43 protein-coding genes (2 of these 43 cut by a window edge) are annotated in these 57,671 nt (G+C 61.2%); 19 read left to right on the forward strand and 24 right to left on the reverse strand.

Annotated features, from left to right (window positions below; translation table 11 throughout):
* The 4 genes from ACSQ83_RS00215 to ACSQ83_RS00230 form a co-directional block, all read right to left on the reverse strand.
* Window positions 1-2,051 carry the 5' portion of a DUF4118 domain-containing protein gene (locus ACSQ83_RS00215; RefSeq protein WP_436226876.1) on the reverse strand. 814 nt of this gene lie to the left of the window's left edge, so the window shows 2,051 of its 2,865 coding nt (coding positions 1-2,051); the start codon lies at window positions 2,049-2,051; its stop codon lies off the left edge, out of view.
* A gap of 374 nt (window positions 2,052-2,425) precedes the next feature.
* On the reverse strand, window positions 2,426-3,400 hold the full coding sequence (locus tag ACSQ83_RS00220) for a quinone oxidoreductase family protein (RefSeq protein ID WP_436226877.1): 975 nt from the start codon (window positions 3,398-3,400) through the stop codon (window positions 2,426-2,428).
* A gap of 46 nt (window positions 3,401-3,446) precedes the next feature.
* A complete protein-coding gene (locus ACSQ83_RS00225; protein ID WP_299712802.1) occupies window positions 3,447-3,833 on the reverse strand; it encodes a methylglyoxal synthase in 387 nt (128 codons plus the stop codon).
* A gap of 40 nt (window positions 3,834-3,873) precedes the next feature.
* Window positions 3,874-4,653 (reverse strand): SDR family oxidoreductase, encoded by a 780-nt coding sequence (locus tag ACSQ83_RS00230; RefSeq protein ID WP_414966896.1) that lies wholly within the window; start codon window positions 4,651-4,653, stop codon window positions 3,874-3,876.
* A gap of 334 nt (window positions 4,654-4,987) precedes the next feature.
* Between ACSQ83_RS00230 and upp the strand changes: the two genes are divergently transcribed.
* From upp to rng, 9 genes are all read left to right on the forward strand, one after another.
* Window positions 4,988-5,641 (forward strand): uracil phosphoribosyltransferase, encoded by a 654-nt coding sequence (upp, locus tag ACSQ83_RS00235; protein ID WP_158936602.1) that lies wholly within the window; start codon window positions 4,988-4,990, stop codon window positions 5,639-5,641.
* Between the two features lie 434 nt (window positions 5,642-6,075).
* The gene (locus ACSQ83_RS00240; protein ID WP_414948109.1) at window positions 6,076-6,804 is read left to right on the forward strand and encodes a YebC/PmpR family DNA-binding transcriptional regulator; all 729 of its coding nucleotides are present in this window, start codon (window positions 6,076-6,078) and stop codon (window positions 6,802-6,804) included.
* 574 nt (window positions 6,805-7,378) lie between these two features.
* Entirely contained in the window at window positions 7,379-8,668 is a 1,290-nt protein-coding gene (gene purD / locus ACSQ83_RS00245) for a phosphoribosylamine--glycine ligase (RefSeq protein ID WP_436226878.1), read from the forward strand.
* Window positions 8,669-8,886: 218 nt separating this feature from the next.
* Entirely contained in the window at window positions 8,887-9,810 is a 924-nt protein-coding gene (gene hemF, locus ACSQ83_RS00250; RefSeq protein WP_436226879.1) for an oxygen-dependent coproporphyrinogen oxidase, read from the forward strand.
* A gap of 70 nt (window positions 9,811-9,880) precedes the next feature.
* Window positions 9,881-10,606: a nicotinate-nucleotide adenylyltransferase gene (locus ACSQ83_RS00255; protein ID WP_414948106.1), complete on the forward strand. Its 726-nt coding sequence runs from the start codon at window positions 9,881-9,883 to the stop codon at window positions 10,604-10,606.
* Window positions 10,607-10,623: 17 nt separating this feature from the next.
* Window positions 10,624-11,064: a ribosome silencing factor gene (rsfS, locus tag ACSQ83_RS00260; RefSeq protein WP_414948105.1), complete on the forward strand. Its 441-nt coding sequence runs from the start codon at window positions 10,624-10,626 to the stop codon at window positions 11,062-11,064.
* Window positions 11,065-11,153: 89 nt separating this feature from the next.
* Window positions 11,154-11,624 (forward strand): 23S rRNA (pseudouridine(1915)-N(3))-methyltransferase RlmH, encoded by a 471-nt coding sequence (gene rlmH / locus ACSQ83_RS00265; protein ID WP_414948104.1) that lies wholly within the window; start codon window positions 11,154-11,156, stop codon window positions 11,622-11,624.
* Window positions 11,625-11,694: 70 nt separating this feature from the next.
* A complete protein-coding gene (locus ACSQ83_RS00270) occupies window positions 11,695-12,315 on the forward strand; it encodes a Maf family protein (protein ID WP_436226880.1) in 621 nt (206 codons plus the stop codon).
* 7 nt (window positions 12,316-12,322) lie between these two features.
* Entirely contained in the window at window positions 12,323-13,792 is a 1,470-nt protein-coding gene (gene rng, locus ACSQ83_RS00275) for a ribonuclease G (protein ID WP_436226881.1), read from the forward strand.
* Window positions 13,793-13,813: 21 nt separating this feature from the next.
* Here the strand turns inward: rng and ACSQ83_RS00280 are convergent, their stop codons facing one another.
* Genes ACSQ83_RS00280 through ACSQ83_RS00290 form a run of 3 tightly spaced genes read right to left on the reverse strand, consistent with a single transcriptional unit; the run spans window position 13,814 to window position 18,716 of the window.
* Window positions 13,814-14,185 carry a helix-turn-helix domain-containing protein gene (locus tag ACSQ83_RS00280; RefSeq protein WP_414948101.1) on the reverse strand — a complete coding sequence of 124 codons (372 nt, stop codon included), beginning with the start codon at window positions 14,183-14,185 and terminating at the stop codon, window positions 13,814-13,816.
* The gene (locus tag ACSQ83_RS00285) at window positions 14,182-14,451 is read right to left on the reverse strand and encodes a type II toxin-antitoxin system RelE family toxin (protein ID WP_436226882.1); all 270 of its coding nucleotides are present in this window, start codon (window positions 14,449-14,451) and stop codon (window positions 14,182-14,184) included. The genes ACSQ83_RS00280 and ACSQ83_RS00285 overlap by 4 nt, the downstream gene beginning before the upstream one ends.
* 47 nt (window positions 14,452-14,498) lie before the next feature.
* The gene (locus ACSQ83_RS00290) at window positions 14,499-18,716 is read right to left on the reverse strand and encodes a CheR family methyltransferase (RefSeq protein WP_436226883.1); all 4,218 of its coding nucleotides are present in this window, start codon (window positions 18,714-18,716) and stop codon (window positions 14,499-14,501) included.
* Between the two features lie 1,502 nt (window positions 18,717-20,218).
* Between ACSQ83_RS00290 and ACSQ83_RS00295 the strand changes: the two genes are divergently transcribed.
* From ACSQ83_RS00295 to ACSQ83_RS00305, 3 genes are all read left to right on the forward strand, one after another.
* Complete coding sequence (locus ACSQ83_RS00295) at window positions 20,219-23,431, forward strand: multidrug efflux RND transporter permease subunit (protein WP_436226884.1); 3,213 nt, start codon at window positions 20,219-20,221, stop codon at window positions 23,429-23,431.
* Window positions 23,432-23,518: 87 nt separating this feature from the next.
* Window positions 23,519-23,821 (forward strand): hypothetical protein, encoded by a 303-nt coding sequence (locus tag ACSQ83_RS00300; RefSeq protein WP_414948096.1) that lies wholly within the window; start codon window positions 23,519-23,521, stop codon window positions 23,819-23,821.
* 58 nt (window positions 23,822-23,879) lie between these two features.
* Window positions 23,880-24,521, forward strand: coding sequence for a VC0807 family protein (locus ACSQ83_RS00305; RefSeq protein ID WP_436226885.1), 642 nt, complete (start codon window positions 23,880-23,882; stop codon window positions 24,519-24,521).
* A 150-nt stretch (window positions 24,522-24,671) separates the two neighbouring features.
* Here ACSQ83_RS00305 and msbA read toward each other — a convergent pair whose 3' ends face one another.
* From msbA to ACSQ83_RS00335, 6 genes are all read right to left on the reverse strand, one after another.
* Complete coding sequence (msbA, locus tag ACSQ83_RS00310) at window positions 24,672-26,390, reverse strand: lipid A export permease/ATP-binding protein MsbA (RefSeq protein WP_436227073.1); 1,719 nt, start codon at window positions 26,388-26,390, stop codon at window positions 24,672-24,674.
* Window positions 26,391-26,659: 269 nt separating this feature from the next.
* Window positions 26,660-27,952, reverse strand: coding sequence for an O-antigen ligase family protein (locus tag ACSQ83_RS00315; protein WP_414948094.1), 1,293 nt, complete (start codon window positions 27,950-27,952; stop codon window positions 26,660-26,662).
* Entirely contained in the window at window positions 27,949-29,085 is a 1,137-nt protein-coding gene (locus ACSQ83_RS00320; RefSeq protein WP_436226886.1) for a glycosyltransferase family 9 protein, read from the reverse strand. The genes ACSQ83_RS00315 and ACSQ83_RS00320 overlap by 4 nt, the downstream gene beginning before the upstream one ends.
* Window positions 29,086-29,154: 69 nt before the next feature.
* Complete coding sequence (locus ACSQ83_RS00325; RefSeq protein ID WP_414948092.1) at window positions 29,155-30,435, reverse strand: nucleotide sugar dehydrogenase; 1,281 nt, start codon at window positions 30,433-30,435, stop codon at window positions 29,155-29,157.
* A 150-nt stretch (window positions 30,436-30,585) separates the two neighbouring features.
* A complete protein-coding gene (locus ACSQ83_RS00330; protein WP_436226887.1) occupies window positions 30,586-31,422 on the reverse strand; it encodes a polysaccharide deacetylase family protein in 837 nt (278 codons plus the stop codon).
* Complete coding sequence (locus tag ACSQ83_RS00335) at window positions 31,419-32,516, reverse strand: glycosyltransferase (protein WP_436226888.1); 1,098 nt, start codon at window positions 32,514-32,516, stop codon at window positions 31,419-31,421. Before ACSQ83_RS00335 ends, ACSQ83_RS00330 begins: the two co-directional genes overlap by 4 nt.
* Before the next feature lie 408 nt (window positions 32,517-32,924).
* Between ACSQ83_RS00335 and ACSQ83_RS00340 the strand changes: the two genes are divergently transcribed.
* Window positions 32,925-33,692: a glycosyltransferase family 2 protein gene (locus ACSQ83_RS00340; RefSeq protein ID WP_436226889.1), complete on the forward strand. Its 768-nt coding sequence runs from the start codon at window positions 32,925-32,927 to the stop codon at window positions 33,690-33,692.
* Here ACSQ83_RS00340 and ACSQ83_RS00345 read toward each other — a convergent pair.
* Both ACSQ83_RS00345 and dnaE read right to left on the reverse strand, forming a co-directional pair.
* Window positions 33,661-34,758, reverse strand: a complete 1,098-nt coding sequence (locus ACSQ83_RS00345) for a glycosyltransferase family 4 protein (protein WP_436227074.1) — start codon at window positions 34,756-34,758, stop codon at window positions 33,661-33,663. The genes ACSQ83_RS00340 and ACSQ83_RS00345 overlap by 32 nt on opposite strands.
* 11 nt (window positions 34,759-34,769) lie before the next feature.
* Entirely contained in the window at window positions 34,770-38,333 is a 3,564-nt protein-coding gene (dnaE, locus tag ACSQ83_RS00350; RefSeq protein WP_436227075.1) for a DNA polymerase III subunit alpha, read from the reverse strand.
* Between the two features lie 262 nt (window positions 38,334-38,595).
* Between dnaE and ACSQ83_RS00355 the strand changes: the two genes are divergently transcribed.
* Together ACSQ83_RS00355 and gluQRS are read left to right on the forward strand one after the other, a co-directional pair.
* Window positions 38,596-39,546, forward strand: coding sequence for a sulfurtransferase (locus tag ACSQ83_RS00355; RefSeq protein WP_436226890.1), 951 nt, complete (start codon window positions 38,596-38,598; stop codon window positions 39,544-39,546).
* 45 nt (window positions 39,547-39,591) lie between these two features.
* Window positions 39,592-40,476: a tRNA glutamyl-Q(34) synthetase GluQRS gene (gluQRS, locus tag ACSQ83_RS00360; protein ID WP_436226891.1), complete on the forward strand. Its 885-nt coding sequence runs from the start codon at window positions 39,592-39,594 to the stop codon at window positions 40,474-40,476.
* Between the two features lie 121 nt (window positions 40,477-40,597).
* Here the strand turns inward: gluQRS and ACSQ83_RS00365 are convergent, their stop codons facing one another.
* From ACSQ83_RS00365 to purT, 6 genes are all read right to left on the reverse strand, one after another.
* Window positions 40,598-42,226, reverse strand: a complete 1,629-nt coding sequence (locus ACSQ83_RS00365) for a DEAD/DEAH box helicase (RefSeq protein ID WP_414969276.1) — start codon at window positions 42,224-42,226, stop codon at window positions 40,598-40,600.
* 604 nt (window positions 42,227-42,830) lie between these two features.
* On the reverse strand, window positions 42,831-44,288 hold the full coding sequence (locus ACSQ83_RS00370) for an aldehyde dehydrogenase family protein (RefSeq protein ID WP_436226892.1): 1,458 nt from the start codon (window positions 44,286-44,288) through the stop codon (window positions 42,831-42,833).
* Between the two features lie 18 nt (window positions 44,289-44,306).
* A complete protein-coding gene (locus ACSQ83_RS00375; protein WP_436226893.1) occupies window positions 44,307-45,959 on the reverse strand; it encodes an acetolactate synthase large subunit in 1,653 nt (550 codons plus the stop codon).
* A 278-nt stretch (window positions 45,960-46,237) separates the two neighbouring features.
* A complete protein-coding gene (locus tag ACSQ83_RS00380; RefSeq protein WP_436226894.1) occupies window positions 46,238-46,648 on the reverse strand; it encodes an MliC family protein in 411 nt (136 codons plus the stop codon).
* Between the two features lie 64 nt (window positions 46,649-46,712).
* Window positions 46,713-46,868 (reverse strand): DUF6726 family protein, encoded by a 156-nt coding sequence (locus ACSQ83_RS00385; protein ID WP_346730470.1) that lies wholly within the window; start codon window positions 46,866-46,868, stop codon window positions 46,713-46,715.
* Between the two features lie 67 nt (window positions 46,869-46,935).
* Entirely contained in the window at window positions 46,936-48,198 is a 1,263-nt protein-coding gene (gene purT / locus ACSQ83_RS00390) for a formate-dependent phosphoribosylglycinamide formyltransferase (RefSeq protein WP_436226895.1), read from the reverse strand.
* A gap of 372 nt (window positions 48,199-48,570) precedes the next feature.
* Here purT and ACSQ83_RS00395 point away from each other — a divergent pair, with 372 nt between their 5' ends.
* Together ACSQ83_RS00395 and ACSQ83_RS00400 are read left to right on the forward strand one after the other, a co-directional pair.
* Complete coding sequence (locus ACSQ83_RS00395; protein ID WP_436227076.1) at window positions 48,571-49,095, forward strand: META domain-containing protein; 525 nt, start codon at window positions 48,571-48,573, stop codon at window positions 49,093-49,095.
* 326 nt (window positions 49,096-49,421) lie between these two features.
* Window positions 49,422-53,303 (forward strand): DNA translocase FtsK, encoded by a 3,882-nt coding sequence (locus ACSQ83_RS00400; protein WP_436226896.1) that lies wholly within the window; start codon window positions 49,422-49,424, stop codon window positions 53,301-53,303.
* Between the two features lie 71 nt (window positions 53,304-53,374).
* Here the strand turns inward: ACSQ83_RS00400 and ACSQ83_RS00405 are convergent, their stop codons facing one another.
* On the reverse strand, window positions 53,375-54,430 hold the full coding sequence (locus ACSQ83_RS00405; RefSeq protein WP_414948079.1) for a transporter: 1,056 nt from the start codon (window positions 54,428-54,430) through the stop codon (window positions 53,375-53,377).
* Between the two features lie 148 nt (window positions 54,431-54,578).
* Window positions 54,579-55,808: a lactonase family protein gene (locus tag ACSQ83_RS00410; protein ID WP_436226897.1), complete on the reverse strand. Its 1,230-nt coding sequence runs from the start codon at window positions 55,806-55,808 to the stop codon at window positions 54,579-54,581.
* A gap of 401 nt (window positions 55,809-56,209) precedes the next feature.
* Here ACSQ83_RS00410 and ACSQ83_RS00415 point away from each other — a divergent pair, with 401 nt between their 5' ends.
* Complete coding sequence (locus ACSQ83_RS00415; protein WP_158936575.1) at window positions 56,210-56,362, forward strand: DUF3096 domain-containing protein; 153 nt, start codon at window positions 56,210-56,212, stop codon at window positions 56,360-56,362.
* A 206-nt stretch (window positions 56,363-56,568) separates the two neighbouring features.
* On the opposite strand, the gene ACSQ83_RS00420 is transcribed toward ACSQ83_RS00415, so the two are convergent.
* Window positions 56,569-56,817 (reverse strand): hypothetical protein, encoded by a 249-nt coding sequence (locus ACSQ83_RS00420; protein ID WP_414948301.1) that lies wholly within the window; start codon window positions 56,815-56,817, stop codon window positions 56,569-56,571.
* A 386-nt stretch (window positions 56,818-57,203) separates the two neighbouring features.
* Between ACSQ83_RS00420 and ACSQ83_RS00425 the strand changes: the two genes are divergently transcribed.
* On the forward strand, window positions 57,204-57,671 hold the 5' portion of the coding sequence (locus ACSQ83_RS00425; RefSeq protein WP_436226898.1) for a glycoside hydrolase family 15 protein. Its footprint extends 1,398 nt past the window's final position; only the first 468 of its 1,866 coding nucleotides appear in the window; it begins with the start codon at window positions 57,204-57,206; its stop codon lies beyond the right edge, outside the window.

Below are 57,671 nucleotides of genomic sequence, written 5' to 3' on the forward strand. Positions count from 1 at the left end.
ACGAGCGCGTCGCGCGCAATTTCCACGTAGTGCACCCGTTCGAGCGCCAGCGCGATCTGCGCGGCGAAGGCATCGAGCATGCGCTTTTGCTCGGGGACCTCGAGCTCTCCGGCGATGCGTGTAACGACCGCGAGCACGCCGCGCGTGCGCATCGGCGCTTTGAGCGGCAGATAAAGCGCGGCCGTGGCGGGTAGCGTGTCCGTGCCATGGCCGGCTGGCTGCTGATGGTCGTAGACCCATTGGCCGACATCGATATCCAGCGCGCTTGCATCGAGCAGCAATGCAGCAGCGGACGTATCCGATGGATCGAGTTTCTGGCGGACTTTGTCGCTGGAATCGGGCAGGAGCATCGCGACTTTCGCCCGGAACACTTCGCTCACGTGCCGCATGCCGATACCCACGATCTGCTCGACGCCAAGCGCCGCGCCGAGTTCGCCGGCCATTGCATACATCGCGCCCGTCCGCCGCTCGCGCTTGGACGCCACGCGCGCCTCGCGCCGCAAGCTCGATGTGAGGTGGCTGATCACCAGCGACGTCAGCAGCATGCCGGCGAAGGTCAGCAGGTATTGGGTATCGGAGACAGTCAGCGACATGCGCGGCGGCACGAAGAAGAAGTCGAAGGCCGCGACGCTCAGGAACGACAGCAGTACGCCCGGGCCACGGCCAATCCGTGCCGCTGCGTAAATCACGCCGATCAGATAAAACATCACGAGGTTCGTGAGGTCGAAATGATTGCTGATCTGGCTCGCGAGCAACGTGATGACCGCGCAGATCGCGATGGCGTACGCGTAGCCGCGCGGCGCCGAGCGTTGCTCGCGCGCGGCGCTCAACGCGTCGTGCCAGTCGGGCGCGATCCCCGCCTCTTCCGGCGACGATCCGCTTTGAACACCCCCGCGGCTTGCTTCGCTCAGGTCGCTTTCCCGCGCTCGAATCAGCGTGAGATCGAGATCGCCCGCGTGTTCCGCCAGCCGCTCGCCAAACGACCGTTTTATCCATCGTGCGAGACCGCGATGTTTCGATGCACCCGCCACCAGCTTCGATGCATTGCGCGCTTGCGCATAGCCGATCAACGTCGCGACGGCATCGTCACCGGCCAGCGTTACCGTCTCGGCGCCCAGTTCGGCGGCGAGCTTGAGCGCGGCGAGCGTGCGCTCACGGCGGGCATCGGGGAGTTTTTGCAGTCGCGGCGTTTCGACGTACACCGCGATCCAGTCCGAGCGCAGGCTTGCCGCGAGCCTTGCCGCCGCGCGCGCGAGCGTGGGGGCTTCCGGTCCCGGCCCGATACACACCACCAGCCGGTCGCGCGCCTCCCAGATTCTCTCGATAGAACGATCCGCGCGAAATTCGCGCATCTGGGCATCGACGCGATCCGCCGTGCGCCGCAACGCCAGTTCGCGCAGCGCGATCAGGTTGCCCTTGCGAAAGAAATTGCGGACCGCGTGTTCCGCCTGCTGCGGCATGTAGACCTTGCCGTGCCGCAGCCGTTCAAGCAGCTCCTCGGGTGGAAGATCGACGAGCGTGACTTCATCGGCCTGATCCAGCACGCGATCCGGAACCGTCTCGAACACGCGGATCTGCGTGATCTGGCCCACGATATCGTTCAGGTTTTCCAGATGCTGGACATTCACCGTGGTGTAGACGTCAATGCCCGCCTCCAGCAGTTCATGCACGTCCTGCCAGCGTTTCAGATGACGCGCGCCGGGGACGTTGGAATGAGCGAGTTCATCGACGAGGAGAAGCTGCGGGTGACGCTGAAGCGCGGAATCGAGATCGAACTCCTGGAGCGCATGGCCGCGATACAGCATGTTCGCCAGCGGCAGTTGTTCAATGCCTTCCAGCAACGCGGCTGTTTCACTTCTGCCATGCGTTTCCACTATGCCGATGACTACATCGTCGCCCTGTTGCTTCCTGCTGCGCGCCGCCAGCAGCATGGCGTAGGTCTTGCCCACTCCCGCGGACGCACCAAAGAATATCTTCAGCCGTCCGCGATGACGCTTCTCTTCCTCTCTCTGCAATTTGCCGAGCAGCTCGTCTGGGTTGGGGCGGTTCATTTTTTAGCTTTGCGGAGCAATCGCGTCCGAGGCGAGGTTCGGTTTCTGTGTTTCAACATCGACATACTGACACGCGGCTTTCCCGGTAGGACGAGCTAGGCATATTCCCTAAGTATTGAACGATGGCCCGAACATTAAGCGCGCCGACATAAAAGGCGGATCAAAGATCAGGATACGGACGTAAAGAATGTGTAAATGAAGTTGTGGGAGACCTTCGCAGCGGCGCTTGGTGCTGCCGCCTTATAGCGGGCGTTTGAGGGGATTTGAGGAACGCGGATCGCGGCGGTCTCTCCGCAGAGCTCAACGCATTTCGCCTTCCGCTTTGGACGGCGCGGCGTGGAAGAACGCCGCGTCCGCCCCGCTTCACGCTCGTGTCAAGGCAGGAAGATTGTCGATCCCGTGGTCCGGCGCGCCTCCAGATCCTCGTGCGCCTTTGCCGCGTCGGCCAGCGGATAACGCTGCCGTACGCTGGTCTTGACCTGGCCTGTACTCAACACATTGAACAGTTCACCCGTCATCTCCTCCAGATCGCTGCGTTTAGCGATATAGCTGAACAACGTGGGACGCGTGAAATACAGCGAACCGCGTCCCGCGAACTCGGACGAATCGATGGGTGGCAACGGCCCGGATGTATTGCCGAAACTCACGAACATCCCCAACGGCGCAAGGCAGTCGAGCGATGCCGTGTAGGTGTCCTTGCCGATTGAATCGTAGACCACCGGCACGCCCGCGCCGTTCGTGATCTCGCGCACCCGCTTCGTGAAATCCTCGCGGGTATAGACGATCGGATGATCGCAGCCGTGCGCCTTCGCGAGTTCAGCCTTCTCGTCCGACCCAACCGTGCCGATCACCGTCGCGCCGAGCGCCTTCGCCCACTGGCACGCCAGCATGCCTACGCCACCCGCCGCCGCGTGAATCAGGATCGTGTCGCCGGCTTTCACGCGATACGTCCGTCGCAACAGATACTGCGCAGTCAGGCCCTGCAACATCACCGACGCCGCATCTTCGTACGCTATGGCGTCGGGAAGACGCACGACATACTGCGCCGACATGACCCGTTCCTGCGCATAAGCACCCGGCGGCCGCGACGCGTAAGCCACGCGGTCACCCACATCGAACCCTGTCACGCCTTCACCGACCGCAGTTACCTCACCCGCTGCTTCCATGCCGAGTCCAGCGGGCAGCGGAATGGGATATAGCCCGGTACGAAAGTACACGTCGATGAAGTTCAAGCCGACCGCATGATGTTTCACGCGAATCTCGCCCTTGCCGGGTTCGCCCACTTCGACGTCGACCCATTTCATCACTTCCGGGCCACCGCTTTTATCGAATCGAATTGCCTTTGTCACCCTTGTCTCCTTTTGCCGGCGAGTGCCGGCCGCTATGTAGCGATGCCTAAACCCGGTCCAGGCGTAGCTTCAGATCATCGAGAATCATGCGTGCTGTCGCCAGATTCGTCGCGCACGCCACGTTGTGGACGTCGCATGCGCGCACCAGCGCATTGATATCCGGCTCATGCGGTTGCGGCGTCATGGGGTCGCGCAGGAAAACCACGACATCAACCCGCCCCTCGGCCAGTTCAGCACCAATTTGCAGATCGCCGCCGAACGGTCCGGAGAGCTTGCGCTCGACTTCCAGACCATGGGCCGCCGCAATCCTCGCACCGGTCGTACCGGTTGCCACCAACCGGCACTGCGCCAGCGTGGCCGCAAATTCGCCGGCCAGCGCCACGATGTCATCTTTCTTCATGTCGTGCGCGATCAGCGCGACGCGTGGGGTCATCGAATGCCTCCTGGTTGTAATGTTTTGTAGCGATCGACGATCAATATGTGCCTGGATAAGCGCCGCCGTCGATCAGCAGGTTTTGCCCCGTGATGTAGCCGGCGTGGACGCTGCACAAATACGCACACGCCTTCCCGAACTCCTCCGACGTACCGAAGCGGCCCGCCGGCAGCCGGCTCATGCGGCGTTTCTTGGCTTCTTCAAACGAAATATTGTTCGCCCGCGCGTCCGCCTCGAACGTGCTGACGAGCCGGTCGGTATCGAAAGAACCCGGCAGCAGGTTGTTGATGGTGACACCCGTCGCCGCGACCTTGCGCGACAACCCTGCAACAAAACCCGTCAAGCCTGAGCGCGCGCCGTTCGACAGACCCAGCACGTCGATAGGCGCTTTCACCGACGAGCTCGTGATATTCACGACACGTCCAAAGCCACGCTCGATCATGCCGTCGAGCGTCTTCTTGATAAGTTCGATTGGCGTGAGCATGTTCGAATCAAGCGCCTTGATCCAGTCGTCGCGCGAGAATTGGCGGAAATCCCCGGGCGGCGGGCCGCCGGCGTTGTTCACGAGGATGTCCGGCGCAGGACACGCGGCCAGCGCCGCGGCGTGGCCTTCCGCCGTGGTGATGTCGCACGCTATGGCCGTCACAGTCACGCCAAAGTTTGTACGAATGTGCTCGGCCGTGGCCTCAAGCGGACCAGGCGTACGCGCCAGGATCACTAAGTTGACACCCTCGGCTGCCAGCGCCTCGGCGCAACCGCGCCCCAGGCCCTTGCTGGCCGCGCAAACGAGCGCGGTGCGCCCCTTGATTCCCATGTCCATTTGCTGTCCCTTTCTGGTTGCCCGAGTTAAAACCGCTGGAAACGGTCGCCGCCCGGGGTAATGAAATCTGGTGCCGAATCCTGGTTCGCCGCCCTCTGTGCGGACCGCGTGATGCAATTCTAGAAGAATGAGGGATCGGACGTCGGCCGCGCAATAGACCGGACGACCTATCGCCCGCAATCTCCGCCAATCTCCACTTTAGGCGCGCCTAATTTGGGTAAACTGGCGTCATTGCTTGAGCACAGCCACGCAAGACCTACGCGGTGTCAGAGCTGAACGAAACACCCGATTCACCCGAATCCACACTTAATGCCGCGGCAACCGCGCGAATTCCATGAAACAGGACAGCCGCTTTCCCAATCTCTTCATCCTCAGTCACCCGCTGATTCAGCACAAGCTGACGCACATGCGGGACAAGGACACGTCCACGCGGACGTTTCGCGAGTTGCTGCGCGAGATCACGCTGCTGATGGGTTATGAAATCACGCGCAATCTGCCGCTGACTACGAAGCGTGTCGAAACACCGCTGGTCACCATCGACTCACCCGTGATTGCCGGCAAGAAGCTGGCAATCGTGCCGGTTCTGCGGGCCGGTATCGGCATGTCGGATGGGTTGCTCGACCTGATTCCATCGGCGCGGGTCGGCCATATCGGCGTGTACCGCGCGGAGGATCACCGGCCGGTCGAATATCTCGTGCGCCTGCCACCCGATCTGGAAGAGCGCGTGTTCATCCTGTGCGATCCCATGCTGGCGACCGGCTATTCGGCGGTTCATGCCGTGGACGTCATGAAACGGCGCAAGGTGCTGGGTGAAAACATCATTTTTGTGGCGCTGGTTGCAGCGCCTGAAGGCGTGAAGGTTTTCTCGGACGCCCACCCGGACGTGAAGCTGTACGTGGCCTCGCTCGACTCGCATCTGAACGAGCACGCGTATATCGTGCCGGGCCTGGGGGACGCCGGCGACCGGCTATTCGGCACGAAAAACTAGCGCATTTAATCGAGCAGTAACAAGCGCAGAATCGAGCGCCAACGCGGGAACCAGCAAGGGCGTGCACACCGTCGGAGCAAGGCCAACGCCTGCCGAAGCGGCGCGCCATGATAAAATTCGGGTCCGCCAAATAAGTGGCCGCGCTTGGCTGGCTGAAGAATCAAATGACGGGACTTCCTGGCGTCATTCGGTTGGCTGCAGGTTGTCGGCGAGAGTGACAATTAGCGGGAATCGTGAATTTGCGTGAATTTGCAGATTTTCAGCAACCTGCCCGGCCCCGCAGAACCCTGGACCGGGTGTGCGTGTGGCACTCAAGCCCTGCATCATGCGGCGCGAACATAAAATGCCGGCCGGCGAAAAGCGCCTTTTCGGGATAGGGCGGCATCATTGACACACAAGCGTGCGAGAGCAACTCGCGCGCGATGGAGAAAGGTATGGCGGGTCATTCAAAATGGGCCAACATCAAGCATAAGAAAGCGGCGACCGATGCCAAGCGTGGCAAGGTCTGGACGCGTCTTATCAAGGAAATTCAGGTCGCGGCACGCATGGGCGGCGGAGAAATGGACACGAACCCGCGACTGCGGCTCTCCGTCGAAAAGGCCTACGACGCCAACATGCCCAAGGACAACATCAACCGCGCGATCCAGCGCGGCGTGGGTGGTGTCGACGGCGCGACGTACGAAGAAATCCGCTACGAAGGCTACGGTATCGGCGGCGCGGCGATCATCGTGGACACCATGACGGACAACCGTACCCGGACCGTTGCGGAAGTGCGCCACGCGTTCTCGAAGTTCGGCGGCAACATGGGCACGGACGGCTCGGTGGCGTTCATGTTCGATCACGTCGGCCAGTTCCTGTTCGCTCCCGGCACGTCCGAGGACAAGCTGATGGAAGCGGCGCTCGAAGCGGGCGCGGACGACGTGGTAACGAATGACGACGGCAGCATGGAAGTGGTTTGCCCGGCTAACGACTTCCAGAAGGTGAAAGACGCACTGGAAGCCGCGGGTTTCAAGGCCGAAGTGGCGGAAGTCGTCATGAAGCCGCAGACTGAAGTCGAGTTCACCGGCGAGGAAGCGGCGAAAATGCAGAAATTGCTCGACGCGCTGGAAAATCTGGACGACGTGCAAGAGGTGTATACCAACGCGGCCATCGACCTGGAATGATTGCTGGGTAAGTAAGTCGGTGAGTCGGGCGGCCATCAAGCCGCGCCGTCCACTTACGTGAACGACCGTGCAGCAAGGTTTTGACCGGCAGGACATGGAACGCGCCCTTGCCCGTTTCTGGCTCGATTGCTGCGTGGGTAGCCGATGCGTTTCAGTCGTTTATTTGTTTAATCAGCGGTGCCGGGCGTGTGTAGACGAATAGCGCCGTCGTGGGTGAATAAACGGATCGGCTGGCGCGTTATGTGAAAGGCAAGCCGGCGAACTGCGCCGAGCATGCTCCCGAAATACAGGCCAGTTAGTAGTTATTGAAGTGAGCCGAACCTGGCCGGAAGTTGTGTTTGACAGCCGGGAAGTCGAGTGACGCAGCCGCGTGATGGCGCGAACCACTTCTCCGGGTCAAAACACCCGACGGCAATTCGGCAGACGACCGGCCGAGATCCGGCGCATCGCAAAAGCAGATATCCGCGGATCAGGCGCGGTGGACCCGTTTAAATGAGCTTGAATCGGTACCAATCGATTCAAACCGGTCCGCCCTCCTGCCGCCATGAATTTCTTAAGATCTTCGAGGATTTAAATGAAGTTACTCGTCGTCGGTTCCGGCGGTCGCGAACATGCGCTCGCTTGGAAACTCGCGCAGTCGCCGCGCGTGCAGATGGTTTATGTCGCGCCGGGTAACGGCGGCACGGCTCAGGACGAACGTCTGCTCAATGTCGACATCACCGATCCTGCCGCACTCGCCGATTTCGCCGAGAAAGAGCAGATTGCGCTGACCGTGGTCGGCCCCGAAGGCCCGCTCGCGGCGGGTATTGTCAACCTGTTCCGCTCGCGCGGCCTGAAGATCTTCGGCCCGACCAAGGAAGCCGCGCAACTCGAAAGCTCGAAGGACTTCGCCAAGGCGTTCATGAAGCGCCACGCTATCCCGACGGCGGAATACGAAACGTTCACGGACATCGCCGCTGCCCACGCGTATCTGGACACGAAAGGCGCGCCCATCGTCATCAAGGCCGACGGACTGGCAGCCGGTAAGGGCGTAGTCGTGGCAACGACGCTTGAAGAAGCGCATGCGGCCGTGGATTCCATGCTCGCCGACAACAAACTGGGCGACGCCGGTGCGCGCGTGGTGATCGAGGAATTCCTGGACGGCGAGGAAGCGAGCTTTATCGTGATGGTGGATGGTAAGCACGTGCTTGCACTGGCGTCGAGTCAGGACCACAAACGTCTGCTCGACGGCGACAAGGGCCCGAACACCGGCGGAATGGGTGCCTATTCGCCCGCGCCTATCGTCACGCCGCAACTGCACGCCCGCGTCATGCGCGAAATTATCCTGCCGACGGTGCGCGGCATGGAACAGGAAGGCATCCGCTACACCGGTTTCCTGTATGCGGGCCTGATGATCGACGCACATGGCAATCCGAAAACGCTCGAATTCAATTGCCGGATGGGTGACCCGGAAACGCAACCCATCATGGCTCGCCTGAAGGGCGATTTCTCAAAAGTAGTGGAACTCGCGATCGCCGGCACGCTGGCGACCGCGGAGATCGAATGGGACCGGCGTACGGCGCTGGGCGTCGTGCTGGCTGCGCACAACTATCCGGACACGCCGCGCAAGGGTGACCGGATCAATGGCATTCCTCCGGAGACGCCGGAAGCCGTGACGTTCCATGCCGGCACTACGCTGGAAAACGGCAAGCTCAGCACATCGGGCGGACGCGTGTTGTGCGTCGTGGGTTTGTCGGACTCGGTACGCGGCGCGCAGTCCGTGGTCTACGATACGATCAATCAGATCGCGTTCGACGGCATGCAGTATCGGCGGGACATTGGTTATCGCGCTCTGAATCGTAAAGCGACAGACCGGCACGGCTGAAGCGCGGAGATGCTGGCTACGTGGCCGGCTAATGTCGCGATGCCATCGCGGGAAATCTCCAAAACCGCAAGATCGCAGCACATTGAGCAACGCACTGCCGGACCTTCGCGTCCGGCAGCGTGTTTTAGAAGGAACGCGCACGAGGCCAGGCAACTCTGGACCGAACCAGGGTTTCCGCACTCCGTGCTATTTGCCCGCAAGCCGTACAACCGTTCACGATGACCGCTCCAACCTACGACGTACAAGCTGTCCGCACTTATTTGACCGGTTTGCAAGAGCAGATCGCGCAGACGCTTGGCGCGTTCGATGGCAACGAATTCCTTATCGATTCCTGGCAGCGCGGCCCGGAAGAACGATTGCGTGGAGGCGGCAGCACACGCATCCTTGAAGGCGGTCAGTTTTTTGAACGCGGTGGCATTGGTTTCTCCGATGTAGCCGGCGACGCTTTGCCAGCCTCGGCGAGCGCCGCGCGTCCGCAACTGGCCGGGCGTGGTTTTGAGGCCATGGGCGTGTCGCTCGTCATGCATCCGCGCAATCCGCACTGCCCTACCGTGCACATGAACGTGCGCCTGCTGATCGCGACGAAAGCGGGTGAGCCACCGCTGTTCTGGTTTGGCGGCGGCATGGACCTCACGCCGTACTATGGCTACGAGGAAGACGCGCAGCATTTTCACGGCGTCTGCCGGAATGCGCTGACGCCTTTCGGCACGGATCTGTACCCGCGTTTCAAGAAATGGTGCGACGAGTATTTTTATCTCAAGCATCGGAATGAATCGCGTGGGATCGGCGGAATTTTCTTCGACGACGTCTCGGAACCCGGTTTCGACGAATCGTTCGCCATGATGCGCAGCGTCGGCGACAGTTTCCTGGCCGCGTATCTACCGATCATCGAACGCCGGCGCAACACGCCTTACAGCGAAGCGCAGCGTGAATTCCAGACGTACCGGCGTGGCCGGTACGTGGAATTCAATCTTGTCTTCGACCGTGGCACGCTATTTGGGCTGCAAAGCGGCGGCCGTACGGAATCCATCCTGATGTCGATGCCGCCGGCTGTCACGTGGCGCTACAACTGGAAACCGGAGCCGGGTACGCCCGAAGCCCGGCTTTACTCCGATTTCCTGGTGGCGCGAGAGTGGCTATAAAGAACGACGAACCAAGAATCACGAAAGAAGCCGCAGACTAGCTGCAGACTATGAGACCTGAGCGTTGCACTTGTTGCAATCTGTCCCCGAAGAGGATCGTCCACTGAAACCGAACCTCCCTTGTGCTCGACGTGTCGGTTTGCTGGGCGGCACGTTCGACCCGATTCACGACGCTCATCTGGCCCTCGCGCGCCGTTTCGCCGAGTTGCTCGACCTGACCGAACTTGTGCTGTTGCCGGCGGGCCAGCCGTGGCAAAAAAAGGATGTCACCGAGGCGCATCATCGGCTTGCCATGACCCGCGCAGCAGCGGATTCGCTGCATGTGGAAGGTTTGCAGGTTATTGTCGCCACCGATGAAATCGACCATGACGGCCCAACCTATACCGTGGAGACGCTGGCTCGCTGGCGCGCGCGAGAAGGTGCGGACGCGTCGCTGTCGCTTTTGATCGGCGCCGACCAGCTTGTCCACCTGGATTCATGGCGCGACTGGAAACGCCTGTTCGAATTTGCGCACGTGTGCGTGGAAACCCGCGCTGGATTTGACGTCTCAACGGTTTCTCCTGCTGTCGCTGAGGAAATTGCCGCGCGCAGCGCGCCGGCTGAGGTGCTGCAATCCACGCCGCACGGCCATCTGCTGATTGATTCCGCGCTGGAGCTGGAAGTGTCGGCGACCGAAATCCGCGAGCAGCTGGGAGAACGCCTGCGGGCGCACGCGGCGGGCGAGATAGACGCCGAGAGTCATGTACCGTCCGCCGTATGGGACTATATTGTTCAACACCACTTGTATCATCGGTAAAAACCATCGGTAAAAATATGGAAATTCAAAAGCTTCAACGCGCGATCATCGACGGTCTCGAAGACGTCAAGGCGCAGGACATCAAGGTGTTCAACACCACTCACCTGACCGCCCTCTTCGACCGTGTCATCGTCGCGAGCGGCACATCGAATCGTCAGACCAAGGCGCTAGCCAACAGCGTGCGCGACAAGGTCAAGGAGCTGGGCGGCGACGTCCTCAGCACCGAAGGCGAGGAGATTGGCGAATGGGTGCTGGTGGATTGCGGCGACGCTGTCGTCCACATCCTGCAACCGGCGCTGCGCCAGTACTACAACCTCGAAGAGGTCTGGGGCGACAAACCCGTGCGCGTCAAGCTGCAAAGCTCGGGTGGCTTCAGCGGCGCCCAGGTCAGCGTGTCGGACGAAGACGAGGACGACGAGCCCGCCGCCAAGCCGGCTCGCAAGACTACGCGGCGCTAACACTGAACACTGGCCGAACGCGAACGTCGCGCTGTCCGTCGCCATAGAAGCGCGGAGATAGCGCGGGCGTAGCGCTTCGCAATGCCGCCATGAAACTTCACATCCTTGCGGTCGGCCACAAGATGCCCGACTGGATCGCGACCGGCTTCGACGAGTATGCGAAACGCATGCCGCCCGAGCTGCGCGTCGAGTTGCGCGAGATCAAACCCGAACAGCGTTCATCGGGACGTAACGCCGAGAGCGTGATGGCCGCCGAACGCGTGCGGATCGAGGCGGCGCTGCCCAAGAATGCGCGGCTTGTCGCACTCGACGAACGCGGCCGCGACTGGACCACCATGCAACTTGCCGGCGCATTGCCGGACTGGCAGCAGGAAGGACGCGATGTAGCGTTCGTGATCGGCGGCGCCGACGGTCTGGACCCGCAAATCAAGGCGCGTGCCGAAGTCTTGCTGCGAGTTTCAAGTCTCACGCTGCCGCACGGCATGGTCCGCGTGCTGCTGGCCGAACAGCTTTATCGCGCGTGGAGCATCACGCAGAATCATCCCTATCATCGCGCTTGAGGCGTGGCATCGGAGCGTTGAACGACTACGCCTGAGGCTACGGCGCCTGACCTTCAATTTATCCGCGAACATGCCATTAACCAGCTTCCCTTTCGTCTATCTCGCGTCACAAAGTCCCCGGCGGAAAGAACTACTTCAGCAACTCGGCGTGCGCTTCGAGTTGCTGCTGCCGCGTCCCGATGAAGACGCCGAAGCGCTCGAAGCCGAGTTGCCCGGCGAGGCTGCTGACGCCTATGTGCTGCGCGTTTGCGCGGCAAAGGCGCAAGCCGCCTATGCCCGCCGCCTTCACGGCGATCATCGCGTGGCGCCCATCCTGGTTGCCGATACAACCGTCACGCTCGATGGCTCGATCATGGGCAAGCCAGACAGCGCCGACCATGCCGTCGACATGCTCGAACGGCTATCCGGGCGCGATCACGAGGTGCTGACAGCGCTTGCCGTGGTCGGTGCCGACGGCGTTCTGCTCACGCCTGTTCTATCGCGTTCGCTCGTGCGCTTCGCCGCTGTCGAACGTGCTGCACTGCAGCGTTACGCGGCCACGGGCGAACCGCTCGGAAAGGCCGGTGCGTATGGCGTTCAGGGACGCGCGGCAGCGTTTATCGAACGGATCGAAGGGTCCTATTCGGGTATCATGGGCCTGCCTCTTTTCGAAACAGCAGCACTCCTGCGCGTGGCGCGCGTCGACTTCTAAACAGTCCATGAACGAAGAAATCCTGATCAACGTCACACCGCAGGAAACCCGCGTTGCCCTCGTTCAGCAAGGCGCGGTGCAAGAACTTCACGTTGAGCGCACGTTGTCGCGCGGGCGCGTTGGCAATGTGTATCTCGGCAAGGTCGTGCGTGTGCTGCCGGGCATGCAGTCGGCTTTTATCGATATCGGGCTCGAGCGCGCTGCATTCCTGCACGTAGCGGATATCTGGCATCCCCGTATTGCTGGCGAAACGCATTCGAACACGCCGCATACGCCGATCGAGAAGATCGTATTCGAAGGCCAGGCGCTGATGGTGCAGGTGGTGAAGGATCCTATCGGCACCAAGGGCGCGCGGCTTTCCACGCAGGTGAGTATCGCGGGGCGGACGCTGGTTTATCTGCCGCAGGAACCGCATATTGGGATCTCGCAAAAGATTGCGAGCGAGGCCGAGCGCGAGGCCATTCGGGCACGGCTCACGGCCGTTCTTCCTGTCGATGAAAAAGGCGGGTATATCGTCCGGACGATCGCGGAAGATGCGTCGAGTGAAGAACTCGCGGCTGATGTCGCTTATTTGCGCAAGACGTGGCAAACAATTGTCGCGCAGGCGCAGCGGGTGGCGCCAACCTCGCTGTTGCATCAGGATCTTAATCTCGCACAGCGCGTGTTACGCGATTTCGTCAACGACGAGACTTCGCGTATTCAAGTGGATTCGCGCGAGACGTATCAAATGCTGGCCGACTTCGCGATCGAGTTCACACCCGCTGTGGCTTCGCGCGTGCATCACTATGCCGGCGAGCGCCCGCTCTATGACCTGTACAACATTGAAGCGGAGATTCAGAAAGCGTTGTCGCGTCGGGTAGATCTGAAGTCCGGTGGTTATCTGATGATCGACCAGACTGAGGCAATGACTACTATCGACGTAAATACGGGTGGTTATGTAGGTGCCCGTAATTTCGACGATACGATCTTTAAAACCAATCTTGAAGCAGCGCACACCATTGCACGGCAATTGCGGTTGAGGAATCTTGGCGGCATCATCATTATCGATTTCATCGATATGGAGAACGTCGAGCATCGCGATCAAGTGCTTGGCGAGTTGAAGAAAGCGTTATCGCGAGATAGAACGCGCGTGACGGTGAACGGGTTTTCGCAGTTGGGGCTGGTTGAGATGACACGCAAGCGTACGCGTGAATCGCTCGCGCATGTGTTGTGCGAACCGTGTCCGACCTGCGATGGCAAAGGCCAGGTCAAGACGCCGCGCACCGTGTGTTACGACGTGCTGCGCGAGATCATGCGTGAATCGCGTCAGTTCAATCCGCGTGAGTTTCGCGTGGTGGCGTCGCAGCAAGTGATTGATCTGTTTCTTGAGGAAGAGTCGCAGCATCTGGCCATGCTGATGGACTTTATCGGCAAGCCGGTTTCGCTGCAGGTTGAGTCGAACCTGAGTCAGGAACAGTACGATATTGTTTTGATGTGAGAACTCGGCGAGAGCAAAACGCTATTGCTGCCCGAGGATATCCACGGGTACAGAAAGCGCCCCGGCTATCGCGGCAAGTTTCTTGAAGGTGCCGTTTCGCTTCCCACTTTCAATCTGGCTCAAGTACGGTTTACTGATGCCAGATGCTTCGCTCAAAGCTTCTTGAGTGAGCTTGCGATATTCACGCCAGGCGCGTATTGGGTGTACGCCGGCTAATTCAGCATCCAGCACAACTGCGGGCACATGGAAACCGTCATCAGCTGCTTTCGCTTGATCAAAAAGCGCTTCGTCATCGAGATCCTCGATCAACGGCGCGACGCGGTTCCAAATTTCGATAGGCACGATTGCGAATTCAGCGCGACCGTCGCGTTCGATAAATTGGATGGTGGTCATTCGTAAGCCCCTCCTCGAGGTTTGACGGCAAGCACCAAGACCACTAGTTTGCCATCGTTGATTTCAAACAAAACACGCCAGTCACCAACACGTAACCGACAGCCATCACGTCCGGTCAGTTTCTTCACGTTAGCAGCCGAATACGGATCGTTCGCAAGCAGTTTTATCTTCGCCTGGATCGTAGCAGCGACGTTACGCGGCATTGTCTTAAGTACCTTGGCGGCATCTTTGGTGTATTCGATTATGTACACAACAAATGTTAGCATAATGCTAACCTATTGCAAACCCGCCATCTCGGAACACCCCCTCCCCCTCACCGCCGCAGACTCCGGTCAATCGCCGCGACCAATCCTTTAAGCGAAACCGGTTTGCTCAAATGCCCGTTAAACCCGGCATCGAGCGCCCGCATGACATCTTGCTCACGGCCAAACCCGGTAAGCGCCAGCGCAGGCAGCCGCGCGGTCCGCGGCGTCTTTCGCATCCGCTCGATCATCTCGTAGCCGTTCATGGTCGGCATGCCGATATCCGACAACACGACATCGAATTCCTCCTGCGCCACCGCTTCAAGCGCCCGCTCGGCGCTCGGCTCCGCGCGCACCTGCGCACCCTCCATTTCGAGCAGCGTACGAAACGCCTCCAACGCTTCGATGGAGTCATCGACGAGCAACACCCGCAAGCCCCGCAAGATGCCCGGATCAACAATTTCACGCGGCGTTTCCACCGGCACCGACGATGCGTTTTCCGGTAGCCACAGCCGAAAGCGCGCACCTTGCCCCTTCCCCGCCGACTCCGCTTCAATATGCCCGCCATGCAACTCAGCAAGTTGCTTCACGAGCGACAATCCAATCCCCAGGCCGCCTCGGTCCCGCCGTCCGCCGCCATCGGCCTGACTGAACATCTCGAAGATACGCGGCAGGAAGCCGGGATCAATACCCTGCCCCGTATCCGCCACCTCGATACAAACCAGCCCCTCATGCCGCGATAAAGCGATCCGCACCCGTCCGCCACGCGGCGTGAATTTAAGCGCATTGCGCACGAGATTCCAGACCATCTGCTCGACGCGCTCGGCATCGGCATGAATCATCACGGCGGCATCGGTTCCCACCGCCGACAACTCAATGCCACCCGCCTGCGCATCCGCCACGCTCGCGGCCACGACCGCGTGCAGCACGGACGCGATCTCCACCGGCGCGAAGCGGAGCGCGAGCTTGCCGGTACGCACACGCGACAGGTCGAGCAAGTCGTCGATGATCCTGGCCTGCCCGGCGACCGCACGCTGAATGGCATCGGCGGCGTCCTGCACGCTCGAAATATCCCGCACATCGGGTATGCGCGTGAGCAATTCCGCCTTCACGTGAATCAGGTTGAGCGGGTTCTTGAGCTCATGCGACAACACCGAAAAGAACTCGTCCTTCAACCGGTTCGCCGCTTCGGACTGCGCACGAATCGCGCGTTCGAGCGTAAGCGCCAGTTGCTTCTGGCTCTCGATACCGGTCTTGTCGGTGACATCGCGGGCAATCTTCGCGTAACCGCGGAATTGATCGGATTCGATAGGCGTAGTGACACCGCTGCAATAGATTTCGGTGCCGTCGGCGCGTACGTGCCAGCGTTCGTCTTCCACACGGCCAGCCTGAGTGGCGCGCTGCCGCTCGCGTAAAGGCGCGCGCGCTGCACGATCGTCGGGGAGAAAAATAAGGTCCAGCGGCTGGCCTCGCACTTCGCTTTCCACATAGCCAAAGATGCGTTGCGCACCGCCGTTCCACGTGACAACCAAACCGTTCATGTCCAGCACGATGATCGCGTAATCGTTTGTGGTCACGGCGGCCAGCCGCAAGCGTTCCTCGCTGCTGCGCGCCGCCGCTTCGGCCGCGCGGCGCGCCGTGATGTCGATCAACGTGATGACCGCCCCGTCGATCTGATCGTCCGCCGTGCGATACGGCAGCACCCGCGCAAGGAACCATTCGCCGCGGTCCGTGCGGACCTCGCGCTCGGTGAACGTGAGCGTGTCGAAGGCCGCGCGTGCATCGGTGGCCATCTCCGGATAGTCGAGCCGATGCGTAAGATCCAGCAGCGGCCGCCCGATGTCCGACGCAATCAGCTTGAAGAGCCCGACCGCCGGCGCCGTATATCGCTTGATACGCATTTCCCGATCGACGAATACCGTCGCAATGCCGGTGGACGAGATCAGGTTGCGCAGGTCATCGTTAGCCTTGGAGGTCTCGGTGACGGTGTCGGAGAGTTCCAGGTTCACCGTCACCAGTTCTTCATTGACCGACTGCAGCTCTTCCTTGCCCGCTTCGAGTTCCTCGCTGGTCGAGCGCAGCTCTTCGTTGATCGCCTGCAATTCTTCATTCGACGCCATCAACTCCTCGGACGACACGCTGGCGTCCTCGCTCAACGTGTCCATCTGCGTCTGCGCACGATATGGGTCCTGTTCCAGATCGCCGAGTTTGGTGACATCGGCGGAGACGTCGTGTGCGGGCGAATTCGGTTGAACTGCTGCATGGGCCTCGTTCCCGGCCTCGTTCTCATTCTCTGTCTCGTCGAAGAACACGACAACCACGTCTTCGCCACTCTCATTGTCCTTGAACAGCCGTGCCGATAGCTTGACGAACGATGACGTCTCGCCACGCGAAAAGCACACGCGCTGCGACACGACGCTGTCCCCGTCGCGCAATACGCGATGCAGCGTGTTCCGCAATTCCGCGCGCAGCTCCGGATTGACGAGCGTGAGCAGATTGCGCGAGGGCTCGCCGCCAACATACTGAAGGAAACGCCCGGCGTGATCGGACATATGCAGGATGGCGCCATCGCGATCCACGGTGACGTTCGGCGGCGCGTAACGCTCGAATACGCGCCGACGCAGCGCCGTGAGTGACGCGGATGTCTCGCGCCCGAGACCCATCTGTCTGGGGACGTCGAAGATCGCGGCGGGACGAATGAGCGGCAGCGGCGGCATGGCACGCGCGCCAATGCGCTTCGATTGATAAATACGGTTGCGCTTGTCCACTTGCTCGAACAAGTCGCTTGCAATGTCGGTGGATTCCGCCGCGCCGAGAAACAAGAACCCGCCCGGCCGCAGCGCAAAGTGAAACGTCTCCAGCACTTGGCGCTGCACCGTCCTGTCGAGGTAAATGAGCAAGTTGCGGCACGAGATCAGGTCCATGCCCGAAAACGGCGGATCGCTCAGGATGTTATGGACAGCGAACACAACCTTCTGGCGCAGTTCCTTGCTCACCTGGAAACTGCCGCCCGGCTTCACGAAAAACCGCCGCAACCGCTCAGGCGATACGTCTGCCACGATCGATCCCGCGTACATGCCCGCGCGCGCTGTATCGATCGCGCTTGCGTCGACATCGGTCGCGAAAACCTGGATCAACGGAAACTTGCCCTCGACCGGCCCGTGTTCGATCAGCAGCATCGCGAGCGAGTACGGCTCCTCTCCCGTAGAGCACCCCGCCGACCACGCGCGCACCGGATCGTCGGGCGAGCGCCGTGTGAACAGGTTCGCCACGACGCGCTGCTCGAAGGCATCAAACGATTTACGGTCGCGGAAGAAATTCGTCACGCCGATCAGCATGTCCTTCAGGAGCGCGGTCGTTTCCTCAGGATGCGTTTCGATAAACCGCTTGTACCCGGCCAGATCGGCGACACCGTTCACCTGCAGCCGCCGTTCAATGCGCCGCATGACCGTGCCGCGTTTATAGTGCCGGAAGTCATGACCGGTGCGGATGCGCAGGATGGTCAGCAATGCCTGGAGCACGTCAGAATCGTCGTCGATGGTCGAAACAGCCGGCTCGATCCGCTGTTCAATACCGTGTTCAACATCGGGATCATTTGAGGGCAACTCGTCGACGGCATACAGCATCTTCATCGCGCGGGCGTTGTCGCGCAGTTCGATAAGGCGGGCGGGCATCCGCTCGACCGACAGCACGATATCGACGAACCCGGTTGCCAGCGCATTGCGCGGCATCTCGTCAAATTCCGCGTCCGTCGGGTCCTGCACGATGTTGATACCGTTCTGCTCCTTGATCCGTGCTATCCCCATCGAACCGTCGCTGCCCATCCCCGACAGGATGATGCTGATCGAACGGGCCCGGTGCGCGTCCGCCAGGCTCCGGAAGAACAGGTCGATTGCGACCGGTTTTCGTCGCACCGGATCGCTCGGGACGACATGCAGACAGCCGTCCGCCAGCGATAAATCGTTCGACGGCGAAATCAGGTAGACCGTGTTCTTTTCGATTGGCGTGGTGCCGAAGACCTGCACGACCGGCATGGAGATTGAGCGTTGCAGCACTTCGTCGACATGGCTCGCGTGGTTCGGCGATATATGCAGCACCGCGACGAACGCCATGCCGCCGTCCGCCGGCATGCCCTGAAGCAAACGCATCAGTGCCTGGATGCCGCCCGCGGACGCACCGATACCAACAATCGGGAAATCGACTGAACGAGGATTGGACGACACTGCGGATGAAGATGAGGATTCGGCGGACGAACTGATCCGGGCACCGGGCGGCTTTCTAATGGTCATTGGAGGCTCCTTCCGAGCACTTGCAAACCGGCCGGGCAAAAGCGATTTGCAAGTCTGCTTCCTGGGCCATCCGCGCCGGGTGTCCTTCCGCCTCGCGAGATAGAAACAGGTAATAACGACGTTATCGTCGTCTGCTTATTTCAATGATATTAATCCTTATTCGGCATTGCGGAGAAAAGATTATTGATTAATTCAATTGCTTAACTTTCGTAGCGGTATTTGTTGAACATTGCGAAAAATCGTGACGAAGTTTCGGTACAAATGATTATTTTTAACAATGAAAATTCCGAAATTATCGGTAGGTTTTATCGAAACCATATCGCGGTAATTTAAATCCGCAACGATTACACGTCTCGAATCAACATCTTAATTAGCACGTTCGGTCGGTTTATCGTTTGCTTCAACTCGTCGCTCCGTTCACGCCGGCAACGAACGTTACGTCCCACGGCGTAAATGTAGCAAGCGTGCGGAACAAGCGGCGTTTTGCACGGTTGCCTCGATTGCGTTCGGCTAGGTCCTATCGGCGTCGAGCGTTGTCAGTGAAGGAAACGAGGGTCTTTTTTCAGAGCATGGCGGAACGTGGCACGGCTCATGCTGAAAAAGGTTCAAGCCTCGCATTGACCAACGCGACGGTGATGCGGCTCTTCAGGCGGTTCATCCTGACGGGCCGGATTTTCGATAAAGCACCACATCATTCGGGCCGTTGTTACAGCGCACATAAACAGCGTTGCCCCGGATGGCAATAACCAGCGACCGCAAAAATGTCGGCGCTACCGGGGAAACATGATGAATCACCGACTAATAGAAACTGATCTTGTGCATCTTGAAAAGATAATCAACCGGGTTGCATCGAGTCACGGGCTGTCTTTGTCCTATTGGCGCAATCGCGTTGATTCCTTTTTGTCGATGCGCCTCATGCCGGCGCAACGCAAGCGTATAGCCCATATAGAAACGATCATCGCGACGCTTGAGCAAGCCGCGTCGAGCAAGACATCTTGCCAATAAGCACGCAACGATCGACAGGCCGTCCGAACGGCCTGTCGATGATCACCTATCTACGTCTACTCGCACGCTGACCCGTTTTTAATCCCATCTGCCCGCAACGGGTTTTCTCGAATATCACATCTATTAATAGCCCATGCTTTAAAAGCATAATCTCGTCACCTTTCATTATCGAAATAATGCCCTGAATAGCTATCCGCTTAATAATGCTGGACACAATTATTTTAAGTTTTTAATATCACTCCGCTGACGCTTGGACGAAAGCCAACAAGAAATCCCACCGTCGCCAGATTTCAAGCTCGCTAGTCTTGAACAACAATCTTGACGCACCGTTCCGCCACTCAAGATCGGCGCAATGCCGGCCAAGTTGTCACCGACGGTCGTCGCGGAAATCGCGAGAAATCGGAAATATCGCGCGGATTGCGGACGCAACGACTTCCGATGAAGATCGGCAAATCCCGGTAGCCTTCAATCAACCTCATTGAATCGTCAGGACCCGCGTGCCGTCTTTTTTCATCGATCGTCCGGTTTTTGCGTGGATTGTTGCCCTGGCCATTTTCGTGGCGGGCGCGCTGGTCACGCCCTTCCTGCCTGTCGCGCAATATCCGCGGCTGACGCCGCCGCGCATTGTGATTGACGCGATGTATCCGGGCGCGGCGCCGGAAAGCGTCGACAACACCGTGGCGAGCGTGATCGAAGAAAGCCTCGACGGCGCCGAGGGCTTGCAATACTACGAAACGACCAGCGACAGCCTCGGCGAACTCGAAATCGCGGCCACGTTTTCGGCGGGTACCAACCCGGACATCTCCATGGTCGATGTCCAGAACCGGATGAAGCAGATCGAGTCGCGCCTGCCGCAGCAAGTCGTGCAGCAAGGCATCAGCGTCTTCAAGTCGACCGGCACGTTCCTGATGCTGGTCGCGCTCACTTCCACCGACGGCCAGCGCGATTCCGTGGAACTCAGCGACTACGTCAATCGCTATATGCTGCGCGACCTGAAGCGCGCGCCGGGTGTCGGCTCAGCCGAATTGTGGGACGCCGGAGAGGCGTTGCGGGTCTGGATCGATCCGATGAAACTGCGCGAATACAACCTGGCCGCGGCCGACGTCACCCAGGCCATCGCGGCGCAAAACGCGACGGTCACCGCCGGCACGCTTGGCGACGTGCCCTTCGTCGCCGGTCAGCAATTGACGGCGTCGGTCACGGTCAGGGGACAATTGATCTCGCCAGGCGAATTCGGCGAGATCGTGCTGAAAGCGCGCACCGACGGATCGGCCGTCCGGCTGAAGGACGTGGCGCGGGTCGAGGTGGGACGCGACAGCTACGCGTCGTTTTCTCGACTGAACGGCAAGTCGGCGGCAACGATCGGTATCCGGCTTTCGCCTCAAGGCAACGCGATGGAAACCTCCGCCGCGATCCGCGCGAAGCTGGCTGAATTGTCGCGTAGCCTGCCACCGGGCACGGCGGTCGAAATTCCGTCCGACAACGCCAAGTTCGTCCACGTCGCGCTGCACGAAGTGGCGTTGACGCTCTTCGAAGCCGTGCTGCTGGTGTTCCTGGTCATGTGGCTTTTCCTGCGCGACCTGCGTTATGCGCTGGTGCCCACGGTGGTGATTCCGGTTGCGCTGACCGGCGCGCTGCTTGCGCTGTATGTGCTCGGCATGTCGATCAACGTGTTCACCATGTTCGCGATGGTGCTGGCGATCGGGATCCTGGTCGACGATGCCATCGTCGTGGTCGAGAACGTCGATCGCGTGATGCGCGAAGAGGGACTGGCGCCTCGCGCGGCCACGCGCCGGGCGATGCAGCAGATGGGCAGCGCGATTGTCGGCATTACCGCCGTGCTGACCGCCGTGTTCGTGCCGATGGCCTTTTTCCCCGGCAGCGTCGGCGGGATTTATCGGCAATTCACGGTCGCGATGATCGCGTCGATTCTCGTGTCCGCGTTCACGGCACTTTCACTGACGCCGGCGTTGTGCGCGAACCTGCTGAAAGCACCGCCGCGCAGTGCTGTGCGGCATGGTGCTCACGGCTTGCATGGATCGCACGGGGCCAGTGGCCGTTCGTTCGGCTTTACGGCCGCCTTCGACTGGACCTCGCGCAAATATCGCGGGCTCGTCGCGCGCGTGCTGCGCCGCGCGGGTTCCATGCTCGTGGTGTATCTCGTGCTGGCCGGCGCATGCGCGTTGCTTTATCTGCATATGCCGGGCGGCTTCCTGCCTCAGGAAGACCAGGCGCAGCTTCAGGTGATGGTGCAGTTGCCGGCGGGCGCTACGCAGGCGCGCACGCTCGCGGTCGTCGAGCAGGCGGAAGCCATCCTGAAACGCCAGCAGGCAGTGGCCAACGTGACGACCGTGGTCGGCTGGAGTTTCCAGGGCAGCGGCCAGAACGTGGCCATGTGTTTTGTCGATTTGAAGGACTGGTCGGCGCGCACGACCGACGCAGCCACGCTGCGCGACACGCTGAATCGCGGGTTCTCGAAGATCATGGACGGCGAGGTCACTGCCCAGATGCCGCCGTCGGTTCCGGGCATGGGTCATTCCGAAGGGTTCGTGATGCGGCTGGAAGATCGCGGCGGCATTGGCATTGCCGCGCTGACTGCCGCACGCGAACAGCTCTTCGACCAGGCCCGCCACAATCCCGCTTTCGCCGATGTCCACTCGGAAGCGTTGCCTGACGCGCCGCGCATCGTGCTGGAAGTCGATCGCGCGAAGGCTTATGCGCTGGGCGTTTCGTTCGACAAGATCGGCGACGCACTGGGGAACACCTTCGGCTCGTCGTATATCGACGACTTCCCGTCAGGCGGCCGTATGCGTCGCGTGATGGTCGCCGCCGACGCGCCGTCGCGGATGACCGAAGAGAGTCTGATGAACCTGTCGGTGCGTAACGCCGCGGGACAGATGGTGCCGATGTCCTCCGTGGCATCGTTGCACTGGACGACCGGGCCGTCGGTGCTGACGCGCTACAACGGTTCGCCTTCACTCGATGTCAGCGGCCGTCCCGCCAACGGCGTCAGTTCCGGCGCGGCAATGGCCGAAATGGAGCGGCTCGCGCAAGCGCTGCCGGTGGGCGTGGGTTATGACTGGACCGACACCGCGCTTGAAGAAACGCGTGCCGCCCGCCTGACGCCTATCCTGATTGGCTTGTCGCTGCTGGCCGTGTTCATGGCGCTGGCGGCGCTTTACGAGAGCTGGACCATTCCGCTCGCGGTGCTGACGATCGTGCCGCTGGGCGTGATTGGCGCCGTGATCGCGATGCTTCTGCGCGGCATGCCCAACGATGTCTATTTCAAGGTCGGGATGATCACGGTGATCGGGTTATCGGCGAAAAACGCGATCCTGATCGTGCAGTTCGCGCGCACGCTTTACGCCGATGGCGCGCCATTGAAGGACGCAATCGTCGCCGCGGCGAGTGCGCGCTTCCGGCCGATCGTGATGACATCGGCGGCGTTCTTGCTGGGCGTCGTGCCGTTGCTCGTGTCCACGGGCGCCGGGGCGGAAAGCCGGCGATCGATCGGGACCGGCGTATTCGGCGGCGCCATTACGGCGACCGTGCTCGGGCTGGTGTTCACGCCGCTGGCGTTTTATATCGTTGTATCGGGGCAGCGGTTTATTCAAAGCCGCGTGCAGTCGATGAGCCGGGAGAAGGTGACGCCAAACGCCGTCGAGTCCGAGGCGCCGCGCCGCGACGTGCAAGGTTCGCAAGAGGGATAGTTCGACGTGGCGCAGCCGGCCCATTTCGCCGATGCGTTTCCCCTATGATGGCAATCTCGCGTACTTTCGCGCATCGGGAGGCATGTCATGCAGTTTCCAGCAGGATCCGTTCAGGCGCTCAGTTCGGCCGCATCGACGGTGTTTTCCATCGGCATCGTGTTCCTCGGTTACTGGGGCATTCACGAGGGCTCGCATTGGCGCTCCGGCGATATCTCCGTCGCGCTGCTGGCGCTCGCCGGTTTCGCGTGCCTGGGTTTGGTGCCCTGGCTGGCCACGTCTCCAACCAAACGTCCCGACGATGAATCGCGCGTGCGTATTGCGCGTCATGCGTTTTTGGGTGGCGTAGGCGCGTTGTGGCTGGCTATTGTCGTGTCCGTGTTCACGCAATGAGCGTCGCGCGCGCTGCGTGTTTTTCATTGCCGCTTCCCTTCCCCGGCACTCATCCCTCATGAAGATTCGAGCAGGCGCTGTCGTTGAACTCGTGGTCAATCTCCTGCTGCCGTGGCTTGCGTATCGGCTCGCGTTGCCGCATTGGGGCGAACTCGGCGCGCTGTACGCGTCGGCGGTGCCGCCGGTTGTCTGGAGCCTCGTGGAGTTCGCGAGAACCCGTCGCGTCGATGCCCTCAGCATCCTGGTCCTGCTCGGGATCGTGTTGTCCATCGTGCTGATGGCGCTTGGCGGCAGTCCGCGCTTGTTGCTGATGCGCGAGTCGATGGCGTCGGGCGCTATTGGCGTTGTGTTCCTGGTTTCGCTCGTGCTGCGGCGTCCGCTCACCTTTTATCTCGCCCGGGCAACCGTCGCGCGCAAGGAAGAAGGCGGCGCGGAAAGATTCGAGGCGCTCTGGAAAGAACGGCCCGCGCTGCGTCGGTCAGTGCGTCTGATGACTGCTGTTTGGGGGTTCGGCCTGGCCGGCGAGAATGCGCTTCGAGCCTGGCTGGCGTGGCACTGGCCGGTCGAGCGCTTCCTTGTTGTCTCGCCGTTCATCGGATATGCGATCTATGGCGCGTTGACGGTATGGACGCTGATATATCGCAGGAAGCTTCAGCGGCGTGGTACGGCCGCGCCTACGGAGGCTGTTGGTCCTTCGTAGTGCAGTGAGCAATCTCGGTCTGCAAGGCTACCGAATGCGCCGATGGGTTCACAGGCCCCCGAGGCTCGCGTTTCATCCACGCTCCCAACGCAAAACGCGCCCCTGATCGTTTCTGGCCAGGGGCGCGCATCGATTAAAATCTCAAAAGCTTCAAGCCGCCTGCTGCTGATACTGGATCCGATGAAGGTTCGCGTATAGCCCGTTGTGGCGCAGCAACTCGGCGTGGCTGCCCTGCTCGGCGATTTTCCCTGCGTCCATTACCAGGATCCGGTCGGCACGCTCAATAGTCGACAACCTGTGCGCGATCACCAGCGTCGTGCGCCCCTTCATCAGCGTTTCCAGGGCTTCCTGCACGTGCCGTTCGGACTCGGAATCGAGCGCGGACGTCGCTTCATCGAGGATAAGAATGGGCGCGTCCTTGTAGATCGCCCGCGCAATAGCCAGCCGCTGCCGCTGCCCGCCCGACAAGCGCATGCCATTGCCGCCGACACGCGTGTCCACGCCTTCGGGCATGGCCGCGACGACATCGGCCAGATTCGCCGCAGCCAGCGCCGCCATCACCCGATCGCGATCCGGCGTCTGGCCATACGCGACGTTGGCGGCGATCGTGTCGTTGAAGAGCACCACGTCCTGGCTCACCATCGCCATTTGTCCGCGCAGGTCGTGCAGGCTGTACTCCTGAAGCGGCACGCCGTCGACCAGCACTGCGCCGCTGGCGGGATCGAAGAAACGCGGCAACAGGTTGACCAGCGTGGTCTTGCCGCTGCCCGACGCACCAGCCAGCGCCACCATTTCTCCCGGGGCGATCTTGAACGAAATCGCGTCGAGCGTGGGTGTTCCAGTCGATCCATAACTGAACGACACTTCGCGGAATTCCACCTCGCCGCTGGCGCGCACGAGCGGCCTGCCGCCGCCTTCGGGCTCGGCGGGTTCATCGATAAGACCGAAGATCAGTTCCGCTGCCGTCATGCCGCGCTGCAGCGGCTGGTTGATATCGATCAGGTGCTTGAGCGGCGAGATTACCAGCAGCATGGACGTGACAAACGCCACGAACCCGCCGACGGTCGTCTGGTCATTCGCCGACTGCACCACGGCAATGGTGATGACAATAGCGAGTGCAATCGACGCCAAAAACTGCGTGAGCGGCTGTGCGAGACCGCCGGACACTGTCATGCGCATTTGGTAGCCGCGCAGGCGATTGCTCATGTCGGTGAAGCGGTCGTTTTCGTAGCGCTGGCCGTTATGAACCTTGACGACCTTATAACCGCCAACGGTCTCTTCCACGATGTACGACAGCTCGTTCGTCAGCAACTGCGACTCACGATTAAGCCGCCGCAACCGTCGATTGATCTTGCTCACCAGCCAGCCGATAGCCGGCAGGATCACCGCGATGACCAAGGTCAGCCGCCAGTTGAGGATGAACAGGTATCCCAGCAGAAAAACCACGGTGAGCGAATCGCGCACGAGCGTGACGACCACGCTCTGGAGCACGTTGAGGATCTGATTCACCTCGAACACGATGGCGTTGATGATCGTGCTCGCCGTTTCCCGCTGGAAGAAACCGGCGCTGGTGTGGATCATCCGGTCGAACATCTTCAGGCGCAGTTCGAGCAGGATCTTGTTGGTGACGTAGGCGAGCAGGTAGCCCGACGCGTATTGCGCGCCGCCTCGCACCACGGCGAGGCCGACGACCGCGCCCGGCACGATCCACTTGGCGCTGGCACTGCCCTTCGCACCGAAGCCGTGATCGAGCAGCGGCTTGAGCAGCATGGGAATACCGGCCTCGCTTGCAGCGACGAAACCCATGGCGATCAGGCCGAGCGCGACAATCCAGATCAGGGGGCGGATGTACGGCCAGAGCCGGCGCATCACGGCAGCCGGCGATGTAGTCTGCCCGCTGCCGATCGTTTTGCTCAGGGTTGGCTTTTGACTCAAAAGAGGTCCTTAATCGTGAATCCGTGCGTCGGACAGCGGGCGGAGCGGGAGTGAACCCGCGCCCGCTGTCCGACGCTTAGGCGCGCCAAACCGCGCCGACACGGCAAACCGGTATTGTAATGCGCCGTGAGTCTTTGTCTCATTAAGAGGCTTGTCCGGGAGAATGCCGCAACAAGGCCGAGTTGCGGCCTCCGCTGCCCGCTCTACTGCTGCTGCGACAAAGCCCCTCGCGCAGGCGCAACCCGCCCCGCGAGACGCTCGCCGCGACCGAGCAGGAACCCGGAAAAACACCAGAAAGCGAGCGCGGTGGTCTGCCACATGAAGTCGTCGGTGAAATTCTTTGCAATCATTCCGATGACCAGCGCCATGCCCGCCGAACTCAGCCAGGGCACCACATGCCGCAGCCGCCAGAAACGCCAGATCAACGCAAGCAGCAGCGCCGCCTCCAGCACCACGCCCACGATTCCCGTCTCCAGCCACGTATTCAGAAATAGATTGTGCGCATGCGTCAGCGCCTGTGGTTCCGTCTCCAGCAACGCAGGCGGAATTTCGCTTTGAAATACCCGGCCCGGCAACGGCTTGCCGAAACCCACGCCGGTCCACGTATGCGACTCACCTTCCCGGCCGTAGAACGCCCAGAGTTTAGGACGCGTATCCGAAGACATGACATCTCCAATGCCCGCCAGTGCCTCGGGGACATACACCTGGTCCTTGCCCACTCTCAGCTCCCGCGCAGCGGCTTTCGGCATCGCGTGGCCGTAACGCATCCGCGCGCTCATCTCGAGCGTGCCCACCGCAGCCACGCCGATCACCGCCACGCACACGGCCGCGATCACGAGGTGCTTGCGGTACAGCGGGTAGCACGCGATAACAAGCGTCACGGCCGCGGCAGGCCAGAAGAACCGGTTGAGGGTCGCCAGCCCGATGACAAGAGCCAGCACCAGCCCGCTCAGGGCGATTGGCCACCAGCGGCGATTCAGCAGCAGGCCGGTGAAGAGTGTCATCGAAAAGATGACGAGTGTGCTCGTGTGGCCGACGCGGTTGTAATAGTGGAGAAGGATGTCGGCGGGATTCGTGGGCGGCTGCAAACGGCCCCAGTAATACAGGCTGCCGGCGGCCAGCAGCAGGCAGGCCACCCAGTTGATCAGCACCATCCATTCGGGCTTCGTCGTGCGCGTGCCGATCAGCCAGAACGCGAAGAACGACACCAGCGGATACAACACTTCGTCGAGCCACGCGTGCATGCTGTCACGCGGATACGGCGACCATGCAATCGACGCCAGCGCCCACGCACTCCAGATAACAATAGGCCACAGCAGCGGCCAGTGCAGCGGCGACGGCCGCTCCGAAGAAAAAGCCGCGGCGAGTGTGCCGATACCAACCAGTCCCAGCGCCATGTTCTCCAGCGCGGTCATATGGGCGAACATCGCGACAAACATAATTACTGGACACGCCACCCACAGAACGCGTTCCAACTGCCTGCACATCTTCGTCATTGCACTCCCGGAAGGACCGCCTGCAAGCTGTTGCAGACGACCTCAAGCGAAATAAATCCCATGCAGTCCGCATGGTCACCACGCCATGCGACGCATGTCTTCGTGTTGCGGTCACAGCGGCGAGCCCAGGCCACGTGCCGTCTGAAGATATCTTGTTCATTGCGGCACGGCATGTCCGCGATAGTAACCGGCATGAACGGTGCGTCGCGCCAGTAATTTCCCGCGCCATGTATCAACGCGTTACCAGGGCCGAACAATGTAACCGTCGGCACGCCGGTCAGGCGCCCGAGGTGCGCCACGCCCGTATCGGGACAGACAATCGCGCGCGCGCCGGCGAACAGATGCCACACCTGTCCCAGATCGATCCGGCCCGCGAAATTCGGGTAACGGCCATTGGGATCAATCACATCGACCAGCGCCGTCTCGCTCGGTCCGCCACTCCACACAGGCGTGAATCCGCGTGCTTGCACGAACTGCGCCAGCGCTCGCCAGCGATCGTCGGGCCAGCGCTTGACCTCGGTGCTCGCGCCTGGATGTAAGACCACGTAAGGACTTCGCAACACGCGCGCGTCAGGTTCTGAAAACCCGGCAGGCGCGGGCGCCGGCCAGTCACTTACTCGATACGGCCGCGGCGGCGGCCCGGCCACCAGTTCAGCCGCAAGATCCGCCCATGCTGCCGGTATATCCGGATACAGCACGGCTTCGTCAAGCGGCATGTTTTTCCACGCCGGCTTGTCCGCAGCGTGTCCGACAATCCATCGGCACCCGGCCGCCAATGCAAGCCATGCATGTCGATTATCTCCGGCCACGATGCCCAGATCGTACGGTCCCGAACGCAACACCGCATTCACCGAGCGGAAGTCGCGCGGATCGAAGGCAATGACGTCGATGCCAAACGGCCGGCCCGCATAGAGCGGCACGATCGGTTTGGGACAGGTCAGCACGATCTGCGCGTCAGGATATTGCGCGCGAAGTTTCGCGACGAGCGGCGTCAGCAATAGCGTGTCGCCGAGCAACAAATGATGCGCGATCAGGATGCGCCTCAAGACTTGAGGCTTACGGCGCAGCGGCTTCAACGCCAACCGGGGCAACGCGCGGGCGATGATGCGCACGCGTCCGGAAAGTCGGCTCATCGGGTGGCGTTCCTACGTGAAATCGAGATTATGCCGGTTGATGGTGGTGAGCTAAGCTTTTCCGGGTTTTTACAATCGCCATGCGACGAGACCTGCTGCGCTGATCACATCGAGCGGCAGGCTCGACTTCACATCGGCGAAGACGCCGCCGGGTTTCGCCAGCGCCAGCAAAGCCTCGGTCTTCTGCAGAAAATCGCGATGCGGAACCGCCAGCACAATCAGGTCGGCCGGTTCAAGCGCGTCGAAAGCGGTCAGCGTCACGCCGTATTCATCGAAGGCTTCCACGGCATCCGCGAGCGGATCGTGAAGCTGAACCTCGAGCCCGTAATCCTGCAGGTGATGGACGATATCGATGACTTTCGAATTGCGCAAATCCGGGCAATTTTCCTTGAATGTCAGCCCAAGGACCACCGCCTTGGCACGCAGCGGCGCGCGCCCGGTCCCGATCAGCGTCTTCACGGCGCGATCGGCCACGAAACGGCCCATGCCGTCGTTCACGCGCCGGCCGGCGAGGATCAGCTGGGGCGTATAACCCGAGATCTGCGCCTTGTGCGTCAGGTAATACGGGTCCACGCCAATGCAATGTCCGCCCACCAGTCCCGGCGTGAAATCCAGGAAGTTCCACTTGGTGCCGGCGGCGTCCAGGACTTCGCGTGTGTCGATATCGAGGTAATCGAAGATGATGGCCGCCTCGTTCATCAGCGCAATATTCAGGTCACGCTGCGTGTTCTCGATAACCTTCGCGGCCTCGGCCACCTTGATCGAACCGGCACGGTACACGCCGGCCGTCACCACGGAGCCATAGACCTGCGCCACCAGGTCAAGCGTGGCGGCATCCGACCCGGACACGATCTTCACGATATTGCAAAACGTATGCTGCTTGTCACCGGGATTGATGCGCTCCGGACTGTAGCCGACCGTGAAATCCGTCCCCAGCGTGAGGCCCGATTCACGCTCGAGGATCGGGATGCAAATCTCCTCGGTGACGCCGGGATAGACCGTCGATTCATACACGACCACGTCGCCACGCTTGAGCGCCCGACCAACCGTTTCGGACGCCCGCTTCACCGGCATCAGGTCCGGCTGCGCGCCCGAGCTGATCGGCGTAGGCACCGCGACAATATGGAAATTGGCTTGCCGGAGGACGTCGATGCTATCGGTCAGATCGAGGTGCGCCGCCGCCAGTTCGTCCTGGCGAACTTCGCCGTTGCGATCGAGGCCCGCGCGCAGTTCGGCAAGCCGGGCCGGGCTTGTATCGAACCCGATTGTGCGGCGTTGCAGGCCGAATGCAATGGCGACGGGCAAGCCCACATAGCCCAGGCCGATGACGGAGACGTGGCGATCATGCATAACAATAGGTACTCGTAATGGTCAGGACGGGTATGCCCGAAGGCCGCTCCGCGCAGGTCGGCACGGGGCGGGGCAAATGCTGGGGCAAATGCTGGGGCAAATGCTGGGGCAAATGCTGGCCAGGATGCTGGCCCAAGCGCTGGCAGCCCGTCATTTGATTTTCAGGTAAAGGCGGCTGAGAAGCGGCCGGCTATGCACCCACAAACGGCTTTTCAGCCACGCGGCCGGCTTGTCGCGCACATCGAGTCGCAAGATGCGCGCTGGATCGCCGTGACGCGAGTTCGTGCCGGGTTCAACGGTATATAGATGGCGAAAGCCCGCCGCGTGCGCTTCTTCTACGTAGTCGGTATCGAAATAGCCTTGCGGCCAGCAAAGATGATCCGATACATCCCCAAGGTGATGCGCGAGTGCCGCCCGTGCCTGTTGCAAATCGTCGCGCAAGCTCGCGCGTTTGGTGGATGCATCCGCGCTCACGCGATCCCAGCGCGTATGGGTGTGCGTGTGGCTGTGAAACTCGAAGGTCCCGGCTTGGCGCATTGCATCGATTTCCGACCAGCGCATGATGGCCCGGTCGCTCTCGCCGGCTTCGATTGCCGCTTTCGCGGCGGAGTGACCCAGCAGGCCCGGAAGGTTCGCGGCGGACGTCGAGGGCGTTGCGTTCGGACGCACAGGCCCGCTGTTCACCCAGCCCGACACCAGGAATCCGAGCGCCGTAAAACCGTATTCGGCGAGTACTGGATGCGCGTGAACCCAGTTGTCGAGATAACCGTCGTCGAAGGTGAGCACGACCGACTTCGCCGGCACCGGTTCGCCCGCCAGATACGCGCTGAACGCCTGCGCACCGAGCGTGGTGTAACCCTCGCGCGCGAGCATGGCCATCTGGTCCGCGAAATGCACGGGCGACACTGTCACCGCGCCCGCCGCCGGACTCACGTGGTGATACATCAGCACGGGCACGGCGCGCGCGGTGCTCAGCGTCGTACTCATGCAATGCCTCGCTCGCTCAAGCTGCTTCGATAAAACGCCGCCGTCTCGTTTGCCATGGTATCGACGGAAAAGCGCGTCTGCGTGATCCGCAAACCGGCTTCGCCCATGCGGCGGCGTTCGTCCGGTGCATCGACCAGGCGCAGCAGCGCGGCGGCCAATGCAGGGTCGTCGTGCGCGGGCACGAGTAGCCCGTTCACGCCGTCATCGATCACTTCCGGCACGCCATCGACCGCCGTCCCGATCACCGGAAGGCCTGCCGCCATTGCCTCGATGAACGACGTGCCCAGCGCCTCTTGATGAGTCGGCAGCACGAACAGGTCGAAGCCCGCCAATACGCTGGGAATATCGCGGCGCAGGCCGAGCAAATGGATGTGATCGGCAAGCCCTTGCGCTTGAACGTTCCCGCGGATTTCGTCGAAGAGCGGACCGTCGCCGGCAAAGACAAAATGCAGGTTCGGCCGCTGTTCGATCAACGGCTTCGCGACGCGGATCAGGTCGGGATGCCCCTTCTTGTCGCGCATGATGGCCACCGTGCCCGCGATCACGGCGTCATCACGAAGGCCCAGTTCCGAGCGCAACGTGGAGCTGGCGCGGCTCACCGGCTGCGACTTGACGATGCCCGTATAGATCGTGACGATATTCTTCTGCGGCACGCCCTCGGAGACCAGGTAACGCATCACCGACTGGCTCACCGCCACGACCTTGTGCGGGAGCCACGTGTAGGTCGCCCGCGACGTGATGGCAAGCGCCAGATGCCGGGTCCGCACGATCAGCGGCGTGCCCGAGAGCCGCGCGGCGGCGCCGCCGAGCAGGCTGTCGCGGCCGCTATGGGTGTTTAGCACGTCGAAACGGCCTTGCTTGAGAATGCGCCGCATGTGCGCGACCGCGTTGATGTCGGCGCCTGAACGCATGGGCGTGGTGTGGACCGTGAAGCCTTCAGCCGCAAGACGCTCGCCGAGCCGTGCACCCGGTACGCACACGAGTTCGAGCGTATGACCGCGCTCGCGCAGCGCGAGCATTTCCTTGAACGTCCGATGTTCCTGACCGCCCCATCCGTTGGACGATTCGCTGTGCAGAATTCTCAGCGGTTTCATTACTATGGCGAACTCCGAGTGACTCTGGGTAGTTTCAACGTGAATGGTGCCGAAACCGGATGCCGGATTGCGGACCCGCGCGTCGTGTGTTCCCGGCGCTGCTGCGTCTTTTTCGGCGATGCAATCCGTCTCGCGATCGTCCGCGGTATCCGTCTCGCGATCGTCCGCGGTTTTTGGACGCGTGGCCGGCCGCACACGGCACGCAGTCACCGGTCTGGTATAACGATGACCGGGCGGTCAGGATTGATGCGGAACGCGTATGGCGTGATTTCACCCGGCCTCGCCAAGACTGCCACGCCCTGTTATGGACCCGGCCAGCAACGAGACAGCGACTATAAACGCAGCATTCACCGCTAAAACTTTTCGCATCAAATTATAGCAATTCGCATACCCCACGCTTACGTTCCCATGACTCGTCCAACGCTTGGTATTGCCCTGATTACCTTCAATGCAGCCGCACGCCTCGCGCAGTGTCTGGAGGCGGTTTCCTTCGCCGATGAAATCGTTGTAATCGATGGCGGCAGTACCGACGCAACCGTCGGCATAGCGGAGGCGCATCGCGCGCGCGTAATCGAGGCGCGCGACTGGCCAGGGTTCGGGCCGCAGAAAAATCGCGCGCTCGATGCGCTCACGACCGACTGGGTGTTATCTATCGACGCCGACGAAGTGGTCTCGCCGGAATTGGGCGCGGCGATCCGTGCGGCGCTCTCGAAGCCGCAAGCGGAGGTCTACTCGGTCGACCGGCTGTCGAATTTTTGCGGGCAATGGGTGCGGCATAGCGGCTGGTATCCGGACTGGATTCCGCGCTTGTTCAAACGAGGCACAGCTCGTTTCTCCAATGACCTCGTGCACGAGCGGCTGGTGCTGACGAACCCCGATTCAACCAAGGTCACGCGTCTGCAGGGCAAGCTGATGCACTATTCCTACGAGGACTTCGAGACTGTCTTGCGCAAGCTGGATAGCTATTCCACGGCCGGCGCGCGTCAACGGCACGCAGCGGGCAAGCGCGGCAGCCTTGCAACCGCAGTTCTGCGCGGGATGTGGGCCTTTATTCGCACCTACCTTCTGCGACGCGGTTTTCTCGACGGTCGCGCGGGTTTCATGATTGCCGTGTTCAATGCACAGACCGTGTATTACCGGTTTCTCAAGCTTTCTGAACTGAACCGGATGCGCTGACAGGCATGTGGGCGACTATGCCTTCGGCGAGCGCCAGCAACGCTGAAATGTGCGCGGCAACGCTGGAGTCGTAGAGAATGGACGCCGCCGTCACGTTGGTATTTTTCGCATCCAGTGCGCGCCGGATGGCGTGCCGCAGGCCTGCTGCGTCGCCCGGCTGGAAGGTAAATTTCGCGTCGTCCGCAATCGCGCTGCAACAGCCTACGCTGGTTGGGAAAATCACGGGCGTGCCGCACATCACGGATTCGATACCGACCAGCCCGAACGGCTCGTACTTCGAGGCAAGCACCGTGAAATCCGCAGCCCGATAAGCGTCCTCGATATTCTTCGCATACCCGATATAGCGCAGTTGCCCGGAAGTCTGCGCGGGTGGCCGCCCCGCGACCGCGACCACCACCGGAAGTCCGCTGTCACGCAGCGCGGCCTCGATCAGCGGCAAGCCCTTGCGTTCGTGGCTACTCGATGGAAACAGCAACACGATCTCGTTATCGGCGAAACCAAACTGCTTGCGCAACGCGCTGCGTTTCCGGCCCGGCACGGGAGAAAAACGCGTGCCGTCGACTGGCGGATAAAGCACGCGGATCTTCGAGTCGGCCACGCCGTAGAGCGAGCGCAATTCGTCGCGCATCATGTCCGAGTGAGCGACGATCACACTGGCTTGCTCGTACTGCAAACGCTCAAGCACGATCTGGCGGCTGTCCGAGCGCCGCTCGCGCCGGCCGGTCGCAGCAAGAAAGCCGATGTGCGTACCACCGCAAACCGCGATCTCGGATGACTCCACACGATTGCAGCCAATCAGCAGATCGACCCGTGCGTTCTTGCGCGCCCGTTCGAGCGCCCAGTTGTAGTACGTGTCGCGCAGCCGGGAAGGCAGGAACGACACGTTGATCCGGCGCGCGTCGACCATCTGGCTTTCCGGCTGCGACGGATCAATCTTGCGTGCGAAAAACACCGGCTTGCGCTCGCCGGTAAACCCCGCCGCGTTGAGCCCTCGAACCAGGTCCAGCGCGTAACGTTCAAGTCCGCCGCTGAGTTTCAGCGCATTCGCGGAGATCGCGACTTTTATCCCGGCGCGCATCAATACACGATTTCGATTGAGCTTCCCGCGAATTCGCCGCGCAGGGCCGTGATGAGATCGTCCGTCGGCTTGACACGCCATGCATCGCCAAGCCGTACTTCACCTTCCGCATGCTCGCTTCGATACACGATGCTCACGTTCAGGCCATTCGGGATATGCACCGGTTGCCGTTGCCCGCGGCCGCCGTCACGATCACCGCCTCCGCGTGAACCTCCACGCGACGGCGCCTGCACCGCTGCCGGTGCTGCCGCCTGTTCAGGCGGCGCGCTATACGCTTCCAGCACTTTCTTGAGCCGCAGTGCGTCGGCGTTGCCGTTCATTTCCACCTTCACCGCCTGCGCATAGCGGCTGCGTGAACGTTCGAGATCCATGGACGCTTCCACCGTAAAACGGATGCCGCCGGTGAACGCGTCGTTGCGTGCCTGCCCCTGCACGACCAGCAACTCGTCTTCCTTGTAGAGCGCCTTGTTCGCTTCGAACTGCTCGTTGTACACGGTCACTTCGCACTGGCCGGTGCCGTCGTCCAGATTCACGATCAGCATCTTGCCGCGCTGGGTCATCTGGGTGCGCATGGTGGTGATCACTCCGGCAACAAGCTTGTCGCGCCCTTCCTTCAATTCGCCGATCTTCTGGCGCACAAAACGCCGCACTTCGGTTTTGTATGCATCGAAGAGATGGCCCGACAGGTAAAAGCCCAGCGCGCTCTTTTCTTCCTGCAAACGCTTCTTGTCCGACCACATGGGTTCGTCGAGAAGGTCGTGGCCTTGTTGCGGCTCGTCGCCCATGTCGAAGAGACCGGATTGCATGGCGTTGGCCGCGGCTTGATCGGCCGCCTCCATTGCCAGCGCCACCGATGCAATCAATTGCGCGCGGTTGTCGTGCAGCGAATCGAACGCGCCCGCGCGGATCAGCGCTTCTACCGTGCGGCGGTTCACCATGCGCCGATCGACCCGCATACAGAAGTCGAAGAGATCGGTGAACGGCGCTTCTTCCCGCGCGCGCAAGATTTCTTCGATAGCGCTCTGCCCGCTGCCCTTCACCGCGCCGAGGCCGTATCGGATCGTCTTCGAACGCTTGCCGTCGGCTTCGGCTACCGGCTCGAACCGGTATGCCGACTGGTTGATGTCCGGAGGCAACACGGCCATCTTGTTGACGATGCAATCCTCGAACAGGATCTTGACCTTGTCCGTGTCGTCCATGGCGAGCGACATATTCGCCGCCATGAATTCGGCTGGATGATGCGCCTTGAGCCACGCCGTGAAATACGCGAGCAATGCATACGCGGCCGCGTGTGACTTGTTGAAACCGTAGCCGGCGAACTTCTCCATCAAGTCGAAGATTTCGTCGGCTTTTGCTGCGGTCAGTCCATTCTTCGCTGCGCCCTGCCGGAACAGTTCGCGATGCTCGGCCATTTCCTCGGCCTTCTTCTTACCCATTGCACGGCGCAGCAAGTCGGCGCCACCGAGCGAGTATCCGCCGATAATCTGCGCCATCTGCATCACCTGCTCCTGATAGACCATGATGCCGTAGGTCTCTTTCAGGACAGACTCCACACGCGGATCGGGATACTCGACGATCTCGCGGCCGTGCTTACGCGCGCAGAAGCTCGGGATCAGGTCCATTGGACCCGGTCGGTATAGCGCCACCAGCGCGATGATGTCTTCGAAGCGGTCAGGCTGTGCGTCCTTCAGCATGCCCTGCATGCCGCGGCTTTCCAGCTGGAACACAGCCACCGTATTGGCTTTCTTGAGGATCTGAAACGAGGCGGGGTCGTCGAGCGGAACCTGCGACAAGTTCCAGCTTTCCTTCGATGGATCCAACCTGCGGATATACCGTTCAGCCCAATCGAGAATGGTAAGCGTCGTCAAACCCAAGAAGTCGAACTTGACCAGCCCGACCGCTTCCACGTCGTCCTTGTCGTACTGGCTGACCACACCGCCGTCTTCGCCCTGCGTATAAAGCGGGCAGAAATCCGTCAGCTTGCCCGGCGCGATCAACACGCCGCCCGCGTGCATGCCGACGTTACGCGTCAGCCCTTCCACGCGCTGCGCAAGTTCGATCAACTGATGCACTTCGTCTTCGTTGTCGAAGCGTTCCTGCAGCGTAGGCTCTTCCTTTAGCGCGTCCGCGATGGTCACGTGCTTGCCCGGCTTGAACGGGATCAGCTTCGCGATGCCATCGGTGAACATGTAGCCAAGATCGAGCACCCGGCCAATGTCCCGCACGGCCGCCTTCGCCGCCATCGTGCCGAAGGTCGCGATCTGCGATACAGCGTCCGCGCCGTACTTCTGCTTCACGTACTGAATGACGCGGTCCCGCCCTTCCTGACAGAAATCGATGTCGAAGTCAGGCATGGACACACGGTCCGGGTTCAGGAAACGTTCGAACAGCAGGTTGTACTTGAGCGGGTCGAGGTCGGTAATGAACAGCGCGTACGCGACCAGCGAACCGGCACCCGAGCCGCGGCCCGGACCGACCGGCACGCCATTGTTCTTCGCCCACATGATGAAGTCGGCGACGATCAGGAAGTAACCCGGGAAGCCCATGCCAATAATGGTCTTGCACTCGAATTCCAGGCGCGCGTAATACGTCTCGCGCTGCGCTTCGCGCGCGGCTTCGTCAGGATAAAGCTGGATCAGCCGTTTCTCGAGACCTTCCTTCGACAAATGCACGAGGTAGTCGTCGAGCGACATGCCATCAGGTGTCGGGAACAGCGGCAGTTTCGGCTTGCCGAGTTCGAGCTTCAGGTTACAGCGTTTCGCAATCTCGACCGTGTTGGCGAGCGCCGACGGAATGTCCGCGAACAACGCGCACATTTCCTCTTGCGTGCGGAAATATTGCTCGGTCGTGAAGCGCTTTTGACGACGCGGATTCGCGAGGATATCGCCCTCGGAAATACACACGCGCGCTTCGTGCGCCGTGAAATCGTCCGGGGTCATGAACTGCATGGGATGCGTAGCGACTACCGGCAGCTGGAGCTTCGCGGCGAGCGCGACGGCTTGCTGAATATAGGTCTCGCCGCCGGGCAACGCAGCACGCTGCAATTCGATGTAAAACGCGCCCGGAAAGAGCTTGGCCCAGCGTTCCGCGTGACGAACGGCTGCCTGATCATTGCCGGCGGCGAACGCCATGCCAATGTCACCATATTGCGCGCCCGACAGGGCGAGCAAGCCTTCAGACAATCCGCCCTCCAGCCACTCGTATTCGACTTCGGCGCGACCGCGATATTGATTGGTCAGCCAGGCTTTCGACAGCAGCTCGCACAAATTCAAATAACCGCGCTGGTTCTTCACCAGCAACAGCAAACGCGCGGGTTTGTCGCGATCTGCGGGATTGGTGATCCAGACGTCGCAGCCGGCAATGGGTTTGACACCCTTGCTGCGCGCTTCCTTGTAGAAACGGACGAGGCCGAAAGCGTTGCCGAGATCGGTCAGCGCGAGCGCGCCCTGACCGTCCTTGGCAGCGGCTTTAACGACGTCGTCAAGGCGCACGATGCCGTCGGCAATCGAGAATTCGGAGTGAACACGAAGATGGACAAAGCGGGGATCTGACATGAACGATATTGTACATGCGCCTATTCGCGAAATTCGCCCCGAAGACAGCGTTAGCCGTTCGGCCAGGGGTAATTAATTCGACCAATAAGCTGGATGAAAAGCGGGACGAAAAAAGTGCCGAATCGGCGCGGGCTCATCGGCCGATCGGTCGAGTCGGAAGCGCGCGCCGTTTGCGGGATAATACGGATTCGATGAACGCCCCAAGTACTCGTCGAAACCGCTTTTTCCTCCGGCAACGCCCGTTTTCCAGCACTTTAAGAGCATTTGCGTCATGAGCATCGTCAACCTTTCTGCTTATAAGTTTGTGACTATCGAGAGCGGCGCCGACTGGCGTCCGCTGATTGTCGACCGGTGTACCGCACTCGGCCTGCGTGGCACGATCCTTCTCGCACCCGAGGGCATCAACCTGTTTGTCGCGGGGGAGCCAGAGCAGATTGGCACGTTCATGGAATACCTTCGTACGGGTCCGCTTTTCGAAGGCAAATTCGCCGATCTCGAGTTCAAGGAAAGCGTGTCGGCCACCCAGCCGTTCGGCAAGATGCTCGTCAAGCTGAAGCGCGAAATCATCACCATGAAAAAGCCGGCAATCCGGCCTGAACTGGGCCGCGCGCCGTCCGTCGGCGCGGCCACGCTGAAGTCGTGGCTGGATCGGGGACATGACGACGAGGGTCGTCCCGTCGTCATGCTGGACACGCGCAATGCGTTCGAAGTCGATGTCGGCACGTTCGATCAGGCGCTGGATTACCGCATCGCGAAATTCAGCGAGTTTCCGGGCGTGATCGAGGAGCATCGCGCGGATCTCGAAGGCAAAACGGTGGTGTCGTTTTGCACGGGCGGGATTCGCTGCGAGAAAGCGGCAATCCACATGAAGGAAGTGGGCATTGACCATGTCTATCAACTCGAGGGCGGCATTCTCAAATACTTCGAGGAAGTGGGCGGCGCGCATTACCACGGCGAGTGTTTTGTATTCGATCACCGGACGGCGTTGAACGCCGCGCTCGAGCCGGCGCCAATTGCGCAGAACGGCGGGGAGCGAGCGTCGGCTGACACATCAGGCGCGGAAGACGATGCAGCCGATACCGACGAGGCGCACGCAGCGATTACGGCAGACGGCCAAGCGTCGTTCCCCGGTCCGAGCCATGGCCAGCAAGCGTCGCAGGCAGAAGCCCCCGGCACGTCAACATCAGCGGCGCACGACCTTTCGTCGCGCGCCGCGCGCTGATCGGATGGCCGCGTTGCAGCTTGCGTTGACGGATCGGCGGGTCGGATGAACCCTGAACCGGGCTATCGGGGCCGTTTTGCGCCTTCACCCACGGGGCCGTTGCACTTCGGCTCTTTGGTGAGCGCGTTGGCGAGTTTTCTCGATGCTCGGGCGCATGGTGGAACGTGGCTGGTCAGGATTGAAGATGTCGATGGCTCACGCACCGTGCCGGGTGCGGCTGCGGAGATCCTGGACACGCTGGGCAAGTTCGGCATGTTTTCCGCCGAGCAGCCGGTCTGGCAAAGTCAGCGGGAAGCTGCATACCAGCAGGCCTTTGAGCAATTGCTAGCCGCCGGCTTAGTGTTTCCGTGTGGTTGCACGCGTCGCGAGATAGCCGATTCCCTCGCTCACAATCACACTCGGCACACCACGCTGGCTTATCCGGGTACATGTCGCAAGGGGCTGCATGGCAAACCAGCGCGTGCGTGGCGGATGCGCGTTCCAGATGGCGATGCCGCCATTTTGAGCTTCGAGGATCGCTGGCAAGGAACGCAGACGCAGGATCTGGCAAGCGAAGTCGGTGACTTCGTGCTCAAGCGTGCCGACGGAGAGTGGGCGTATCAACTGGCGGTAGTCGTCGACGACGCGGATGCTGGCATTACGCATATCGTGCGCGGCGCCGATCTGTTGGACTCGACCGCACGCCAGATTTATTTGCAGCGTTGTCTGGGTGTTGCAACGCCCGTGTATTTGCACGTGCCCGTCATAGTGAATGACCTCGGCGAGAAACTCAGCAAGCAAACGGGTGCAACGGCGCTCGATACAGGAGCCCCGCTGGTTGAGTTGACGCAAGCGGCAAAACATCTTGGTCTGCACCCGTCCCCGGCCGCGTCACTCGAAGCGTTTTTCTCCGATGTCACCGCGCAGTGGGCAAAACGGTTCGGGATTTAAGACCTGGTTGCAGGGCGTTGATTCCAGAACGTTGCGAACGGACCGTTAAAAACAAAAAAGCGGCATCGCTGCCGCTTCATCGTTTGTTCACTGGCCCCGCTCTAATAACGACAAGATAACCTCAAGACCCCGAAGGCGTTCTCCGCGGCATACCCAGCCCACCTAGCAACGCAGCCAGCGGCTGGCGCGGCGTGTTCTTGCGTTCGGCTTCAGCCGCCGCATCGTCCTGGGTCTTTCTCGTCGATGCCGCCGACGGCTCGTACGGTTTCAGGAAGAAATCGTCAATTGGTTGCTGGCGCGTATGCGAACGTTCGAACGACGTCGAACGGCGACGCGGCTCCTCGCTACGCGCATGGCGATGTTCACCACGCTCCGGCCGGCCCGAGCGCTCTTCGCGACGCGGAGCAGAAGCTGATTCGCGCCGCACCGGCACGTCGACCTTCAGCACCATCACTTCGAGCGGCCGCTTGATCAGCTTTTCGATATCGGCGAGTTGCTTGCGCTCGTTGGGGCTGCACAACGACAACGCATCCCCCGACGCGCCCGCGCGGCCCGTACGGCCAATCCGGTGAACGTAATCTTCCGCGCTGAACGGCAGGTCGAAGTTGATCACTGCAGGCAGGTCGGTGATGTCGAGACCGCGGGCGGCCACATCGGTTGCAACCAGTGCTTCGATCTCGCCCTTCTTGAATGCCTCAAGCGCCTGCATCCGCTCGCCCTGCGTACGATCGCCGTGAATCGCCGTCGCAATAATCCCGTCCTTCTCCAGCACGCGCGACAGCCGGCTCGCGCCAATCTTGCTATTACAAAACACCAGCACCTGCTTCAGGCCGCGCTCACGAATCAGTTGCGTCACTGCGCCGGATTTATCGCTTTCCGCGACTTCGAAAACAATCTGACGCACATTCGCGTTCGTGGAATTGCTGCGAGCAACTTCGATGGTTTGCGGATTGCGCAGATACGTTGCTGCCAGTTTCTTGATTTCGCCCGAGAAGGTGGCCGAAAACAGCAGCGTCTGGCGTTCCTTCGGCAGCAGATTCAAGATGCGCTGCAGGTCCGGCAGGAAGCCCATGTCGAGCATCCGGTCGGCTTCGTCGAGAACGAGAATCTGCACCTGGCCAAGATTCAGCGTCTTTTGCTGAACGTGATCGAGCAAGCGTCCGGGCGTGGCGATCAGGATTTCGACGCCGCGCCGCAAAGCTTCCGACTGCGGATTCATGTCGACACCACCAAACACGACCGTGCTGCGCAATGGCGTGTGCTTGGAATACGCCTGGACGTTAGCCGCGACCTGGTCGGCGAGTTCACGCGTTGGCGTGAGGATCAGCGCGCGAACCGGGTGGCGTGCGGGCGATGCGCTCGTGCTGGCCATCGGCAGCAAACGCTGGATGATCGGCAGCGAAAAGCTCGCCGTCTTGCCCGTGCCCGTTTGCGCGGCGCCCATCATGTCGCGGCCGGCCAGCACCACGGGGATCGCTTGCGCCTGGATCGGCGTGGGGATCGTGTAGCCGGAATCCACCACGGCTCGCAGGATGTCAGCGGACAGGCCGAACTGGTCGAACGTAGGCACGGGGCCGGGCACGGCAGATTCAGTGGCGCCCAACTCGAGCACGGGACCGGGCGCCGCCGTGGCGGGACTCGCCTGTATCTCAGGCGTGACAGGATTCGCTTGAACTGCGGCGCTGGAATCAGCCCCGGGAGCAGCGTCGGGTGAAGCGGCGGACGGGTTCGTGGCGACGGAATCGGACATGGTGACTTTGGTGGCTTTCGCTTTCGCTAAAAATGCGCCGGAGCGGCGCGCGAGCGGTCATTCCACCGCTCATGGACATCGGATGAAGAAGAACCGCGTGTTTCGTCGATGCAACCGGCAAACGACAATCAACGCGCGGACTTCGGATCCGCAGGGTTTTGTTCGCTGCGAATCTTCACTTGGGTCCGGTCTGACGCAACCGGATGGCGTAGTACGGTACAAAGCGAGTGCACAAGGCTAAGTACGAGTTACGAGTGGCAAGTGCTGGTGCAAGTGCTGGTGCTACGTGACCATGGCGGCAACCGCCACGGGCTGGAAAATATTCGAAGTCGGTGGCAATCGGCCGACAGTCAGCCGGCAATCAACAAGAAATGACGCCAACTTGCCAATCCAACGACCCGCATCCAGTCCAGCGTTTAATCCGGCCTCCAGCCCTACTCGCAACAGCAAGCCGGGCGAGGCGTTCGGACTTGGGAAAAGCCCGCTATTGTAGCACTCCCCCGCCCGCCAACACGTTGTTCAGCGACGCGCCTTCAGGCACCGCCGCGGCCGGAAAACCCGGCCAGACGGGCCTCGATGCCGCGACATCGATTGCCATAACAGCCTATTTCGGTTTCTGCGCCGGTTTTGGTGCATCCCTGACGACCATCAGACGCAACTCCGTCATGTCCTCGATCGCGTATTTGACGCCTTCCCGGCCCAGCCCGGAATCCTTGACACCGCCATACGGCATGTTATCAACGCGAAATGACGGTACGTCGTTGACCACCACGCCGCCTACTTCCAGTTCGTCCCACGCCAGATTCACGTTCGTGAGGCTGTCCGTGAACACGCCGGCCTGAAGGCCAAAGTCGCTGTCGTTGACCGTTTCGAGCGCCTGGCCGAAGTCCGTGAACTTTTCGAGGATCGCGACCGGCCCGAATGCTTCCTTCCGATACAAATCCTGGCCGCGCTTCACACCTTCCAGCAATGTTGCTTCGAACATGGTGCCCTCGACCTTGCCGCCCGCGATGATTTTCGCGCCGCTCGCCACCGCGCTTTCCATCCATCCGGCCAACCGCTTCGACTCGGATTCCGAGATCATCGGGCCGACGAAGGTCTTTTCATCCTTCGGATCGCCCATTTTCAGCGACTTCGTTTTCGCGATGAGTTTTTCGCGCAGGGCGTCGTAGATATCGGCGTGAATCAGGATCCGCTGCACGCCGATGCAACTCTGCCCCGACTGATAAAAGGCGCCAAACGCCAAACGGTCGACAACGTAATCCAGCCGGTCTGCCTGATCGCGATCGACAATCGCCGCCGCATTGCCGCCCAGTTCCAGGATCACCTTCTTCTTGCCCGCTTTTTTCTTCAGTTCCCAACCGACCGCCGGTGATCCCGTGAACGACAGCAGCCGGAAACGCTCGTCGGTGGTGAAAAGATCCGCGCCATCGCGATGCGCCGGAAGAATCGAAAACGCGCCTTTCGGCAGATCGGTTTCGGCGAGAATTTCGCCCATGATCAGTGCACCGACCGGCGTGCGGCTCGCAGGTTTCAGCACGAACGGGCAACCGGCCGCAATTGCCGGCGCGACCTTGTGCGCGGTCAGGTTCAGCGGGAAATTGAACGGCGAGATGAACGAACACGGGCCAATGGGCACGCGTTTGTAATAGCCGTGGTAACCAGCCGCGCGCGGCGCAATCTCCAGGTTGATCATGCCGCCATCGATACGCACCGACTCCTCAGCCGCGACCCGGAAGGTATCGATAAGCCGGGTGACCTCACCTTTCGAATCGTTGATCGGCTTTCCTGCTTCGATGCACAGCGCCTCGGCGAGTTCGTCGAAACGCTCGCGGAACCGCTTCACACAGTGATCGAGCACTGCTTGCCGCTGATACGGCTTGAATTCACGCATCGCGCGCTGCGCAGCAACGGCGTGGCCGATAGCGGCATCGATAGCCTTCGCGTCCGCCATTGCCACACGGGTCGCCACTTCGCCGCTGAATTTATCGGTGACTTCCAGGTCCGTGTTTGCCGCTACGGGTTCGTTTGCCAAGTAATACGGGTACGTTTTCTTCAGCATCTCACTCTCCGAGTAGGCTCAAAGTTGCGCGCTCAGCCGTTTGATTTCGCGGTTCAACACGCGCTCGTTGTCCGAATAGTCGATAGGCACATCGATCAGATGCACGCCCGGCGTCGTGAAACACTCGCGCAGCAAAGGCGCAAGCGCCGCCGCGGAATCCACCCGGTGCCCGGTCGCCCCGTAACTTTGTGCATACGCGACAAAGTCGGGGTTCTGCAGCGTCATCCCATAATCCGGGAAATTCATGTTTTCCTGCTTCCAGCGGATCATGCCGAACGCGTCATCACGCAGAAGGAGGATCACCAGATCCAGTTTCAGGCGCACGGCCGTCTCCACTTCTTGCGAATTCATCATGAAACCGCCGTCCCCGCAGACCGCCATCACGTTGCGGTCGGGATGCACGATCTTGCTTGCAATAGCAGACGGCAGACCTGCTCCCATCGATGCCAGCGCGTTGTCCAGCAGAATAGAATTCGGCTCGTGGGCTCGGTAATAGCGGGCGAACCAGATCTTGTACATGCCGTTATCGAGGCAAATGATGCCGTCCTTCGGCATGGTGTCGTACACGTCCTTGACGATCCGCACCGGATACAGCGGGAACCGGTCGTCGTGCTGGCCCTTTGCCAGTTGCGCGTCGAAATGTTCCTTGATCATCTTGAAGCGCGAAAAATCCCAATGCTGCTCGCTCTTCTTCAACAATTCCTTCATCTGCCAGACCGCGTTCGCGATGTCCCCAACCACTTCAATCTGCGGGAAATACACCGGGTCGACCTGTGCGCCAAGGAAATTCACGTGAATCACGGTCTTTTCGTCGCCGTCGCCGCTGCGCATGAAAAACGGCGGCTTTTCGATCACGTCATGGCCAATGTTGATGATGCAATCGGCGTGATCGATCGCCCGATGCACGAAATCGCCATCTGACAACGTGGCGTTGCCTAGCCACATGGGATGCGATTCATCAATCACACCCTTGCCCATTTGCGTGGTGAAGAACGGAATCCCGATCTGGTCGACGAATTCGCGCAGCATCTTCGTCGTGGTCTTGCGATTGGCGCCAGCGCCGATCATCAAGAGCGGATATTTGGCCGCTCGGATCGCCTCGACGGCGTGCTCCACCGCCCGTTCCTCCGCGATCGGACGACGGCTATAACTCTTCGGGATCGGCGCGCCGTCGCCCTCTTCGTGCGCGACGTCTTCCGGCAGTTCGAGGTGCACCGCGCCCGGACGCTCTTCTTCCGCGCGCCGGAACGCCTCGCGCACCGACGCCGGAATATTGCCGATAGACACCATCGAACGCGTGTATTTGGTGAGCGGTTCCATCATCCGCACGACATCGACGATCTGGAAGCTGCCCTGCTTGCTCGATTTGATCGGTTTCTGACCGGTGACCATCAGCATGGGCATGCCGCCGAGTTGCGCGTAGGCGGCGGCGGTCACGAAATTGGTCGCGCCGGGCCCGAGCGTGGCCAGGCACACGCCGGTCTTGCCCGTCAGCCGGCCGTAGGTGGCGGCCATGAAACCCGCCGCTTGTTCGTGGCGAGTCAGGACGAGCTTGATTTTGGAGCGGCGCAGCGACTCGAGGAGATCGAGATTTTCCTCGCCGGGGATGCCAAACACGTATTCGACTTTTTCTGCTTCCAGCGCTTTGACGAACAGATCCGATGCTTTCATGGAGAGTCTCGCTAGGGGACGGCGTGCACGGTGAATGCCGTGCAAAAGACGGGAATGAAATGGACCGGGTGCTGCTGAAGCAGGCTACACGTAGGCCGCGCGGCACCCGCCCGTCCGTTTATGGTCAGTCGACCGCACGCGGTTTGCGCGTGCGAATACAACCTTACTCCGGATCGCCATTTGGTGTCGCGGACGGCGGCGGGGGCATCGGATGCAAAGAGCCCGTTCCGACGCGAATCGGAACGGGCTCTGTTTTCATCTTGCGGTCGAACGAGTCGCTAGCTTTGTGTCTTGCACTCAGAAAGCATGGGTGCGGATTTCGGATCGGCGGTGTCGTCGGTGAGCGTGCCTTCAGGGCCTTTTGTCCACCACGTGTAGTGATCGGCAACGTATTTCGCCCCTGATCCCGACAGGACATTCACAAACAACATCTTGCGGCCATCGACGGTCAGCAGCGCGAAACTCTGCTTGTTCTTCGTGTTCATGTATTGCACGGTCAGCGTGCTGCCACCGCGGCACGCGTAACGCAGCGTGTTGGCCGTCGCCGTCTGGATCTGCGGCACGGTCAGCGGCATCGCGGTCGCCGAATGGCTCACGACAATCAGACACAGCGCACCGGCGGTCATTGCCGTCGATCTGACGATTCGTCCGATCCTTTCCGCCAACATTCCCTTCATTCCATCCTTCATCTTTCCATCCTTTCGTCACTTCTTTCCCGGTGAATCAGCCGTGCATGCCCTAAGCCACTGCTCCTCACGGATCGATAACGCCCGCGCACGCGTCGGTCGGCGCCGCCGCGACATGGCCGACCAGCGGCACCATCTTCAATCCCGCCGATGCCACCCGGCACGGCGCTGCCGCAACGCCGCACCCGGCCAAACCCACCAACGTCGCGCACAGCGCGACCATTGCACACCATTTCACTTGAAACCTCCGTGCCGCTCGCGAAAAACTCGCCACGAGCGGCGTGTTGCCGTCATCGAGTGGAGACGGGTCTTACCTTAGACGCGGCCAGCTTCGCGCGTTCCCGCGCTTCGTCGGTATCGCGTCCGGTGGCGAGCGCGACGCCCATGCGGCGCTTCGCAAAACTTTCCGGTTTGCCGAACAATCGCAGGTCCGAATCCGGCACCGCAAGCGCCTCGGCGACGCCTTCGAACGCGACACCCGCTTCCTCCAGCCCGCCATAAATGACCGCCGATGCACCCGGCGCGCGCAACGTTGTATCGACGGGAAGACCGAGGATCGCCCGCGCGTGCAGGTCGAATTCGGAGAAGCGCTGCGTGGCGAGCGTGACCAGACCTGTGTCATGCGGTCGCGGACTGACTTCGGAGAACCAGACGTCGTCGCCGCGCACGAACAATTCGACGCCGAACAACCCGCGGCCGCCCAGCGCCGTGGTGACCTTCGCGGCAACATCGCGTGACTTTTCGAGCGCCACGGCGCTCATTGCCTGCGGTTGCCACGATTCCACGTAGTCGCCCGCCACCTGGACATGGCCGATCGGCTCGCAAAAATACGTTTGCAGATCGCCCGTTTCCGGATTGACTGCGCGCACGGTGAGCTGCGTAATCTCGTACTCGAAATCGATAAACCCTTCCACGATCACGCGCCCATGATTGACGCGGCCGCCGGCCATCGCGTGCTGCCAGGCGGGTTCGATATCCGCCGCGCTCTTGAGCACCGACTGCCCCTTGCCCGACGACGACATCACCGGTTTCACCACGCACGGAAACCCGATCTTGCCGATAGCCGCCGTCATCTCGTCCAGCGACTCGGCGAACGCATACGGAGAAGTGGGCAGGCCGAGCGTTTCAGCGGCGAGTCGGCGGATGCCTTCGCGATTCATGGTGAGCTGGGTCGCGCGCGCCGTCGGGATCACGACGGCGAGTTGCTCAGCTTCGATTTCAGCGAGGGTATCGGTTGCTATGGCCTCGATCTCCGGCACGATCAGATGCGGCCGTTCGGCTTCGATCAACGCCCGCAACGCCGCGCCGTCGGTCATGTCGATCACGTGCGAGCGATGCGCGACCTGATGGCCGGGGGCATCGGCGTAACGGTCGACCGCGATCGTCTCCACGCCGAGCCGCTGCAACGCGATGATCACTTCCTTGCCGAGTTCGCCCGCGCCGAGCAGCATCACGCGCGTCGCGCCGGGCGTGAGCGGCGTACCGATTTTCGTCGGCTGCACGCCGGATTGAGGGGAAGAAACGGCGGACGCAGCGGACTTCGCGCTCTGCATGGATGCTCCAGAAAAAGAGGCCTGTTAAGCCCGCGATGTTAACACGCGGACCCTTTTCCACACGCGACCGGTGTTGTGTTTGCAGCCGGGACTTGTCAGATCCAGGACGGCGATTAGCTTTGCCGGCAACCGCCCGGGTGAAGGCTTTCGCTTCATCGAACGGAGGCTTCGGCTCACTTTTCTTTACATGTTGCAATGACTTTGCCGCAATCTGCCTTGGTCAATCTTAGGACGAGTGCGATACCCTTACGGTTTTGCCAGCCCCAAGGAAATTCCATGTCGATGCAGCCTTCCCGTTCGCAACCTGCGCGTGTTTCGGCGCGCAGCCGGGTCCATGCTGCGTTCCCGCGTTCCAGGCAATCATTTGCCGCCATGGCGTCTATTGCCGCGGTGGTTTTCGGCGCCGCGCTGGCGGGCTGCACGATGCCGACGCATCCAGACAGCGCCGCGCCGCCGACCGATCCTTACAACCCGGCCGCGACCCAGCTTCTCGACGATACCCAATGGCAACTCACCAGTTGGGCCAATGCCGACGGCAAAACGCGCCCGGTTCCGACCGCTCCGGCCGATGCCGCTAGCGGTAGTAGTAGCGCTGGCGCAGCACCGGTCACCCTGAATTTTTCGACGCTAAGCGGCCAACGCAAAGCGAACGGCTTTTCCGGATGCAACAGTTTCACCGGCACCTACGACCTGGCCGGCGGCGCGCTTTCGTTCGGCCCCCTTGCGAGCACGCGTATGGCCTGCGCGTCGGGACCCGGCAGCGCGCTCGAACAACCGTTCCTCCGGGGCCTGGCGGATATCGAAAAGACCGGTGTGCAAATGCAGCCGCCACAACAGTTGCAGATCACGCTCAAGAACGGCGACGTGATGACATTCACACGCGTCGCAAAGCCTTAATCACGGTCGATGAAGGTCGGGTTGCAGGGTTGAGGTTTTTGAAGGTGGGGGTTAAGGCAACCGGCGTCCAGACGTTTGACCGCGATGAACGTTTTGATTTCGCCTGGGCTGTTCATCTCTGAACGCTCGATGAGCGCCCCACCGACCCGGCCAACATCGTTTCGATGCATCAATCGTCACGCGCGGCCGAAAGCTTGATTGCTTGATTGCTTGACTACTGCCCGCGCTCGCCGCGTTCATGGCGGTTAAACTCGGCGGTATCGATTCATCTTTGTCCGAGCCTGGGTTCGCTGCTCACATCGCTTACATCATTCCTGGTTCCTTGCATGCACACGGTAGTTTTCGGCTGGTTCGGTGCTTCGGCCGTCTGGTTCATCCCCCTTCTCTGGCGCATCGTCAAGTCCGTTCTGCCCAACGGCGGCGGTCTGCGCGGGCCGGGCACGATCCGGCTTTGGCTCGGTTTCTTCTGCGTGCTCCTCGCGAGCTGCGCGCTCGAAGCCGCGCTGTTCCATTCGTTCACATTCGCCGCCGATGTCAACCATCTCGGCCACGCGCTGTTATTCGGCCTGGGCGGACATGCCGGCGTCGTCAGCACGCCGGCTGCGCTGAGCGTGGGGGCCGGTGCGGCCGTCGTGTTTTTCATCAGTTTGCCGTGGCTCTGCGGATTCCAGTGGCGCGACACTTTTGGCTGGGCAAACGGCGCATTCGGCCTGGGGCTCAAACCCGAGTGGTTCTCGCCGCGCGAACGGACAGTCCGCGAGAGACCGGCGCGTGGGCGGGCATCGCGCGACAAGTCGGAAACGCGGGGCACGGGCCCGGGCCTCGGCAGTTTCAAGGCCGGAGGCACGGTTGGAAGCGGCGTCACGACGTCGGGCAGAACCTCACACGATGCGCCGGCCCTCGGCTTGCCGACAGCGACGCAACGTCCAAACAGCCGTTATCAGCGACCAACCGTCTGGCGCCCGCAGCCGGCCCGGCGTAGCGACGCAGAGCGGCCGCTGCGTGGACCCGAAGCCGCGCGTCCAAGCGAACCGTTGTCGCCGAATCATCGTGAGCCGGGTACGGACAGCAACGCCTATTCGGACCGATTTCCCGATGCACGCCCCGCCGCTGCGCACAGCGGTCGTGGAGCGGGAGCGCGGGAGCCGCTCGAACCTGTCGCGCCGGCTGGTTGGTTGAAGACGGACGCGCCGGCGGGAACGTCGTCGGGTTCGTCGTCCGGGACGCGGGCAACGGGAGCCGTCGCGAGCGCGGCGGCGACAGGCGCGGCATCGGCTGGCGCCACGCGGGTCGCGAATGCGGCAGGTGATGTGAGGACCTCGGGGGGAACGCCGGGTGCCGTGCCGCCGAGGGTCGCCCAGACATCGACAACGCGTGCAATCGACCCTTCTCGTGCGGACGTTTCGCGTTCATCGCTGAATCGGAGCGTGCCGGGTTCCTCCAGCGTTTCGCACGCCGCTTCACGCAATACATCGATAAACCCGGCGCGCGGCAAATCGATGCCTCCGGTCGTATCGAGCGAATCTTTTTTTGCTGCGACAACAGCATCCGCAGGCGCTCCCGTCAGACCCGCCGGGCCGCCGCCGGCGCCTGAACGTATCAAGGAAACGCTGCGCTCTATCGAGCAAAGCACGGCGCAATGGACGCGCCCAGGTAGCGCCGATGCCGCGCGGGACGCGGAAGCGTTGCCCGATGCGAGCCGTGCAGATGAAGGACGCGATGCCGCGGCTTTGCACGCTTTGGGTTCGCCCGATGCGCCGACTGCTTCGGCTAGTTCTGAGGGTTCGGTTTCTTCGATGCCCTCGGCCGTTTCTGCATTGCCGCTAAGTGCAGGTCACTCAACGCCCAGCACACCGACACCGAATGCGACGGATCTCGCGAAGGCCTCAATCGCTTCCGATTCGCCTCCGGTGTCAGGCACGAATATTCCATCGCCGACAGCCCGTGACATCGGTGTCCAACAGACACAGGCAACCGCCCCGGTCACGACACAATCGATCGACGCGCATTCGAACCCGTTGTCGAACCCGCCCGTGCATCGGACTGAAATCGACGAGACCACGCATCGGACGTTGAATCAGACAGCGCCGGCCAATATCGATACAACCGCGCGCCCAATCTCATCCAGTATTGCAGGCAACTCCGCGCCCAATCCACCGAACGATTCGGGTTCATTTCCGCGCCCGGAACCTTCAGCGCCGAAGACCACGCCAGCACACACGCCGGCTCATCTCGCCGATCTCCCGCCGTGGGCCGTCCGCGCCGGGCAAACGCATCCCGTGCAGACGACGCGTGACATCGTCCCGGCGACACCGATATCGCCGGTATCGGAAACCTCAGCAACTGCGCGGTCCGATCAAGTCAACACACCGCCGTGGCAAGCAAATACGGATGCCACACGCGCACCGCTCAGCGTCGTCGAGTCGTCGCACGCCGCGCCAGACGAAACGGACGCTACGTCCGCGCATCTCACCTCGAACGGCTACACGACGCAAACGCCAACCGACCGCACGAGCGAAACAGAATGGCAACGCGCGTCCGAAACACAAGCACAAACACACCCGAACGCGGACCCCGCGTCGAACGTCGTCCACTTCCCGCGAGCGAATACGAATACGAATACGCCCCCGGCTCCATCGCCTGATATCGCCGTGCCTCAACCCGAATCCCGGCCGCCCGTCCGCGGTTTCATCGCCACCGAATTCGAGTTCCACGCGCCGGCTGCATCGGCTGTCGATCTCCCCGGCCTGGATCTCCTCGAACCGGCATCCGACGAAGTCGAACCCGTCTCCGAGCAACATCTCGCCGAAACGGGCCAGCTGATCGAGCAGCGCCTGCAGGAATTCAAGGTGCCGGTGACCGTGGTCGGTGCATCGGCGGGACCGGTCATCACGCGCTTCGAAGTCGAACCGGCGCTCGGCGTACGCGGCAGCCAGATTGTCGGCCTGATGAAGGACCTGTCTCGCGGGCTCGGACTGACATCGATCCGCGTGGTCGAAACCATTCCCGGCAAGACTTGCATGGGGCTCGAATTGCCGAACGCCAAACGGCAGATGATCCGGCTCTCCGAAATCCTGGAAGCCGATGTCTACCGCGACTCGAAGTCGTTCCTCACGATCGCGATGGGCAAGGACATCGTCGGCAATCCGGTCGTCACCGACCTCGCGCGCGCGCCGCACATGCTGGTCGCGGGCACGACGGGTTCGGGCAAGTCGGTCGCCATCAACGCGATGATCCTCTCGCTGCTGTACAAGGCGAAACCGGAAGACGTGCGCCTGATCATGATCGACCCGAAGATGCTCGAACTGTCCGTCTACGAGGGCATTCCGCATCTGCTCGCGCCGGTCGTCACCGACATGAAGCTGGCCGCGAACGCACTGAACTGGTGTGTCGGGGAAATGGAGAAGCGCTACAAGCTGATGTCGGCGGTGGGCGTGCGTAATCTGCAGGGTTTCAACCAGAAAATCCGCAATGCCGAAGCGGCGGGCAAGAAGCTGACGAACCCGTTTTCACTCACGCCCGACGCACCCGAACCGCTCGCCAAATTGCCGATGATCGTGGTCGTCATCGACGAGCTCGCGGACTTGATGATGGTCGCGGGCAAGCAGATCGAGCAGTTGATCGCGCGACTCGCGCAGAAGGCGCGCGCCGCCGGCATTCACCTGATTTTGGCGACGCAACGGCCGTCGGTGGATGTGATTACCGGGCTGATCAAGGCGAACATTCCGACGCGGGTGGCGTTCCAGGTGTCATCGAAGATCGACTCGCGGACCATCCTTGACCAGATGGGCGCGGAGTCCCTGCTCGGCGCCGGCGACATGTTGTTCCTGCCGCCCGGCACCGGTTATCCGCAGCGCGTGCATGGCGCGTTTGTCGCGGACGAGGAAGTGCATAGCGTCGTGGAGTACCTGAAGCAGTTCGGCGAACCGGAGTACGAGGAAGGGATCTTGTCGGGTCCGACGCCCGAAGGCGGCACGCCGGACCTGTTCGGCGACACACCGGATGCCGAGGCCGATCCGCTCTACGACGAAGCCGTATCGTTCGTATTGCGCACGCGCCGTGCATCGATTTCCTCGGTGCAGCGGCAATTGCGCATTGGCTATAACCGCGCAGCGCGGCTGGTCGAACAGATGGAAACAGCGGGCCTGGTATCGCCGATGGGCACGAACGGGAACCGCGAAGTGCTCGCGCCGGGACCATCGGAATAAGCGGCTGCTGGTTAGCGGCTGGCGGTGCCCAAGCGGCTTTAGCGCCTGGGCACCGCCCACACACAATCAGGTCACCACAATCGCAAGCGCCGCAACAAATACAGCGTGAAAGCGGCGCAGACAGCCATCACGCCCATCACGATCAAGAACGAATAACGGTCATGCGTGCCGGGCAGCCCGGCCACGTTCATGCCGAAGATGCCGGACACAAGCGTTGCAGGCATCAGCAACGCAGACATGACCGCGAGCCACAGCAGCTTGCGGTTGATATCTTCCGAGAGCAACGCAGCAATCTCATCCTGCAGAAGCTTTGCCCGTTCGTATTGCGCCTCGAGCCCGGCGGCCAGCCCGTTAAGCACCTGAATTGCCTGGATCAGCGTTTCCATCGATCGGGGCTCCGCCCATTCGAGCCGGCGCAGAACAAGTTGCGTCAATGCATTGCGCTCAGGATCCACGAACCGCTTCACCTCAACCAGCCGCCTGCGCACCGAGCCCAGCTCCGCACGCCAGTTCGAGTGACGACCATCTAACACGCCCTCCTCGACGTCGTCGAGCCGGTCGCCGATTTCATCGATACGATCCGCGAACGTCTCGTTCAACGCCCGGATTAACCCGGCGAAAAGATCGACGGTATCGCGGAACACGGCGCCTTCGAGCACGGCATGACGCAGCCGGTCAGTCGATTGCAACGGCTGTGCGCGCACGGTAATCATGCGGTTCTTATCGACGTAAAAGCGCAGCGCGCCGGTTGCCCGGCGCGTGGCCTGCGCGTTCGGATCGGCGTCGGGCGTTTCGGCGACGCGCTCCAGATCAGCCACCACGCCGTACATGAACGTCCCGCCCATATGCACGCGCGGGCGCTTGTCTTCACCGTTCAGGAATTCACGCGCGACATCGGGCATCGCGGTCACGCCGGTCAACCAGCTTTCGACGGTGTCGTCGTTCGCGCTCAAATGCAGCCACGTGGGGCCATCGCCCACGATCTCGCGACGCGCCTCGTCCCAGGACAGCCGCAAAGCCTCCGCGCCGGCAAAGCGGAACGCGCAGATGAAACCCGGCGGCGCGTTTTGTGAAGCGCCGCCGGTGGTGGAACCAGACTGGGTGCTAACTGCTGACGTAATATTCAACGTTGACTTCCTTCAATACCAGGACAATCCCGGCCTTACCGGTTAAACGAAACCACGTTACTTGAGAATCAAGAAACTGCGCGAGTCGTGTTCGTGTATCAACGCACGGACAATGCACGACGACCCGCACAGATGAAAAAAACAATCTTCAGGATGGCGAAACAAACTTGAAATCGACCGGCGAACCAATCTCCAGGCGCTTCGGATCGGACGCGAGTTCGCCTGTGTCTGGATTGCGCCGGAAAAAGTACGCGCTGTCGCTGTCCTGATTACCGACGATCAACCAGCGTCCGGTCGGATCGATAGCAAATTCGCGCGGCGTTTTGCCGAGCGACGAATTGCGGCCAAGCAGCTTGAGATGACCATCGGACGGATTCACGGCGTAGGTCAGGATTTCGTTGGCATCGCCGCGATTGGTGGCGTACAGAAAACGGCCATCCGGCGACATATGGATCGCGCCACCGCCCACCTTGCCCTTGAAGCCGGGCTGCGTCATCGGCAAGGTTTGTTTCAACGTGAGCTTGCCGTCGTCATAGTCGTACACCATTACCGACGCATTCATTTCGGTCGTGAGGTACGCGTGTTTGCCGGCTTGATCGAAGATCAGGTGCCGCGGTCCGGAGCCTGGTTTCACAAGTGTATAGCGTGACTCGGTCGGGCCGAACAAGCCGCGGCTGCCGTCGGGTGTGTATCGATACGAATAGACCTTGTCGGCGCCCAAATCCTGCGCGAACAGATAACGGCCGTCGGGCGAAAACACCGTGGAATGCACATGCGAATTGTCCTGACGCCCTTTCACGGGACCGCTGCCGTCGTGATGCACGGTCAGCACGGACGGACCCACCTGGTCACCTTGCAGCGGAAACACGGCAAAGCTGCCGCCCGGATTCGATGCCACCGAGTAGTTGGCCGTGAGCAAATAACGGCCATCCGGCGATAAAGCGAGATACGCGGGATCGTTGCCATCGGAGGAGACGCGGTTCACGAAGGTGAGCTGCCCGCTCGGCGGATCGAAACGGAAAGCGCTGATGCCGCCGCGTTGCGAAGCGGGTCCGTTGTCGCCAGGAAGTTCATTCACGGCGTAGACATGCTGTCGATCCTTGCTCACCACAAGGTAAGACGGATTCACCGCCTGCGCGGATGAGAGCCGCGTGATCTCACCGGTGCCCGTATCGAAGCGATACACATAGATACCCTCGCTCTTGCCGCTGCCGGTATAGGTGCCCACGAGCAGGTCGAATACGCCGTTGCTCGACATACCGGACGTACCGGACGCAGTTGTCGACGTGCCGGCGGTCGTCGCCGCCCCTTGCGCAAACGCTTGAGGCCCGGCAACCGACAACACAGCGGCCACGCCCGCCGCGACGCCTTTCGACATCAAGTGCAGTCGCGCAGCCGGACGTTCAGACCTGGACACAGCGGTCGACCCAACGCTGCGGCACGAACTTTGCGTGGAAGCGAAGCCCCGGACATGGAACGCGGAAGGTAAATGAGGAAACCGAAAGCTAAAACGCGTCAAACGAGCGAAATAGTTGAAGTAGCTGAAATGAGAAGTGAAGTGAGTGAAATCTGCCAATTGCATACCGCCTCCTGATCGTTCGTTATTACGGCTTGTTTTCAGGTTGTTCAAACTTGCATCAAGCTTGCTGCAAGGTACGCGAGCCAACGAATGCGCCCGATTGTCCCAATTGTCACCGGTCATCGCTTCGGCGCATGATGCAGACCTGACGTAGACCTGATGCACACCCATTCCCATCAAAATATCAACAAGGAGTCACCATGGATATCCATCTGAGCCTCGGACCGCTGGTTGCACTGATCGCAGGCATTCTGATCCTGATCGTGCCGCGCCTGCTTAACTTCATCGTCGCGATCTACCTCATCATCATCGGACTGATCGGCGTGTTCGGACTAAGCGCGACCCACTTCTGACGCAGGCATCCCGAACATCGCCGTAGCGATGCCACCCGCGACGCGCTCCTTAAGACGCTGTTATGGGAGCGAGGTTCCAAACGTGGTTCCTGGCGACGTGCAAACGCTGAACGCGGGGTCGCAATTCGCGATCCCGCGCGCCGAAAAATGGTCTGGAATCAAACCCCAGCGCTGCTTAATACAGTGCAATCGCAGCGCAATCGGGTTTAGTTGTTGGCAAGCTGATCGAGCCGCATGCGGCCCTGCAGCGACAAGCCGCCTACCGCGGTATGCCCGTCGATCTCGCGATACCTCGTGAAGCAAGCGCGTTCGATCAGGAACGACGCAGCGGTTTCCATCCCGTTGCGGGACAGGCCGAGATTCTTGTAATTGAGATCCAGGAGCGTGTTTTGATCGGCGATACGGCTCGCAGCCGACAGGATGGCGATGCAATCAGCTCTCGACGGATTCAGCATGGCTTTCACTTTCGATGTCCTCGAAACGTTAAGCAAGCAGGACGCGCGTGACGTGCATCAACAGGTCCTGTATTGCAGACCTGCATGGCTATCTTGGCCGATCCGTCAGACGCAAAGATTCATTCTAGGCATTTGTCACAAGTTTTTTCAACCTTCCTGCGCTTGCGTTTTTGCAAGGCCATTGCAAGGCCGATTGAACGCGAAGCGGCGGACCGAAACTTGCAACAAATGCCTGAGACACTTGACGCACGACTTTAGACAAGCAAGCACGAAAGACGCGAAATCCGAATGCGCTTCATAATCGAACGCTCGAAAGGCTGGAAGCTTGCCTCCCCCAATCACGCGGCGCCTGAACTGCGGCCGCATCGACTTCATTCTCCTAGCCTATGCCCGCATTGATCGAGGACTACGCCCTGGTCGGCGACGGTCACACCGCCGCCCTGATTTCAAAAGAAGGCTCCATCGACTGGCTGTGCTGGCCGCGCTTCGATTCCGGCGCGTGTTTTGCAGCCCTGCTGGGCACGCCGGAAAACGGCCGCTGGCTAATCACGCCCGACCTGCCCGATGGCGCTCCGCCACCAGTCATCACGCGCCGATATCGCGGCGACACGCTGATCCTGGAAACCGACTTCGAAACGTCTGACGGGAAAGTTTCGCTTATCGACTTCATGCCGGTCCGCGATGGCGCGTCCGACCTTGTGCGCATCGTCGTGGGACGGCGCGGCACGGTGAAGATGAAGATGGAACTGGTGCTGCGCTTCGATTACGGTTCCTCCATTCCCTGGGTCAGCAAGCTCCCCGATGAAAGCGGCATTCGCGCGATCGCCGGCCCTGATCTCTGCGTGTTGCGCACG

The organism is Caballeronia sp. LjRoot29, assembly GCF_964252755.1.
GTDB lineage: Bacteria > Pseudomonadota > Gammaproteobacteria > Burkholderiales > Burkholderiaceae > Caballeronia.

Coding starts and splice junctions, on each gene's coding strand:
- rlmH (WP_414948104.1), top strand. CDS start 11,154: ATGAAACTTCACATCCTTGCGGTCGGCCACAAGATGCCCGACTGGATC.
- ACSQ83_RS00330 (WP_436226887.1), bottom strand. CDS start 31,422: ATGAGTACGACGCTGAGCACCGCGCGCGCCGTGCCCGTGCTGATGTAT.
- purT (WP_436226895.1), bottom strand. CDS start 48,198: ATGCAGAGCGCGAAGTCCGCTGCGTCCGCCGTTTCTTCCCCTCAATCC.
- upp (WP_158936602.1), top strand. CDS start 4,988: ATGAAACAGGACAGCCGCTTTCCCAATCTCTTCATCCTCAGTCACCCG.
- ACSQ83_RS00320 (WP_436226886.1), bottom strand. CDS start 29,085: ATGAGCCGACTTTCCGGACGCGTGCGCATCATCGCCCGCGCGTTGCCC.
- ACSQ83_RS00365 (WP_414969276.1), bottom strand. CDS start 42,226: ATGTCCGATTCCGTCGCCACGAACCCGTCCGCCGCTTCACCCGACGCT.
- ACSQ83_RS00370 (WP_436226892.1), bottom strand. CDS start 44,288: ATGCTGAAGAAAACGTACCCGTATTACTTGGCAAACGAACCCGTAGCG.
- ACSQ83_RS00285 (WP_436226882.1), bottom strand. CDS start 14,451: ATGCTAACATTTGTTGTGTACATAATCGAATACACCAAAGATGCCGCC.
- ACSQ83_RS00300 (WP_414948096.1), top strand. CDS start 23,519: ATGCAGTTTCCAGCAGGATCCGTTCAGGCGCTCAGTTCGGCCGCATCG.
- ACSQ83_RS00315 (WP_414948094.1), bottom strand. CDS start 27,952: ATGACGAAGATGTGCAGGCAGTTGGAACGCGTTCTGTGGGTGGCGTGT.
- ACSQ83_RS00325 (WP_414948092.1), bottom strand. CDS start 30,435: ATGCATGATCGCCACGTCTCCGTCATCGGCCTGGGCTATGTGGGCTTG.
- ACSQ83_RS00410 (WP_436226897.1), bottom strand. CDS start 55,808: ATGTCGAAAGGCGTCGCGGCGGGCGTGGCCGCTGTGTTGTCGGTTGCC.
- hemF (WP_436226879.1), top strand. CDS start 8,887: ATGACCGCTCCAACCTACGACGTACAAGCTGTCCGCACTTATTTGACC.
- ACSQ83_RS00355 (WP_436226890.1), top strand. CDS start 38,596: ATGAGCATCGTCAACCTTTCTGCTTATAAGTTTGTGACTATCGAGAGC.
- ACSQ83_RS00395 (WP_436227076.1), top strand. CDS start 48,571: ATGGCGTCTATTGCCGCGGTGGTTTTCGGCGCCGCGCTGGCGGGCTGC.
- ACSQ83_RS00420 (WP_414948301.1), bottom strand. CDS start 56,817: ATGCTGAATCCGTCGAGAGCTGATTGCATCGCCATCCTGTCGGCTGCG.
- ACSQ83_RS00280 (WP_414948101.1), bottom strand. CDS start 14,185: ATGACCACCATCCAATTTATCGAACGCGACGGTCGCGCTGAATTCGCA.
- ACSQ83_RS00335 (WP_436226888.1), bottom strand. CDS start 32,516: ATGAAACCGCTGAGAATTCTGCACAGCGAATCGTCCAACGGATGGGGC.
- ACSQ83_RS00290 (WP_436226883.1), bottom strand. CDS start 18,716: ATGACCATTAGAAAGCCGCCCGGTGCCCGGATCAGTTCGTCCGCCGAA.
- ACSQ83_RS00385 (WP_346730470.1), bottom strand. CDS start 46,868: ATGGTCGCGCTGTGCGCGACGTTGGTGGGTTTGGCCGGGTGCGGCGTT.
- ACSQ83_RS00305 (WP_436226885.1), top strand. CDS start 23,880: ATGAAGATTCGAGCAGGCGCTGTCGTTGAACTCGTGGTCAATCTCCTG.
- msbA (WP_436227073.1), bottom strand. CDS start 26,390: ATGCGCCGGCTCTGGCCGTACATCCGCCCCCTGATCTGGATTGTCGCG.
- ACSQ83_RS00240 (WP_414948109.1), top strand. CDS start 6,076: ATGGCGGGTCATTCAAAATGGGCCAACATCAAGCATAAGAAAGCGGCG.
- ACSQ83_RS00380 (WP_436226894.1), bottom strand. CDS start 46,648: ATGAAGGATGGAATGAAGGGAATGTTGGCGGAAAGGATCGGACGAATC.
- ACSQ83_RS00225 (WP_299712802.1), bottom strand. CDS start 3,833: ATGACCCCACGCGTCGCGCTGATCGCGCACGACATGAAGAAAGATGAC.
- ACSQ83_RS00340 (WP_436226889.1), top strand. CDS start 32,925: ATGACTCGTCCAACGCTTGGTATTGCCCTGATTACCTTCAATGCAGCC.
- ACSQ83_RS00230 (WP_414966896.1), bottom strand. CDS start 4,653: ATGGACATGGGAATCAAGGGGCGCACCGCGCTCGTTTGCGCGGCCAGC.
- purD (WP_436226878.1), top strand. CDS start 7,379: ATGAAGTTACTCGTCGTCGGTTCCGGCGGTCGCGAACATGCGCTCGCT.
- rsfS (WP_414948105.1), top strand. CDS start 10,624: ATGGAAATTCAAAAGCTTCAACGCGCGATCATCGACGGTCTCGAAGAC.
- rng (WP_436226881.1), top strand. CDS start 12,323: ATGAACGAAGAAATCCTGATCAACGTCACACCGCAGGAAACCCGCGTT.
- ACSQ83_RS00400 (WP_436226896.1), top strand. CDS start 49,422: ATGCACACGGTAGTTTTCGGCTGGTTCGGTGCTTCGGCCGTCTGGTTC.
- ACSQ83_RS00415 (WP_158936575.1), top strand. CDS start 56,210: ATGGATATCCATCTGAGCCTCGGACCGCTGGTTGCACTGATCGCAGGC.
- ACSQ83_RS00270 (WP_436226880.1), top strand. CDS start 11,695: ATGCCATTAACCAGCTTCCCTTTCGTCTATCTCGCGTCACAAAGTCCC.
- gluQRS (WP_436226891.1), top strand. CDS start 39,592: ATGAACCCTGAACCGGGCTATCGGGGCCGTTTTGCGCCTTCACCCACG.
- ACSQ83_RS00375 (WP_436226893.1), bottom strand. CDS start 45,959: ATGAAAGCATCGGATCTGTTCGTCAAAGCGCTGGAAGCAGAAAAAGTC.